Here is a 47,556-nt window from a genome sequence, read left to right on the forward strand (position 1 = left end):
TAAAGGCAGGATAACTGGGCACGGTTTTCGCCACACAATGAGCACTATTCTGCATGAGCAAGGCTTTAACTCGGCGTGGATTGAAACACAGCTTGCGCATGTCGATAAAAACGCGATTCGTGGAACATATAACCATGCTCAGTATCTGGAAGGGAGAAGAGAGATGATGCAGTGGTATGCGGATTATATCAATAGCCTAAAACAACCGGCATAATAGCACAGCCCAAAGCGGGCTGTGCTTCACCTACACCGTTCTTTTTTGGTAAATCACCGAAGAAAATAACATTGTAATATGCTGTTTTTAAAGTATTTTTTAATTAACTCGCCATTTACAAAAACATCGAGACCAAACAGCCAGTTATGTTATCAGGTAAAAATTAGTTGAGACTATCCCTGTTAAAACAGGCATAGCTAATTAACTGCTAACTTGAGAGAAAAAGTGTTTTAATTACGTCGAGTGTAATTACAATCGCTGGCGACGCCAGCAGTGCCAGTGGTGGTCTCAGCCCGGAACAATTTGAAAAAACAGATCTTCGCTTAAGATGGTATCCACCTTACGTGGGTAGGATCAGCGTTCCTCGCTGACTATAGAGTGGAATAAGCGTTGCACTAAAATCCATAAAACAGAGTCCATTTAGTCGGGCATCTTCCGACAACAGCACCAATTCGACGGGTTACGTTTCCTTATCTAAGTCCTAAGCGAGCTAGTTTGTACCATCATACAAACACCTAGAGACACATGATGGTAAGATTTTTACAGCTGGTTTCTCATACCCCATACAGAGCCCTAGTTAAAGTTCAGAACCTTTACCCGTAAGTACGCCTATTCCATGCTCCCGGTAGGCATAAACCTATTTTCTTACTGTGCAGGGGCTGATGCCGTACATCCTGGCTACAGATTTCAAACTCAACTCATCTTCCAGGTACTTCACTGACACTTCCTTTTTGAATTCCAATGAAAATTTTGCCATACGCCCTCAGTTTTTGATCTGGTGTCTAACTTTTGAGGCTCACAGCATCCTCTCAGGAATTTCAGGAGCTGCTAGACGGTGCTGGAACAACGCTTATTCTCAATGACAGTGGTTTATGTTACAAAAAAACGCTCCCGGAAAGGAGCGTAAACCAGTGACTTCGGCATCAAATGAGGGTCTGACAAGTGGAGCAGCGGGTTAATTCTGGGTAACCTGGCTACGATGCTTTTCCGCCTGCTGCTGATGAATAACGGAAGACTGGCCATTTTTCGCGTTCTCATGCACAACAGCAGCTTTCTCATGCTCGCTCATTTCGGAAAATGGCTTAGCAGTTTCTTGGGTGTTCTCAGGTTTGGCTTTCATCATTTTTTTATGCATTTCAGCCATGTCCTGATGGGCGGCAGAATTGCCGTTTTGCATCATTTCATGGGACATAGCGGCCTGATCGTGACCGCTCATATCCATCATTTTCATGCTCTCCCCCTGAACTGCACTTTTTTCAGCGGATGACTGCATCTGATGGGCAGGCGCCTGGGCATTATTTACCTGGTCATGCATGTTCATTGTCTCTGCAGCCCAGGCAGATGAAGCGACAGCCATCATGGCAATAAAGGATACAAGAATTTTTTTCATGGTTGGGTCTCCGGTGTTTTCATACCCGAACAATCAATGCTTATAACAGAGAAAGCAGTTGATCTCAGGGCTGGTTAATCATCACGCCAGGAACCGGGCGATTGAATTATCACGTTGCTCCTGATTTATGACTGATTATAAAAAACCGCCTCTGTTTATCGCGTGACTAAATGATGACATTTTTGTCACCTTCCGGATTTTTACTGAATAACAGTATTAATCCGTTAACAGACGCACACTGAACACAATTTCCCGCCCCTGCTGTTCTGCTGACAGCTCGCCGCCGTGAGCATGAATGATCGACCTTGTAATTGATAATCCCAGCCCCGCACCTTCCGTATTGTGGACCCTAGATGAGTCTGCGCGATAGAACCGGTCAAACAGGCGTTCCAGATTAGCGGGAACCGGGCCAGACATCGTATTCGTAATCATCACGTTCACACAGTCACTGTCACGCTCAAGGTGTATCGCTGTACAGGTGTTATCGGGAGAATACTTGATTGCATTGGAAAGCAGGTTACTGAAAGCACGTCGCAGCATATCGCTGTCTCCGGCAACAACGCCCTCTCCTTCAACCGTGATTGTCTTTCCTGTTTCGTCTGCCAGGGGCTCGAATAACTCACGTAATTCATTCAGTTCGGCTGCCAGATCTACATCATGTTTATCCAGCTGCAGCAGACCATGCTCTGAACGTGCCAGAAAAAGCATGTCACTGGTCATTCGTGACAACCTTTTCAGTTCTTCCAGGTTAGCGAATAAAATTTCGCGGTAATGCGAAACATCCCTTTCCTTAGCCAGTGCAAACTGCGTCTGCATCATCAGATTACTGACTGGTGTGCGCAGCTCATGCGCGATGTCAGACGAGAAATCTGACAGTTTCCGAAATGACCCCTCCAGGCGATCGAACATGTTATTGAATTCCTGCATGGTCTCAGAGATTTCCGGTGGAGCCAGATCGGGATTAAGACGCTGATCAAGGCTGTGTACGGTCATGGAGGAAGCCAGACTGGTCATTTCCCGTAACGGTTTCAGACCAATACGTGTGGTCAGCCAGCCCAGAAAAACAGAAATAAAGACCAGACCGATATTGAACCAGAACAGCCAGGTACTGAGCTTATCCATAAACAGGGTGTGATACCCAGTATCCGTGGCAACCGTAATGATGAAATGTTTACTTTTACCCTGTTCCGGCGTCACGGCAACCCGCCGCGAGATACTGCGGTACACGGTGTTATTTTCTTCCGTCTGGATCATATAGTCGAGAATATCACCCGACTTATTAAGCAGGACCGCTGGAACAACAGAATTTTTGGCATAAAGTTCAACAATTTTTTCATTTTCCATGTTTTTTATAGAAATGAATAAACCATTGTGCCCTACCATCGCATCGTTTATTTTTTCTGATAATGACTTAATATCCGTTTTGTTCCGGAACGTCTCTGTTTTAAGAAACTCTTCGGTGAGCTGAAGTTTACCTGTCAGAAAATCGCGGTCCTGATTATCGAAATAGCCATTCAGGGTGCTCACCAGCATAAAACTGGATAACCACCATACCGTAAGCATCACTGCAGAAAAAATCAGGCTCAGGCGCGTGGTCAGGGAAATTTTGAACCTCACTCTTCTCTGATCTCCAGGACATATCCGGCACCACGAACGGTATGGATCAGTTTTGGCTCAAAGTCATCATCAATTTTACTTCTCAGGCGTCTCACGGCGACATCAATCACATTCGTGTCACTGTCAAAGTTCATATTCCAGACCAGGGACGAGATAAGACTCCTGGGTAACACTTCTCCGGTGCGTTGCAGCAGCAACTCAAGCAGAACGTATTCTTTACCGGTGAGATGGATCTTCTTCCCCGAACGGATCACGGTCCGGCGCACCATATCAACGGTCATATCGGCGATAGTGCAAACTGTGGCGGCCTGCGAGCGGGCGCGTCGCAGCAAGGTTCTTACACGTGCAACAAGCTCTGTAAAATCGAAGGGCTTAATCAGATAGTCATCTGCGCCAAGCTCCAGTCCTTTCACTTTGTCCCGCACGTTGTCCTTTGCGGTTAAAAACAGGACCGGTTCTTCATGCCCGGACTCCCTCAGTGCGCTGATGATTTGCCACCCGTTGAGGAAAGGCAGCATCACGTCCAGTATTATCAAATCATACTGTCCCTTCGACGCGGCCCCGAGACCATCGCGGCCATTATTAAAGAGATCGGCCTGATAGCCTTCCTCAATCAGTCCCTGCTGCAGGTAACGACCTGTTTTTTGTTCGTCTTCAACGATTAAAATACGCTGCATGGTCAACTCGCTGATATGAAAGTAAAAATCTCACGCATGAGCTTTGGCTGTCCCCTAGCTGACCTGAGACGGAGCAAGCATTCCGAGCCACGCAACGGCGCCCAGAATGATAATCGCAACAACGAATTCTGTCAGGATGCTGTTTCGCATCAGGGCAACGCTGCGATCATAATTCCCTTCCCTGACCATAACTTCAAGCCGGGGACCCAGGTGAAACCGGTTTGCTGCAGCCAGAAGAAGCATCAGAACAAACAGAGCCGTCTTAGCAAGCAATATCCCCCCCCAGGAGCTGTTGAATAAGGGGTTTAAGTTACCCTCAGCAATATACAGATAGTTGACCAGCGCACTCAGGATCAGGGCTACAACAATCACCGTACCTGCCGTGGCAAATTTTGCCAGGGAGTCAGATATCACAATGACGCTCTGTGCATTATGCGCGTTTCTGCGCATCAGCAGGATAGCAAATGCAACCAGAGCACCTGTCCAGGCACCTGCAGCGCCGAGATGAGTCAGATCGCTCAGTAAATGGAGATAGTAATGCAGACCGTCATGCATGACGGCGTGTCCTCCCCAGGCAAGTGTAGCCAGCGCCACGCCCCCACTCATCGTCATCAGCAGGCAGGACAATACTCTCTTATTAGTGTAAAGGAACAAAGCACCGAGAGTGGTAAACAGGGCACAGAGTCTGACAATCCAGCTAATACCTACATCCGTTTCTTCTATCACCATCTCGATAATATGGATAGATAATTCTCTGAGATCAGTTACTCCGCTCATGGCATTAGATACCAGGAGCATATTAATGCCAGTAAGAATGATGCCTGCAACAACAGCAAAGGTTATAAACGACCTGAAATTAGTCAGGTTATACGTTTCATGTCTGACACTGCTTATTCCATATATCTGAAAAAATGGCAATCCAAATATTACCATCAAATCAAGATAAAGAAGAAAACGAATAACAATCATAATCAGGTCGTTCATAATATTACTTCACTGTAAAAGTGTAATTGCCGGTAATAGGGTGTGTATCTGCAGAAACCGCGCGCCAGTCAACACGATAAGTGCCGGCTGGCAGAGGTTCTCGTGGGATAATGACCATTGATTTAGGGTCAGCACCTGGTGCCACTTTTGTCGCGACTGGCATTGGCGAATGGGATGACATGCCTTTCATCCCGGTCATTGTTAATTTAGCCCCTGAGAATTTCACAGTCAGATCTTCTGTGAAATTAAGCTGGATCTTTTCCGGGGCCGCTATGGCTGAATCTGCCTGCGGGACAGAACTTTTTAATTCAGGATGGGCCATAGCAGAGAAAGCAACGCCCATAACGAGGCCACCTGTAAGAATGGCTTTATTTAAAATCGACATTTTATTTACCTGTTTAGTTGAGTGTTTTATATCGGTGCGTTAAAACCAGATTCTGGCTCCCGCCAGGAATACTACCTGATGGTCTTTCTCACCTTCTCTTTTCGCCATATCGGATGTTTTCCCGTAAAGTTGATTCCAGGAAACGCCTATATAGGGTGCAAACTCACGGCGTATTTCATAGCGCAGCCGGAGCCCCAGTTCTGTGTCAGTCAGTCCCCTGCCGCGACCCCGCGATTCATCATCCTGACTGTAGAAATTCACCTCATAGGATGGCTGGAGTATGAGCCGGTTAGTCAGTAAAACGTCGTATTCTCCTCCCAGACGAAGGGCTGCTTTTCCGCCATTACTGACAAACCCCGTAATTTCAGATTCAAAATTATAGAGTGCCAGCCCCTGAAAACCGACAGCAGCCCAGGTCTGGGCAGAAGCAGGTCTGAAATCCTGCCTGACACCCGCAACCAAATCCCACCAGGGGCCAACCGCATGTCCCCAGAGTAACTGCGCTTCAGCCGCCTCCGTTTCCCCATTGCTTCGTTCGCCTTCGCTCTTTAGCCAAAGCCGGTCTGTGTCGCCTCCAATCCAGCTGTTAACACTCCAGCTGAAATTGTTGGTGTTATCCGACCGTTGCCATTCCAGTTGATCCAGCAGAACCAGATAATTAATCGCACTGTCGTGAATCGCATGCCCCTGTAAATTGCCGAATGCAGCCTTCCGGTCGGCATCGGTAACAGGCGGAATTGGCGTTCTGCTCTCGGTTACAATGGGCTCCATTGACGTCATCTCAGTGAAATTCTCATCTGCTGGCATCTGCATGGCAGACATGTCGTGCCCGGCGTGGGGATCTGCAGAGACGAAGCCCGCCGCAATAGAAAGCTGTGAGGTAAACAAACCGGCGACCAGAACAGGTATGGCCTTCAAATTTCTCTTCATTCGCATCATTCCTCCACCCGGACTTCACGAAACATTCCCATTTCCATGTGATAGAGCAAATGGCAGTGATACGCCCAGCGTCCAAGTGCATCTGCTGTCACTCTGTAACTGCGTTTTGTACCAGGGGGGACATCTATTGTGTGTTTACGAACCATGAAATTACCGTTTTCATCTTCCAGATCGCTCCACATACCATGCAGGTGAATGGGGTGAGTCATCATGGTATCGTTGATCAGCGTGATCCTGAGCCGCTCACCGTATTTCAGCAGCACCGGTGCGGCATCTGAAAACTTGATTCCGTTAAATGACCAGGCAAACTTTTCCATGTGGCCGGTTAAATGCAGTTCTATGGTGCGGCCAGGTTCACGTCCGTCAGGATCCTCAAAGCGGCTTTTCAAATCCGCGTACGTGAGAACCTTTCTTCCGTTATTTCGAAGACCAATACCCGGATCGTTTAATTTCGGAGAGACGCTCATCGCCTGCATATCAACCAGTGGGTTATCCGTTTCTGACGCAGGATGACTTTGCATACCCGGCATTCCGGCCATCTGGGAATGATTCATACCGGCCATGCTACTGTGATCCATGGGCGCGGAGGATGTCCCGCTATCCGGAAGGTCAGCACCGTCCATAGACATCATCTCTCCGCTGTTATCCATGCCTCCCATCTGGCTGTGGTCCATTCCTGCCATATCATGTCCCATTCCTCCCATACCCATATCTTCCATGGTCAACAGAGGGCGGGGATCGAGGGCGGGAACGGCAGCACTTAACCCCTCTCTCGTGGCCAGTGTCCCCCGAGCGTAACCGGTCCTGTCCATGGATTGTGCGAAGATGGTATAGGCCTCACCCTGAGGCTCCACAATGACATCATAGGTTTCGGCAACGGCAATCCTGAATTCGTCAACGGTAACCGGGTTTACATACTGGCCATCTGCAGCCACGACCGTCATTTTCAGCCCGGGGATACGGATATCGAAATAGGTCATCGCCGAGCCGTTGATAAACCGTAAGCGTATCTTTTCACCGGGACGGAACAGTCCGGTCCAGTTTTTCAGCGGGGCCTGCCCGTTCATGAGATAGGTGTAGGTGTAGCCACTGACATCCGCGAGGTCAGTCGGATTCATTTTCATTTCAGCCCACATTTTCCGATCGGCAATGGTGGCTGACAGCCCCCGGGTATTCACGTCACGGAAAAAAGAGCCAACGGTTGGTTTATTGAAATTGTAGTAATCCGACTGTTTTTTTAATTTTTTCAGCAGGCTGTGAGGATTTTCATCGGTCCAGTCAGACAACATGACCACATGCTCACGATCGTAAGCAAACGGTTCTGGCTCCCTGGCATCGATGATAATGGCACCGTATACCCCCTCCTGTTCCTGCAGACCGGAATGGCTGTGGTACCAGTAAGTCCCGTTCTGCTTAACCTTAAAGGTGTAAGCGTAGGTATCATCAGGCTCTATGCCCATAAAACTCAGCCCCGGAACACCATCCATATTGGCCGGAAGAATAATGCCGTGCCAGTGAATGGACGTCTGTTCATTAAGACGGTTTTTGACCTTCAGGGTAATGGTGTCACCTTCTTTCCAGCGAAGAACGGGCCCCGGCAGGCCTCCATTGATTGTTTTGGCCTGACGCTCACTGCCCGTGATATTGACGGCCGTTTCACCAATGGTCAGGTCAAACTGAGTACCCTGCAGGGATGCGGCAACTGGCAGGCTCAGACTGGAACGCGCATTGAAACTCCATACGCCAAGACTTCCGGCTACGCCAGAGAGGGTTAACCCCTTCAGGAAAGTTCGTCGAGACGTTTTCAACAGCATGCGCGTTCCCTTATTTAAAGTATGGTTACTGACAGAATTCGAGAACCGATTTAAATTAAATTACTGGTTCATCCTCTTACAATGAAATGAAGCTAGCACACCTTAAGAAACAAATTCATTACAATCGTGTAATGTACATAGCTGTATTACATTTACGTCATCTTCCCCACAGGTTGATTATTTTTATATATGATCGTAAGGACATCTTTTATGTACCTCAGAAGGTAATTACACATGAATATATTAATCACAACCACTGCGTTTACAGCTTTATTTTGTGGGGCAGCTTTTGCTCAGTCCAGTGATATTGCCCATGAAGCACATCGATTTGTTAATAATGCCTCAGCCGTCAGTCATGTGAATTCCTCGACGCATGAAAATTTGCCGGACATGATTAATAAAAACAGCACGCCCTCATTCTCTGAAATGAATGAACATGAAAGGGCCATTGTTGCTCATTCATTTATGAACAACAGCGCGTCCTATGCACATCAGAAAATGATTGAGGAACATAAAAAAATGCTGTCCGACAGTGGTGCAAATTCAAAGACCTCCTCTTCTTCTTTTAACGAACTGAATGCCGGAGAGAAAGCCGCCCTCGTGCATGAGCAGGTCAATAATGCCGGTGCGGAAGCTCATCAGACGCAGGCAAGAAAGCTTCGCGGCCTTTATTCGTCCAGGTAACGGCAGGCGAGTTAGTGCTTAGCGTCAGGTGCGCAGCAGGGCTTCACTGACGGGTTACGTCGCAGGCCATGAGCCTCATATTGCTCTGCCGTAACCTGTTTCAGACCCGTTAATCATCACCGTCGGGCTGGTCATACAGTTCCCAGAGCTTCAGGAGCAAACGGGAAACAAGATATGTTACAAAAATGACGACCATCAACGGTGCTCCCGATTAACTGACAGATGACACGCCTCCTGAAAACCCCTAGCATACGCCGCAGTGTTCATGCTAACGGCGAATTCCAGTAAATGTATTCTACCGATGTCGTAAAAGAAAATGCTTACCTTTCAGCCACGCGCTCGGGGCTGGAATCGAACGAGATCGCTATCCTTCAGCGCTCTTTGCCTTCCCGGTTTAATCTTCGGCATTTGAAAAAAAATGAATCATTAAAACTCGTACTGCAAAAGAAAGCGGGAAAATCACGTGTAGTGGCCTATAAATTTACGTCCGGTTCATTTAATTACACGGCGTATCGTATATCAGACAAAAAGTTCTATAACCTTTCCGATACTTCCGGGAAAGGCAGTCTCGATTATCCGTTACCAGCCGCAGCAAGACTCAGCTCGCCTTTCAATCCTGCAAGACTTAACCCTGTATCGGGAAAAGTGAGTCCCCATAATGGCATTGATTATTCCATGCCCATGAACACAAAAATAGTCAGTGTCATCGACGGAAAAATCACCCGGGCCGAATACAACAGTACCATGGGATATTTTGTTGAAGTAACGGGAAAAGCCGGTGTTAAAACTCGCTATCTCCACCTCAATAAAATACTCGTTACCAAAGGGGCCAGGGTTACCCGGGGAGGCGCTATTGCGTTATCCGGTAACAGTGGACGTTCATCCGGTCCTCATCTGCATTACGAGCTGGTCATCAATAACAATCCTGTTAACTCACTGGCGTTCCGGGCAGCGGCACCCGCTGATAACAAACTTGAACAGCATGCCTTTGCGCATGCCAGAGACTACGAACGATACCTGGACTGATAACGGGACCGCGACGCGGCCCCGTTTGCCGGATTAATTTTTTTTATCGTTTTCACTTCCGTGATGTTGATGATCTCCATGCCCTCCGTGGCCGTGGAAAAGATGCATTAGCGGGCAGACCAGCAATAACAGATATGGCCAGTAACCTGCCACATGTGACCAGTGTTCGCGCAGGAGGGCAAATGCCGCGATCGCGGCGACAGCAATAAGCGCATAGGTGGTACTTTTCATACTGGACTCCTTCTGTTCGTAACAACCCCTTCACCAGTGTTATTTCCCGAGCCTGACACTTTTCAGACGCAACGCATTCACAATGACGCTGACGGAAGAAAGAGCCATGGCCGCCGCCGCAATAACTGGCGACAGCAGTATTCCATACACAGGATAAAGCAGACCTGCAGCCACAGGCACACCAAGTGCGTTGTAGATAAATGCAAAAAACAGATTCTGTCGGATATTTTTCATGGTGATCTCTGACAGATGACGGGCCCTGTTCAGTATCATCAGGTCGCCTTTGAGAAGGGTGACTCCGGCACTTTCAATTGCCACATCTGTACCCGTTCCCATGGCTATACCCACGTCAGCCGCTGCCAGAGCCGGGGCATCATTCACACCGTCTCCGGCCATCGCAACCACATGGCCAGACTCTTTCAGTCGGGTTATCACTGCTTTTTTGCCATCCGGCAGAATCCCTGCTTCAACCTCATCTATTCCCAGTTTCCGTGCGACTGCTTCAGCAGTAAGCTGGTTATCCCCGGTGAGCATAACAATGCGGATCCCCGCCTGACGCAACGCTTTAAGCGCATCCGGCGTGGATGCTTTCACGGGATCCGAGATAGCTATCAGGCCTGCAAGGTCCCCGTCCGTGGCCACATAGATAACGGTAGCGCCTTCCATCCGCAACGTATCCGCAATGGCCTTTTGATTTTCAATAACGATACTGTTTTCCTGCATAGCCAGTTCATTACCAATAACAACCCATTGACCTTCGACATCGCCTGTGACACCTTTACCCGACGGCGCATCGAAATGAGTGACTGCGGGTATTGCGATCCCCTTTTCCTGCGCTGCTTTAACTACTGCCATACCCAGCGGATGCTGCGAGCCTTTTTCCACTGCGGCCGTTACACGCAAAAGAGATGTTTCCCCACCCGGATTAAGACTGATAATCCCTGTCACCGTCGGCGAACCTTCCGTGAGCGTGCCTGTTTTGTCGACAACCAGCGTGTCCACTTTTTCAAGACGCTCAAGGGCTTCGGCATTCTTAATTAACACCCCGGCCTGGGCTCCTTTGCCCACCCCCACCATTATCGACATCGGCGTGGCCAGCCCCAGCGCGCAGGGACAGGCAATAATCAGGACCGACACAGCCGCAATGAGACCGTGCGCCATCCTGGGCTCGGGCCCCCAGACAGACCAGATCATGAAAGCAACAACCGCGATAAGTATCACCAGAGGAACAAACCAGCCTGAAACGCTGTCAGCCATTCTCTGGATGGGGGCCCGCGAACGCTGTGCATCAGCGACCATCTGAACAATTCGTGAGAGCATCGTTTCATCACCGACTTTCTCTGCACGGATGATAAGACTACCTGTCTGATTAATCGTCCCCCCAATGACGGGTTCACCCTCCGTTTTGGTAACCGGCATAGACTCCCCGGTCACCATCGATTCATCCACGGTTGTTTTGCCTTCGACCACGATACCGTCGACCGGAATACTCTCTCCAGGTCTGATGCGGAGCTTATCGCCTGGCAGGACATCTTCCGCATTAATATCCGTTTCATGACCGTCATGATCCAGCCGCCTGGCGGTTTTGGGGGCAAGGTTCAGAAGCGCAGTAATGGCACCTGAGGTTTGTTCCCGTGCCCGCAGCTCAAGAACCTGTCCCAGCAATACAAGCACCGTAATTACTGCCGCGGCTTCAAAATAAACGGCCACCAGGCCATCCATGTTTCTGAACGATGCAGGAAACCAGGAGGGGAAGACGGTTGCAATGACGCTGTAAACCCAGGCTACGCCGGTCCCCATAGCAACAAGGGTAAACATATTCAGGGAGCGGTTACGTAACGACATTCCGGCCCGGGCGAAAAATGGCCAGCCACACCACAACACGACAGGAGAGGCCAGAAGCAGCTGCAGCCATGTGTTGTACTGTGGTGATACTGTATTCCTCAAAGCGGGAAACAGATGAGATCCCATTTCGAGTATCAGAACCGGAAACGCCAGCAACAACCCCAGCCAGAAGCGTCTTGTCATGTCGCGAAGTTCATCACTCGGCCCCGTGGATGCCGTGGCTACGAGCGGTTCCAGTGCCATTCCACAGACAGGACAGCTTCCGGGACCACTGCGGCGTATCTCCGGGTGCATCGGACATGTCCACACACCTTCAGAAATATCGTTCTCCGCCTGGTGGTGAGGCTGTTTTATCTGATCAGGGATGACTTCGTGGTGATGGTGATGGGAATGTTCACTGGCATCTTCTGTAAGATAACGATCGGGATGGGCTTTAAATTTACTCTCACAGCTGGCGGAGCAGAAATAAAGCTGATGCTCCTGGTATCGAATGCTGCTGTGCGTCTTGTCGGGCAGGATTTCCATCCCGCACACGGGATCTCTCACCTTATGCAATACGTGACTCTCGTCCGGGGATAATGTCTGTTCAGAAGCAGTCTGGTTGTTGTGTTGCACTGCATTGTCATTTTTCACAGTAACTCTCCTTATGCAAACCTGAAGCATCTTCTGTATTCAGGTTATGTCATGGATGCGATTACCACGAATGTCACCGGCACAGGAGTGCCTGCTGCCGGCGTCCCGTTATCAGCCGTTCCGCTGACTATTCGATTCGCTGGAAGACCTTTTTACTGCCCTCCGGTGAGAATGCGATAACATCGTAAGCCTCTTTACGGGCCCCCATCTCCATTCCCGGGCTCCCCGCAGGCATGCCGGGGGTGGCAAGGCCATAAATCCCTGAACCAGACTGCATTGCCTTATGTATCGTGGCTGCAGGCACATGGCCTTCAATGATCAAATTACCAGCAACCGCGGTATGGCAGCTTCTCAGTCCAGCAGGAACAGCATATTTTTCTTTCAGGGCTGACAGAGCCTGATCATTCATGACGTGGGTCCGCACCTCAAACCCGTCATTTTCCATCGCCTTACCCCATAGGGAACAGCATCCACAGTTTTCAGATTTATACATATCAATCACTTTTTCACTCGCCATCGCGGGCAGTGAAAGGCCAAAAGCCAGGGTCATTAAAATTATTTTTTTCATACTCACCTCTGTATGTTATCGATATAAACCCTGACGTCAGGGTGAATTTATGCAAAAGGACACCCGCAGGGGTGCCCTTTCAGGGTTATGACACGCTCTTTTTATGTCTGCGCAGCCAGATGAGTTTATAGGCGGCAGGTATAATGAACAGGGACAGCAGCGGAGCCGTGATCATCCCACCAATCATGGGGGCCGCAATACGGCTCATGACTTCTGAACCTGCGCCGGTTCCCCAGAGTATCGGCAGCAGACCCGCGATGATCACCGCCACGGTCATGGCTTTCGGCCGGACACGCAGCACGGCACCATGATAAAGGGCTTCATCAAGACCTTCCGGTGTGAACGTTTCTTTGTTTGACAGTTCCGGATGCGCTTCAATGGCATGACGCAGATACATCAGCATGACCACGCCAAACTCTGCTGCCACACCGGTCAGGGCGATAAACCCGGTTCCGGTTGCGACTGACATATGGAAGCCCTGCCAGTACAGGAACCATATCCCGCCAACCAGGGCGAACGGCAGACTCATCAGGATAAGTAAGGCCTCATCAACCCGACGGAATGCCAGATATAACAGGATGAAAATGATCATCACCGTCATCGGCACCATCAGTTTCAGTTTCTTGTTGGCGTGTTCAAGTAATTCAAACTGTCCGGAGAATGACACGCTGGTACCTGGTTTCAGTTTCACTTTCTGACTGATAGCTGTCTTAATATCATTGACCACCGACACCATGTCCCTGTCGCGTGCATCGATATAAATCCAGCTGGCTGGTCGGGCGTTTTCCGTTTTCAGCATGGTTGGCCCGGAAACTACTTTAACGTCAGCAACATCTCCCAACGTGATTTGTTGCTTCATTGGCGTCAGGATTGGCATTTGTTTCAGAGCCAGAGGGCTATTCCGGTAATCCTGCGGGTAGCGGATATTGATTGGGTACCGGGCCACACCTTCAACGGTTTCACCTACCATTGCGCCACCTATAGCTGAGGAGACGAACAGCTGAACATCTCCTACAGTCATTCCATAGCGGGAGGCTTTCTCACGGTTAATATCGATGTCAATGTAGCGCCCACCCTCCAGACGTTCAGCGAGAGCAGAAACCACGCCCGGCACGGTTTTGGCTACCGCTTCGATACTCAGTGCCGTCGCATCGATATCGGACAGAACAGTCCCGGATACCTTGATACCTATCGGGCTTTTGATACCGGTAGAGAGCATATCAATACGGTTACGAATTGGCGGCACCCAGAGGTTAGCCAGACCAGGCAGACGGACGGTCTTATCAAGTTCGTCGATAATCTTGTCAATAGTCATGCCTGGCCGCCACTGATCCTCAGGTTTCAGCTGAATGGTGGTTTCCACCATTTCGAGTGGCGCGGAATCCGTTGCGGTCTCTGCCTTACCGGTCTTGCCAAATACAGAGGCCACTTCAGGAACGGTTTTGATTAACTTATCCGTGGTCTGCAGTAGCGCCGCTGCTTCCGCCGGAGAGACGCCTGGCAACGTTGACGGCATATACAGCAGGTCACCTTCGTTGATCTTCGGCAAAAACTCACCGCCGACCTGGCTCAGTGGCCAGATAACCGTGAAGATGGACAAGGCCGCAACCAGCAGGGTTGCTTTTGGCCAGTGCAATACCCGTAACAGCAACGGATGATACGCTTTAATCAGCATCCGGTTGAGGGGGTTACTGGTCTCGGCAGGGATTTTCCCGCGGATCCAGAATCCCATCAGAATAGGAATGACGATAATAGCCAGCGCGGCCGCTCCTGCCATGGAATAGGTTTTCGTGAACGCCAGCGGGCCAAACAGACGCCCTTCCTGTCCTTCAAGGGTAAAGATAGGAATGAACGAAAGGGTGATAATCAGCAGACTGATGAACAGTGCAGGTCCCACTTCCACGGAGGCGTCAGTAATGACTTTCCAGCGGGTGGCGTTATCAATCTGCTCTCCTGGATGTTGATGATCCCACTCCTCCAGCCGTTTGTGCGCATTTTCAATCATGACAATAGCGGCATCCACCATTGCGCCGACGGCAATGGCTATCCCTCCCAACGACATAATATTGGCGTTCAGTCCCTGGAAGTGCATGACGATAAAGGCGATACACAGGCCAAGTGGCAGAGAAATAATTGCCACCAGGGCAGAACGAACATGCCAGAGGAACAGGGCACAGACAATGGCAACAACGATGAACTCTTCAAGGAGCTTATAACTGAGATTGTCAATTGACCTGTCGATAAGCTGACTGCGATCGTAGGTGGTCACGATTTCGACCCCCTCAGGCAGGCTGGCCTTCAACGTTTCCAGTTTGTCTTTTACTGCTGTGATAACGTCTCGCGCATTTTTACCCGACCGCAGAATCACCACGCCGCCGGCAACTTCTCCCTGACCATTAAGCTCTGCTATCCCGCGCCGCATTTCTGGCCCGATCTGTACGCGAGCGACATCACGCAGATAAACCGGTACACCGTTCTCGCCTGTTTTCAGAACAATATTATTAAAATCATCAATGGACTGAAGATATCCGCTGGCACGGACCATGTACTCTGCTTCTGCAATTTCAACGGACGAACCACCGGCCTCCTGGTTAGACGATCCAAGAGCCTGTTTAACTTCAGGCAGGCTGACACTGTACTGGGACAATTTCTCCGGATTAACCTGGATCTGATACTGTTTCACCACGCCGCCAACCGAAGCGACCTCAGCCACGTTCGGAATGGTTTTCAGTTCAAATTTCAGGAACCAGTCCTGCAGAGAGCGCAGTTCTGAAAGGTCGTGTTTCCCGCTGTGATCAACCAACGCATATTCAAATATCCAGCCCACGCCTGTGGCATCTGGACCGATTTCTGAACTTACGCCGGCAGGAAGTTTACCCTGAACCTGATTAAGATATTCCAGCACGCGCGAGCGGGCCCAGTACAGATCTGTTCCATCTTCAAAAATGACATACACATAAGAGTCACCGAACTGAGAAAAACCGCGCACGGTCTTTGCGCCCGGCACCGACAGCATGGTAGTCGTGAGCGGATAGGTGACCTGGTTTTCAACAATCTGAGGAGCCTGGCCGGGATAGCTGGTTTTAATGATTACCTGCACATCTGACAGGTCAGGCAGGGCATCAACCGGCGTGTTAATAATCGTCCATGTGCCCCAGATGCTGAGAAACAGGGCACCCATCATGACCAGGAAACGGTTGGCGACAGAGCGCCGGATAATCCATTCAATCATCGTCGTCTCCTCAGTGTCCTGAATGCATATTTGCAGGCTGCTCAGGCATTACTGGCAAACTGTTTTCTGCTTTTTCAGGATTACGCATACGTTCCAGCGCGCCCGTAATATTGGCTTCAGAGTCAATGAGGAACAGGCCGCTGACTACCACGTTATCCCCTTCATTCAGGCCGGAACCAATGCCGGACTGTTGCTGTGATTCATGCAAAACGTGGATCTGTTTTGGCACAAAATGGCCTTCATCATCGACCGTAATCACGCGCTGTTCTTTGCCGGTATCGATAACGGCCTGGCTTGGTATCAGCAACATTTCCTGGCTTTGGGTATTCAGTTTCAGGTAGGCATTCATGCCCGGCTTAAGAAACTCATCCTTATTAGAAACCTGGAGACGGACCTGAAGCGTACGGGTTGTCTGATCCACGCTGGGAAGAATGTTCCATTTTTCGACATGGAATGTTTTATCCGGATAAGCCGGTACCGAAATTTCAAATTGCGACGTATCTTTCAGCAGATAGGCGATAGATTCCGGCACTGCAGCGCTGATCCAGACCGGGTCCATCCCCTGAATCTGAGCCACCACCTTATCTTTCGAAATATTCATGCCGGTGCGCAGGTCAAATGCAGTAATGACACCATCAATAGGTGCTTTAATGGTAAAACGGGTCTGGATTGTACGGGTTGAACGCAGCCTTTGAATATCCTCTTCCGGCATACCGGCCAGGCGAAGCCGTTCAAGAACGCCTCGGGTTTGCGTTGGCGTTCCACCGGTACCGGATAACAGCAGGAACTCACTTTGTGCCTCAACCCATTCAGGAATGGTGATATCGATAAGCGGAGTGCCTTTCTTTACATGATCGCCAATCGTCAGGGGATACACTTTTTCGACAAAACCGTCAGAACGCGCCTGTACAATGACAAACTGATATTCGTTATAACTGACGTTAGCCGGAATAGTCTGGGAGTAATTCAGTGCTCCACGAGCGACTTTTTGTGTTTTTAATCCCAGGTTCTGAACCTGAGTTGGGTTAATGCGGATCCCGCTACTGCTTTTATCGCCACTTTCATCAGCATATTTTGGCACCAGGTCCATATCCATAAAGGGAGATTTTCCGGGTTTATCAAATTTGGTATCCGGTTTCATCGGATCATACCAGAAAAGTACCTTTTTCTCCGGTGCCTTTTGTTCTGTTTGTACTGTTTTTTGTGATGAGTTTACATACTGCCAGGCAGTAACCGATATCAGCCCTCCTGCTATGAGGCTGCTGATAATTATTGCAGCATATTTTATCTTTAAAGAAGCCATACAATTTCTCGCTGAAAAATCAAAACACCTGGCATATGCGCCCGATCATTCATTCACAGTGATCCCATAATGAATGTTCAGGCGCACTGGATGTATCCGCTCCGGACTGTTAATCAGGATTGCGTAACGTTAATGCTTTTGAGTAAGGAGATATTGCCCTGCTGAATAAACGAGAAATCGACATGGTTGCCGGTTTTCAGGGCATTGATAGCGTCGTCTGCATTAACAAAAGTGAAGCGCATGGTCATTGCAGGCCAGCCCACCGCCGGGATTGCTTCGTGCGAAATGGTAATCTTTTTACTATTCATATCAATTTCTTTAACGATACCGGTGCCCTTGATAACCTGCTGTACCGAAGCATCACTGGCAGCATTCATATCGCCATGCTGATGTGTCTCAGCATGAAGACCGGTAGAAAACATGACAGAGAAGGCACCAAATAAAACGGCTTTAAGTGAATTACGCATTTTTAATTTCCTGATTAATTGAATAAATTTACTCTACCCAGCCGCCACCCAGCGCGGTAAACAGATTAATTTCGTTAACCTGTCGGGAATAGGTAAGATCGAGGATGGTTTGCTGTGTCGCGAAGAGGGAACGTTCTGCATCCAGCACTTCGATGTAACTGACAGCACCACTTGCATACAATCCTCTGGCACGCTGCAGGGTTATCTGAAGTGAATCAAGATAACGCTGCTGTGACTCAAGTTGCTGGCTAAGGCTATCGCGCAGCGCAAGCGTGTCGGAAACATCCTTAAAGGCTGACTGAATTTTTTGTTCGTAATTAACCACCGACTGTTGCTGGCGAATTTCAGCCAGCTTCAGATTGGCTTTGTTCCTGCCAGCATTAAAAATAGGAATTTCAATTTTAGGAATAAAATTCCACATTCCGCTTCCTGACGTAAAGAGGCTGGACAACTCCGTACTGCTTGCGGAAAGGCCACTGGTCAGGGTAATGGACGGGAAAAAGGCCGCTCGCGCTGCGCCAATATTGGCATCAGCTGCTTTTAGCTGGTATTCAGCTTCCAGGATATCCGGGCGCTGCAGTAAAATTTGTGAGGACAGGTTTGGTGGCAGTTTTACTGGCGCGATCTCACCGCCCTTCATCCCTTTTTCTGACGGAAGTGCACGGTACGTTCCCAGTACAAGCTGCAGGGCATTATTTGCCTGTGCCAGATCGCCTTCTCGTTTGGCTATCTCTGCGCGGGTACTTTCGATTTGTCCCCTTGCCTGTTCAAGCGCCAGGACATTCGTACTCCCGGTCACCAGCTGTTGCTCAACGAAAGCATAGGACTGTTCATAATTTTTTAGCGTTTCACGCGCGATACGGAGTTGTTCATACGCCAGTTGCTGGCTGAAATAGCTCTGTGAAACGTTGGAAACCAGCAGGATATGCACGGCCCGACGGGCTTCTTCACTGGCAAAGTAGTTCTGACGGTCAGCTTCACTCATGTTCTTAAGCTTGCCGAAAAAATCGAGCTCATAGCTGAGCTCCAGACCCGCGTCATACTCCTGTGTCGTCGGCTTGTCGCCTTTCAGTCCACCGCTGTATGTGATCCCTGATGAGGCATTCAACTGCGGATAACGATCTGCATCCGTGACGTTGAACTGGGCTCGGGCCTCTTCAACCTTCAGGGCAGCCATTCTCAAATCACGGTTATTATTCAGAGCTTCAGTAATCAGCCGTGTAACCTGGGGATCGACAAAAAAGTTACGCCAGCCCGTATCCTGATAACCATTCACTGCTGGCGTCAGGCTGTTTCGGGACAGCGAAAACTGCTGGGGTACCGGTGCTGCCGGGCGCTGATATTCTGGTGCCAGAGAGACACAACCGGCCAGGATGAATATCGTGCTAATGCTGAGTAATTTTAATTTGAACATAACGCTTCTCTTCCAGGCAGACCTGGTAAATGGTTCAAATGAAGTCCAGAGTATTGATAGGGGTACTTTACCGAACGCTCTCTGTTTGCCGGGTGACAGGATAATGACAATGTTGTCATTTTTGCTGTAATCCGTTGATAACGATCGTGAGCGCAATAGAATGACCTTAGCAGCCAGCCGGGGAGCAAGATGAAAATATTGATCGTCGAAGACGAAATTAAAACAGGTGAATATCTCAGCAAAGGGCTTACAGAGGCAGGGTTCATAGTGGATCACGCTGATAATGGTCTTACCGGATATCATCTCGCCATGACAGCCGAGTATGATTTAGTCATTCTGGACATCATGCTGCCTGATGTGAACGGCTGGGATATCATCCGCATGCTGCGCACTGCCGGAAAGGGGATGCCGGTATTACTGCTGACGGCCCTTGGCACGATTGAAAACAGGGTCAAAGGACTTGAGCTGGGGGCGGATGATTACCTGGTTAAACCCTTTGCATTTGCCGAACTGCTCGCCCGGGTGAGAACTCTTCTGAGACGGGGGAACACGGTGATCACAGAAAGCCAGTTTAAGGTGGCTGACCTCTCGGTTGATCTCGTTTCCAGAAAAGTCAGCCGCGGGGGGAACCGCATTGTACTCACCAGTAAGGAGTTCAGCCTGCTGGAATTTTTCATTCGCCATCAGGGCGAAGTATTACCTCGTTCGCTGATTGCTTCCCAGGTCTGGGATATGAACTTTGACAGTGATACCAACGCGATTGATGTCGCTGTAAAGCGGCTTCGCGCGAAAATAGACAATGATTACGAGGCAAAACTGATCCAGACAGTCCGGGGCGTGGGCTACATGCTGGAGGTTCCGGATGCGTAACAAGTTTTCCAGACGCCCATTTTCACTTGCCCTGAGGCTGACCTTTTTCATCAGTCTGTCCACAATACTGGCTTTTATTGCGTTTACCTGGTTTATGCTGCATTCCGTTGAAAAGCATTTTGCCGAGCAGGATGTCAGCGATCTGCAGCAAATCAGCACCACACTGAACCGAATACTGCAGTCTCCGGCGGATGCGGATGAGAAAAAAATAAGTAAAATAAAGGAGTCGATTGCCAGTTACCGTAATATTGCCCTTTTGCTCCTTAGCCCGCAGGGAGAGGTGCTGTTTAGTTCAGCGCAGGGATCAGCATTACGATCGGCCCTGAATTCAGCAGACTTTAGCGAGCACACTCGCGTCCGGGACGTGTTTCTCTGGACGGTGGAAGATCCGGCTGAACCGATGTTTTCCGGCTCCGGAATGAAAATGGAAACCTACAGAATTATCGCCTCCTCTGGTCAGGCGATATTTCAGGGTAAACAGCAGCACTATGTCATGCTGACCGGACTCTCTATTAATTTCCATCTTCACTATCTCGATGCGCTGAAAAAGAATCTGATTGCCATTGCCGTCGTGATAAGCTTGCTGATTATTCTGATCATTCGAATTACTGTCCACCAGGGGCATCTGCCCCTTCGCAATGTCAGCAACGCCATTAAAAATATTACTTCTGAAAACCTTGATGCGCGGCTGGAACCCGCTCGCGTTCCTATTGAACTGGAGCAACTGGTTATCTCGTTCAATCACATGATTGAAAAGATAGAGGATGTTTTTACCCGTCAGGCCAATTTCTCTGCCGATATTGCGCACGAAATCAGAACCCCGATCACCAACTTGGTGACGCAGACTGAAATTGCACTGAGTCAGGATCGATCGCAGCAGGAGCTTGAGGATATTCTCTACTCCAGCCTTGAAGAATACAACCGGATGACCAAAATGGTCAGCGACATGCTGTTTCTGGCTCAGGCGGACAATAATCAACTGATTCCTGACAAGGTCATGTTTGACCTGAGTGCCGAAGTCATGAAAGTCTTTGAGTTCTTCGAAGCCTGGGCGGAAGAACGCAATATCACACTGAGGTTTAACGGGATGTCCTGTCTAGCAGAAGGGGATCCACAGATGTTCAGAAGAGCAATTAATAACCTGTTATCCAATGCCTTGCGCTATACGCCGGAGGGACAGGCGATCGACGTCTCAATAAGTGAACAGGACTGCTGTTTTAAGCTGATGATTGAAAATCCCGGAAGGCCAATCCCTGAAGAACATTTACCACGGCTGTTTGACCGGTTTTATCGGGTGGATCCGTCCAGACAACGAAAAGGCGAAGGCAGCGGCATAGGCCTTGCTATTGTAAAGTCAATCGTGGAGGCCCATCACGGAAAAGTACACGTGGAATCGGATATACACTCGACTCGTTTCATTTTATCTGTACCAAGACTGAGCAAAATGAATCCGATCATACCCCACTGATAATATTACAAAGATGTCATCAGCCTGTCATGCTACGAACAGAAGCCATTCGGTATAATTTTTGCAACTTATCAGGAAGTCTGGACGACTCCATCATTACATAGCGTCAGAGTACCTCAGGTAATGAATGTACAGTCACTTGCCAGAGAAGACTGGCATTTTCAGAGATACAACTGAAGAAACAGGTCGTGATTTCCCGGACATCATTGATTTAAAAATGGAGAGTTACCATGAATAATATCGTAATAGCTTCGGTGTTAGGTTTTGGATTAATTTCTGCGACATGGGCCGCTGAAACCGTGAATATCCATGAGCGTGTCAATAATGCACAGGCACCTGCTCATCAGATGCAGTCTGCTTCCGCTCCTGCCCAGATTCAGGGGGGGGATTCCCGTATAGCTGGTATGGATCAGCATGAACAAGCCATTATTGCCCATGAAACTATGAATAATGGTTCAGCTGATGCGCACCAGAAAATCGCGGAAAGTCACCAGAAGATGATGGGGAATAACCCCGTTTCCGCTACCAGCCCGTCGACCTCATACGCGGCGATGAATGACCATGAAAGAGCGGCTGTTGCCCATGAATTCATGAATAACGGTCAGTCCGGCCCGCATCAGGCTATGGCCGATGCACACCGCCGCATGATGAATGCTGGCTGAATGTGACTGTGATACCCGTGCATTTACCCTTTCCTTGGATTATTCCTTAAGCGGAATATGTTGTTATGTTGCTGTATTTTGGCCCCCGTCTGGGGGCTTTTTTATCTGACTCTGCTACAATTAAACAATACCTACTCGAAAAGGATTTATTTTATGAAAATAAAAAAAACTCTTTCTGTTATATTGTTGCTGTCGCTGCCAGCAATTTCCGCATAACATTCAGAAATGAAAATTTCTGAATGTGTCCTCATCGGCATCTTCACAGAAATATATGTCAGGGATGAAAAGCATGCATGACAAAATGATGGGTTCCGTTAATGAATCCGATCCCGACAAGGCTTTTGCAAAAGGCATGGTTGCACACCATGAAGGGGCAATAGCAATGGCTGAAACCGAGCTGAAGTACGGGAGAGATCCTGAAATGAGAAAACTCGCGCAGGACATCATTAAAGCACAAAAGGAGAAATTGAGCAGATGAATAAATGGCTTAGCAGTCAAAAATAATGATTGTGGAAATATTATATTGCGCGTATAGTCAGATTGTTCCCAGGTACGGGAACCTGTTAATCGTTAACTAATCAAAACCCGATTAATTTCGGGTTTTTCATTTTAACCCCCCCAACGCATGCACTGCACCGAGTGAAATTCACCTGAGCCAATTCTGCTTGCTTATTATTTCGATGGGAATTGCTGATTTTAATTAAGTCTATGTTTTAAAGGTGTTTCTCATGCCTGGGTTTGGCAGGGGGTCGTCCTGTTCTCTGGTCATGCGCAATGGCAATTCGCAGTCAGGGCTCAAGACTACTTTTACCTCTTTTTTAACAGAAAGTTTCTGAACCAGATACTTGCCGGAAACATCATCTGCTGTTCATCCCGACCAATAAAACGAAGGTATCACTCTCGTTTGAAACTCACTTACTTTCCATTTTGTAATAAAGAATCAAGTTTTCCAGTGATATATCAATACCAACTTTTTTTAATAACCTTTTTCTCGCAGTGTATATTTCTTTCAGCATATCTTCATAACCCTGTCCAAGGTGAATTTGTTTATGGCAATTGCAACACAGAGATATTATATTTTCTTCGACATCAAGAGAGGTGTCGAAATCATCTTGCCTGGACATAGGTACAATGTGATGAGGTTCAGTATAATTTAAGGATGAGTTTCGCCTTCTGAAGGTTGGGTGATCGCTATTGATTTCACATATGTAACCTGCTTTATTCAGTGCATTTTTGGATACCCCTTTACTCCTGGGATACGAGAGGCCATTTTTTACTTCTATTGCATTTTTCTTTGGTTTGGCTTCTCCTGTATATTCAAACGTCTGAGCGTCGTCGAAGATATTACTTTCCTCTATGGCATTGATCAACTCAGCGTCAGAGTAATACTCACTGCAGGCCATTTCTGTTGTACCAAAAAAATCAAGTTCATTAATTGCCTGAACAAGTTCCTCACGAATTGTCCATAAATTTCTTTTGGGTTTCCCGACGATTTCTTTACTCTTCATGACTGTAATAAATTTTGTACCGGACGCGATATTTCCGATACCTTCAACTTCAAATCGACCAAGTTCTTTTTGAACTCTCCCACCCAGTCCGTTAATAACACCATTAGCACTCATACTGTGCAGTTCGTACTTTTTACCAATATCGAAGCATGTGCAAGAATGATTTGGTTCAATGAACCATTTTTTTAACGCTGTAATACTCTTTTCATCAAAAACTTTTTCATTCACTAATAAATCTTTCCATTCCTCCACGCTGATATCAATATCACAGACGTACTCCCCGTCAATCACCTGGCAAATTTTTTTTATCACGGCCATCCCCCTAAAATATAAAAATCATCATGAAAATATAAAGTGCGGTATCTAGCATGGTTGCAAAGGACGATTGTCTGCAAGATCACGTATTTTCCGTTATCTTCATCCCTAGAAAATCAAGGAAGCCATTGTACCTCAAAAAATTTATTACGGGGATCGCTCATTCAGATGATCATCCGCTTGATCATACCTGATTAGCAGACAGCACCCCAATATTAAAGCTTTACGGTATTATGGGAGATAATCGGTTCTCTGGCTATTGCACGAATGCTCAGCCCCCTGCTTATGCAAGATTTTAATGTCCATAACTGTCTCAAAAGTAACCATAAGCTCCCCCAAATCAGGAGAGCAGATTTATCCCCCTAGCTCTGGTTTGTACGGTCCGAGGACATGGTGAACACTTTTTAACATCCTTTACCCATGGTGATCGACTTTTTCTTCAGGTCGATCACCCCCACCTTTGTACTGCACCACCACACTTCATAGCAGCCATCCTCCAGCGTCTCCTTCAGCCCGACCCGCTCCCCCCTGAACGCTTTGCCTGCATTTAGACTGATACCTTTTATGCTCAGCGTCCCGCTGATATCGCGAGGTAGGAACGGCCATACCCAGTGCTTCATGGGGCCGTTCAAGGTTATACACCGTACGCCAGTGGTCGAAAGCACGCTGCAGCTCACCGCTGTCTGTGAACCACTTACCCTGTGTCTGCAGATGATATGGCCGGGAATGCCCCACCCGGATACCCTGGCGCATCAGCCACAACTCCAGTGCCGTCCAGGTGCCGGTGGTGTCGCCCCACGGTGAGCCGTTGTCCATCGTCATCCGGTCTGGCAACCCGTAGCGTTCAAACACGCTGACCAGCTGTTGCTGCACGGTCTCACGGCGTTCATCGGTGCAGGGTGCCAGACACAGGGAGAAACGGGAGTGGTCATCCTGCAGGGTGAACGGAAGGCACGGCCCCCGCCGAAGGGGAAGTGGCCCTTAAAATCCATCTGCCAGAGCCGGTTCGGCGCGTCATGTTCGAAGCGTCCTGCGGCCGGAATACCCGGAGCCGTACCCGGCAGCAGACCGTGACGGGCCATCAGGTTATGGACGGTGCTGAAGGAGGGCATACGGTGCCCCTGGTCTTCGAGCCAGCGTTTTATCTTGCGCGCGCCCCAGCGCTCATGACGGACATGGGCGATACGCAGCAGGTCAGTGATGTCGTCGGGCGAGCGGTTGGGAGAATAATGAGGCGTCCGGGGACGGTCCAGAAGACCGGATGTGCTTTCCTCAGCCCAGCGGCGAAGCCACTTGTAGCCAGTGGCGGGAGAAATGCCGTAGTGACGGCAGAGGGAACGGATGTTCGCCCCGTCTTGTGAGGCGGACAGAACAAACTCGGAACGTAATGACATGGTATCTCTCGCATCCCAGGGCATAAGCGACTCCATAAACGGGTTCTTATGCCTTAGTTGTAAGTGTCTACCATGTCCCCGAACAAGTGTTCACTATGTCCCCGGACTGTACAGATTTCAGGTGTCGGATATGGATCACTTTCGCACCGTTGGTAACACTCAATGCCACCAGCATGGGATAAGGGTCAACTGCCTGCTACAGAAAAGTTCGCAGGGTTACCGCATTACCCGCATCAGAAATGGGGGAGTAATAATTCATAAAGGGTACTCTCTGTTCTTTTAGCGGAAGACAAGATGCCGGCGAATGGACACCAGCAGGGTGGGGAGATATCGGGCGTATTTTGACGGTGTGTCTATACAGGTCATACTGGCCAGAGTTCGGCTAATTGCATCTGGCTCTCGCTGAACACGGCATGTCGGCATTCTGTATCGACGCACTGTCCAGTGATGATGACTTACAATCCCCGGATCCCTGTCGAAAATGTGGGAGGACGGTAACAACAGCGAATCACCCGCCGTCTGTCGGCTTCTGAACGCGGTCGGTGAACCAGCTGCCAGCCATTATCACCCTGCGTCACGGTGGCTGGCGTATGGCAGGATCCACATAACAGCGGCTTGGTATGCTGATATGAGAGCGCATCAACAGCCACCCATTCGCCATCAGCAGTAATCACATATTCTGTTGGTCTGAACCGTATCGCCATGGTCAGTATCCTCCCAGGTCTGCTGGTGGGCACTGTGCCGGATCTTCAATTGGATGGATGTCACCCTGCCCGACCGTGTCTTCGATGCTGTAGATACCGGTGTTACAGACCGCGCAATGCTTCTCGCCCTCGTAATGACATCCGCACCAGACACAGTACCAGGACTCCGTCGCCATGCGGATATCCTGTCCATGAACGGAGTACAACATCACTCTGAAGCGTTCACCCGGCAATCCGTCACGGTGCTGACGATACTGGCAGTATGCCAGAGCAGATGCATCTGCTGACGTCTGGTCATGCTCAAACCAGGGAGGGGTATCATCGTCTCCCGGGTGCAGCACCAGACGACATCCGCAGGACGTACAGCGCCAGCCATCAGCAGATTCGCTAATGGCGTCCCGGGAGCGGCTCATCGCCCCCTTGCTGTTGAGAGCGAGGTGGCACGACATCATAAGCATAAGACCTCCCCGGCCCTGCGGTATTCATATAACGGGCAGTGATGCACACCAGGCCCTATCACCGGCATTGCATTCGGTACGTAACGTCGTAGCTGGAGTATTAACAGAACTTCATCAATGTCTGGTTGGATGTACGGACAGCCTTGCCTGCCTACAGTGAGTGCAGCATCGGTATGCGTAAACCACGGGCGCTCAGCGTCAGTGTGCAGCACCAGGTCACTCCCACAGTGATGGCAGGTGTATCGTTCGCCGGGAGAGCGCAGTGCGGTTCTGGCACCGGTCAGGCGACCAGCACTGTTACAGGCCAGGAAACATTTTGCGTACATAGTAATAGTCCTTACCGCCATATGACACGCAGGCACAGGCCGTCCCGGTATGGGCAGCATCATGCGTGGTTACTGGCGGGGTATAGATTTACGTGTATGAGTGAGTAATGCTGAGGGGGATGATTCAACCAGCTGTGGCAGCTATCACATTGGCCGTGCCGTAGCAGTGCGGGCACATACGCTCACCACAGTACTGGCGATGACACTGCAGACAAATCCAGCGTACCGGAGCCTGCCATGTCTTACGGTTATGTTTCTTCTTCATGCGTGCTCAGCCCCGTGATTCAGCGATACGCAGCTGTAACCAGGCTTCCACTTCGCTCTGCAACCATCTGGAGCTACGCCCCAGTTTGATAGGCTTAGGGAATACCCCATCCTGAATAAGCTTGTAGAACCATTTATCCGTTAAGCCGGTTAACCGGGTAATAAACTTCATGTCGACAAACTGGTCATTCAGGACAGGGATATCGGTATTCATCATCTTGTTCTCCGTAAAGTGAATGGAGAAGGAATTACGAGTGAGATGTGATTCCTTCAGATGATGAGTGCGGGGTATAAATTTTGATATTCACGATATCCCCCGGTTTAAATGGTGTCTGATATTATTACCAACCAGTGATTTCAGATTCTGACTTTCGCCTTGGCCTTCCTCTCCTGCTTCGTTCAGGAATATCACTGAACTGATAAATTAATCTGTCCTCTTTCTGGTCCACTTTGCTCAGATAGCTGAGGATATAGGTCATCCCATTGCGACCTTTATCGTCATCATGACAGATAACCCTCTCCCCACGAACCCGATAATGCTCCTGAGGTTTACACCATTGTGCATGCCCTTCACCATTAGTTATGTCCCCCCATAAGCATTCAACTGCCTGCCAGGTATTCCAGACTTTACGGTGCCGTTGTCCATCGAGATAAAAGGTGGCGTGGATATGTATCCCGTGTTTCTCTGAGCGTTCCATTACCCATGCAAATCCAATGATATCAGTATGGATATTCAGTTGTTCAGTCAGGAGTGTCATCTGCCAGGCCATGTCCTTTTCGTCTTGTAGACTGAAGCTTCACTGTATTGCAGATACCCAAGGTCAATACGTAGCATTAAGATCTTGGCGTAATTATCAAAGAGTGTATCAAGGTGAGTGAATAGTCTGTTCTTCAGATGATTGTAGTGGATGTAACGGTTATTTTGCTTCATGGGTAGAATATCTCGTGTGTGTGAGTCATGAGATACGTATGGGATGTTATTTTTGATTGGCTGTAACTTAGGGGGATAAGTGTGGGATTGATATGGCGTTACAGGTGACCAATGAGTGAGGTGATGTGAATGGGTTTCATGGATTTAAAAACTGTTTCCATATAAAATAACAATAATTACCTAAATTAATTATTAGGTACCACTTTACAGTCATCAACAGCACCCTCTATCCTGATATTCCAATCTGTCACTTTTATCCAGTGGTTCGCTTACCATAGCATCTGAAGCACTGCTTGCCACTTTTCAAATTCAGAAACGATTTCAATCGATATCTTTTTCGGATATGTCTCGATACAACCAGGGAGCAGTGAGGCATCCAGATAATAGCATTCATATGTATTTTTTGAATCGGTATCTCACATAGTCTGCCCTTATCTCCTGTTATCCATTACGGTACCCCAAAGATCTCCGGATATGGCCCTTTCCTGCGCTGTGGATGCTGTGCAGTCGGGGAGACATCATGACCAGGAATGGCTTCTGATAAGCCATGATTGTTCTTATCTGTTTTATGAGATAAAACAACGGATTCAAAATGAATATTAGCGATAATTATATACACTACCAATAATTCACATCATTGTTACTAACCCATTGTTTTTAGTGACTTGTTAACCAAAAACGCATACTCTTAATTATTTGATTTTTACACTTAATAAATACTATTAAAGCTTCATTTATAGCCATATAATTAATAGGGTGATAAAATAACTAAAAACCACCTCTGTAAGGAAGTTTCATGCGAAAGGATGGAATGAATGATTTTTACGAAGTGAATTTCCTCAGGCTTCGTGAGAAAGACAACACATATCCGGCACCTGAAATCAAATATAATAAACTTGCTGGCATCTACAGCTTTATCAGCTTTGATGATGTAAAAATTGAAAAGGGGAAGGAGCTTAGCGATGATGAACTGAATGACACTGACAGTGAAGTTCAAATACAGGGGCACGCCACAAACAGACTGCGTGAGATACTGGCATCAGAAATAGAAAACATACCACTCTCAGAACGCAATACTAATCCTAATATACCTGATGACATAATACACCTGCGCCATCCGGCCCGGCCTGTGCAGAGAAATTTTCTCAAGGCGTCACTTATTCATAAAGAGACCGTTTACAATAAACTGCTGCAAAAATATGCAAAAATAAAAAAGAAAGCAAATCATCAGAAATTAACACTATTTGGTATCAGCCTTCGTCTGGGGAAAAAGACTGAGGGTAAAGCCAGGCATATCGTCGATGATCTACGTATCATGAATCGCGCACTGAATTTCATGATCAGTAAAATCAGATACCGTGCCATGTATAAACGAATAGCAGGTTATCAGCGCATAGCGATAATTGATGAATCTTTCTTACCCTGCGCACATGTGCTTTTTTACATTCGGGATGGTGTTATTAATGAGAGTTTCATACAGGAACTTATTCTTACATGGTGTTCATTTATCCCGGCAGAGCATAACTGCTACGCAGGCATTTACAGTTTCGATTTTAATTTCACCATGGGATTACAGAAACACCTGATCGAGAATAAAACCAATACATACCGGGCTAAAGATACTGAAGGACATTCGTCTGATAAGCAGGTTCATATCTTTATTAATGATATTCTGGTTCCGTTTCCTGATGCATCCGTCCACGGGTATGACTTCAGACAAACGTTCAGCCTTCCCGACCAATTAATACGGAAAATGGCACGTGATGACAGCGAGAACAAATCATCTCAGGCGTCAAATTCAGGAAAGAACAGCTATCTTAAAGGATACGAAAAAATAAAAAACACCCCAGCAGAACATAAAGATTTCCTACTGAGGATTGCAAAGAAAACAAATAAAATCCCTTTAATTCGTACCGTGGACTAACCTCCTTGATACAGCAAGGAGAGATGCTTCCTCTCCTTTTTAAATATTTTTCAGATATATATTACATCATTGAATAACAGACTATTTGCTCATCAGGCTATCCTCCGGGATGGCCTGTTTTATTTCTGAGGAATATTCAATGAAACAACCATCAGGATATCAGATTATCCGCCGCCATTTACGCCGCTATCCCCGTACATTACGCCACACGCTGATTAAGGAGCTCAGCCAGCTTATTACTTACGAACCAGTCATCGGTATTATGGGAAAAACAGGTGCAGGTAAATCGTCGCTCTGCAATGCCCTGTTCCGCAGTGAAGTCTGCGCAGTGAATGCTGTGGAAGCCTGTACCCGTAAACCACAGCGTGTACGCCTGCGATTCGGCCAACATTATCTGACGCTGGTGGACCTGCCCGGTGTGGGCGAGAGCCAGAGTCGGGATAAAGAATATCGTGAGCTCTATCGGGAGCAGCTCCCGAAGCTGGATATGGTGCTGTGGGTACTAAAGGCGGACGACCGGGCATTCTCCGTGGAAGAGACGTTTTATCAGTTCATTCAGGCCCGGTGCGGTAACACCATGCCGCCGGTACTCTGGGTGCTCAATCAGGTGGATAAAGTCGAGCCATCCGAGCAGTGGAACCGACACACTGCGATGCCATCACCCGGCCAGCTTGAACACATTAAACGTAAACAGCAGGCCGTCGCCAGTCAGTTGGGTATACAGAAAGATGCTGTCATTCCTGTTTCAGTGAAGGGGCGTTATCACCTGGCCCACATCGTGGAGCGGATGATAAATCGCCTCCCAAAGCAGGCACGCAGCCCGCTGCTGCCCCACCTGCATCAGTCCTATCACTCAACCCCCATACAGGATACCGCCCGCAGCAGCTTTGGCGACGCCGTTGTTGATACCCTTGACCACGTCATTGACAGCGTACCACTGCCACTGCTTGTCCGGCAGGCCTTGCAGGCTGTGACACACACCGTTGCCCATGTGGCCCGCAGCGTCTGGTCCTTCTTTTTCGATTAGTTTTGCACGTCCAACGATAAAGAGTTTTGCTTGTTCATGATCGATTTTGTCGATCGTTCCGATCGGTTTTATTCATTATCCCTTCATCTATCAGGGTTATAAACTTGAGCTGAAATGCTGCTATCTGATTGAAATAAAACAGATATGGAGACGCACGTTAAAACATTGTAAGGAGATGACATGCCACTGGTTTTGTTATGGATTTTTCTGGCCGTTGTGCTGGGGTTTCTGGCCAAAGGTGCCGGAAGGTCATTCTGGGGATGGTTTATTCTCGCAATGATAATTGACCCGATTCTTGCCGGGTTGCTCTTCTTTCTCATTGTCAGAGACTGAGGTTCCCGATGGCATTCCCGCACCGACTGGCACGGAAAATCTTCCGCTGCTTAATCATCAACGTTCTGCTCACGATATTCATCGTGTTCGCCATGATTTTCCTCGTCGATACCTTTGCCCCATAGGGAAATAAACATGAAGAAACTGACCCTGCCTGCACTGGCTCTTCTGGCTCTCTCATCCGCACCGGCTATAGCCGACGGAGGCTGGGGATATGCCAGTGGGGAGTATTACTACACGATTAACCGAAACAGCACGTTTTCCATGGATGACACACCCGGATATGAATATATCCAGGTTCAGACCAATGAGAGAAACAAGAAGGCCTGCCAGACGCCGGAGGCTGACAGCGTCACACTGACGCTGAATGAACACCCGGTTCAGGGTGAGCGCCATATATGGCAGAAAAAAGGCGAATGCCAGATATCCCTGATTATTCGGGGTAAAGCCACTCAGCAATGGCTGGTGAATTATCTGCGCGAATATGGTCATGTCGTCACGCTCACTGATATTACCGGAGAATTTAAAATCAGCGGACGTGGCTTTAAAGATTTCTGGGACGCCAATCAGTGAGGTAAATAATGAAAAGTTTAATGAATGTGGTGTTGAGTGCCGCGATATTGCCCCTGGCAGTCCCTGCGGTTGCCGCCACCATCACAACCCAGGTCAGTATCCCTGACAGCACCTATACGCTGGCCAGTACCGTCAACGGTGATGGTCTGTGGTGCAATGGCTGCGGCGGAAAACAGGGCTGGGTCCATATCGACAGCGATGAAATGATGACGCTGGGCGCAGGAACGTCTGTCACAGCCTCCGGAGGCAAATTCGCTATTCTGCATACCGATATGGGCATGTCCTGCCCGGCGGGCAATATCGCTGTCCTGAACCTTGAAACCGGAAAATACGTCGGCCCCGAAATTGATGAATGTAATGACGAAAAAGTTGATTACAAAATCAGTAACGGTAAATGGTGGGTGAAAGTCCGCAACCACATGTACTCCGGAAAATAACCTGTCGCCATCTGACTGAATACCGTCTCTTTTACTTCCGCTTCTGAAACTTCCACCTTTAAGGATAAACCATGCCTGTCATTACCGACCTCAGCGCCCGACTGAACACAAAAACGCTGAATTTTGTCTTACTCTCTTTCGTTACCTTCGGTATCTATCCACTGATGTGGCTCTACCGAAAACAAGGCATCATCATCGACACCACGAAGGTTTCGTTTTCCTCTGACCTTTATGTTCTGTGGATAGCCATCTGCTACGGTATTTCGCGCCAGCTCAGTGTGATGGGCACCACCGACCCGGAACTCTATGGTTATGACCCGACCATGGATGCCATTGCCATGCTCGGCGGCGTGTTGTCCATTGCCAGTGGTGTGATGTATATCATCTGGGCCTTTAAAGCCCGCACAGCGCTGCAGAGCTACGTGCTGAACACCTTTAAGTTCGAACTGAAGATGAATGTGTTCTACGTCATTATCTTCAATGTCTTTTATATCACTTACTGCATCAACACGATGCCGGAGGCTTTTGCTAAACACAAAATTATCCAGGGTGGCTTAACTACAGCCCCTGCTGAAGCCACTTTACCGACGGGAAATAGCCAGGCCGACACGGACCCGAAATAACCGCGCGGTAACGTTCGCTGTCATTACAGAATCCCGCCATTCCCTGATACACCCCCTCTGAAGCCCTGCTCGTATGAGCAGGGCTTTTTCGTTTATGTCATCCATAAAGGTAACCCCATGAAATTAGCCAGCCGTTTTGGTCGTGTGAACCTGATCCGTCGCGACTGTCCCTTAACACACGAAGAACTGATGTTGCACACCCCGAGCGTGTTTGGTGAAAACAAGCATGCCTCCCGCAGCGAGCGGTATGCCTATATCCCCACCATCACCCTGCTGGAGAGCCTCCAGCGCGAAGGTTTTCAGCCGTTCTTTGCCTGTCAGACCCGAGTGCGCGATGCGTCCCGCCGGGAGCACACGAAGCATATGCTGCGCCTGCGCCGTGCCGGGCAAATCACCGGTCAGCAAGTCCCGGAAATTATTCTGCTCAACTCACATGACGGCTCCAGCAGTTATCAGATGCTGCCGGGGCTGTTCCGTAGCGTCTGCTGTAACGGCCTGGTCTGCGGGACGTCCTTTGGTGAAGTACGCGTACCGCATAAAGGCGATGTGGTGGAAAAAGTCATCGAGGGTGCTTATGAGGTACTCGGCGTATTTGACCGGGTGGAGGAGAAGCGAGATGCCATGCAGTCTCTGTTGCTGCCCCCTCCGGCGCAGCAGGCGCTGGCGAAAGCGGCCCTGACGTACCGTTTTGGAGAAGAGCATCAACCGGTCACAGAGACACAGATTCTGGCACCACGCCGCTGGCAGGATGAGCAGAATGACCTGTGGACGGTCTTCAATCGTCTGCAGGAAAACCTGCAGAAAGGCGGGTTATCCGGTCGTTCAGCACAGGGCAAACGCAGCCGGACGCGGGCAGTGAACGGTATCGACGGTGACATAAAGCTCAACCGCGCGCTGTGGGTGATGGCTGAAGAGCTGCAGCAGGCACTGAGCTGATGCCCGTTCTTCCTGAAAATACCCACAAGGCCGGCGTTTATCCGGCTTCCCTGAGCGATACCGCTTTCTGCCGTTCCATCTCCGATGATGACCTCTGTGCCTGGTGCGCATACCTCTGTTACCGGCCTGGCGAACTCAGCTTGTGCAGACTGGCAGATGCCGGTGGCGTATGGCCCTGTCTGAGCGATATCGATGGCTATGCACAATCCTGCCCCCGGTTATGTCTGCTGTTAATGCCAGACTGACGCGCTGCGGTTTCTTTCCGCACATATGCGCATATCTGCTCTTCTCCCCCCTGATTTTCATTATTGCTCGCGCCACCGCCCTTCTCTGAACGGCGTACTCATACTCTTACACAAGGAACACCCATGAACATGAATCATTCATCCGTGACAGCGGACACAGAACAGGTCCCGACCATCACCGCCACGCTGCTGCCTGATGCACAGCGGCTTCATTTCTGGCCGCAACATTTTGGCGGCATTCCACAGTGGATACTGCTGGAGCCCCGCATCTTCGCGTGGATGGACCGGCTTTGTGAGGATTACCACGGCGGCATCTGGAATTTTTACACACTCAGCAACGGCGGCGTGTTTATGGCACCGGAGCCGGATGGAGACACTGGTGATAAATGGACACTGTTCAATGCCATGAATGGCAACAGTGCTGAAATGAGCGCTGAGGCGGCGGGTATCGCGGCCTGTCTGCTGGAGTATAGCCATCATGCCTGCCGTACGGAATGCGACGCCATGACAGAGCACTATTACCGTCTGCGGGACTACGCACTGAACCATCCCGAATGCGACACCATTATGCACATCATCGACTGAGGTCAAAATTATGGAACAACAACTTCCGCTGTTTGCCCGTGAACTGGCCCCCACAGAACAGCAGACGGTCAGGACGGCACTGACCCTGCTGGAGCAACAGTTACGTGAACCCGGGGCGTCATTTACCTCCAGCCATGCCCTTCGCGACTGGCTGCGCCTGCAGCTTGCCACACAGGAGCGCGAAGAGTTTGCTGCGCTCTTCCTCGATAACCAGCACCGGCTGATTGCGCATGAAACGCTGTTCACCGGCACCATCAATCATACACAGGTTCATCCCCGGGAAATTGTAAAAGCCGCCCTGCAGCATAATGCCGCTGCGGTGGTGGTGGTGCATAACCATCCCTCAGGGTATGCAGAGCCCAGTCAGGACGACCGGAATATTACCGGGCGCATCAGTGAAGCCCTGGCGCTGGTTGATATCCGCCTGCTGGACCACATGGTCATCGGCGGGATGGAGATTGTGTCCTTTGCCGAACGCGGCTGGCTGTAGGGGGAAATAAATGAAGATTATCAGCAAGCGTCAGGCCATGGCGATATACCGGCAGCATCCGCAGTCCCGCTTGTTTCGCTTCTGTACCGGCAAATATAAGTGGAGTGGCAGTATATGCCATTACGCCGGTCGCGAGGTACAGGACATCGGTGGTGTGTTGGCCGTCTTCGCTGAACGCCGCCAGGACCGTAACGGCCCGTATGTCGTATTGCGCAGCGTCACACTGAGTTAACACACGTTTAAGGAAGGCTAAAATTGTCGAATAAAATACCGGCAGAAAACCACGATATCACTGAACCCTGGTGGGGACTTAAACGCAGTATCACTCCCTGTTTTGGCGCTCGCCTGGTGCAGGAGGACAACCGGCTGCACTATCTCGCTGACCGCGCCAGTATCACCGGACAGTTCAGCGACGCGGATTTACGCCTTCTCGACCAGGCATTCCCGGTACTGCTCAAACAACTGGAACTCATGCTGGTTTCCGGTGAGCTCAGTCCCCGCCATCAGCACTGTGTCACGTTATACGCAACAGGGCTGACCTGCGAGGCCGACAGCCTCGGCTCGCATGGATACGTGTACGTAGCGATTTACCCGACACCATCTGAAGCAACCGCGTAAACCTTCGCACTATTTTCCCTCGTTTTAACCCGTCAACGAAGAGATCCCACTATGCAAACCCAACCACTATCCTCCACGCAGGAGGATTCGCCACGTCCGACGCCCGTTGAAATCTGGCAGCAACTTCTTGTATATCTGCTGGAACAGCATTATGGCCTTTCACTTAACGACACACCGTTTGGCAACGATGGTGTCATTCCGGAACATATTGACGCAGGCATTTCACTGTGCGACGCGGTGAATTTCATCGTCGAAAAATACGATCTTGTCCGTATCGATCGTCGCAGTTTCAGTGCAGAAACACAGTCCCCACTCATCAGCAGTATTGATATCCTCCGCGCCCGTAAGGACTGTGGACTGATGACGCGTAACGGCTACAGAATGGTAACCGATATCACCACCGGCAAATACAGCGGAGCGACTCAATGAAGCTGTCTCTGACCGTGGAGGCTGATGCCGTCAATATACTAGCCCTCAACATGGGCCGGATCGCTGTTGATATCGACGGTATTGAACTGGCCAACCTGATCGATGTGGTCTGCGATAACGGTTATTCACTTCGCATTGCTGACGCCCCCGGGAAGTTGGTTGTTGAAGATCCTCTGCCACGTGTCGCCCGTCTGAACGGGATCCAGTGTAGCACCGCCCGTATTACCTGTGAGGATAACGCTATCCTTGACCAGGTAACACTTCAACGTCATGACGGCGGCAACTACGACTGGATACTGTATACCGGCTACGGATTTATTCTCAGGCTGAATGCCCGTTTACATCGCGTACTGGAACTAAAGCGACTGGGGTTATCAAAAGCCTGTCGTCGTCTGGTTGTTACGCTTATGCATCGTTATTCCCCCGACATAATCCATTTTGATGCTGCAGGGTAAATGCTGCCCGGATTAGAAATCTTCGACTGGTAACCCACGTATCCTCCTCTGATACGGTTTTCCCGTGCAAGCCTTAACCTCCGAAGAAACCCTGCAAATTCTGTTCGGCTGGCTGCGCGACAATATTTGCAGGGGCACGGAAATAATCTCCAACAACGTCGAAGACAATACCCCACGATAACACTGTTATCCGGTTTAAAGGACAACTGCTCCACTTAAAAACAGCCTAAAGCAATAAGGGGTTGTCATTTTGCTATCATAGAAAACACAGGTCAAAACGTAGCACTGGGTTCCCCCTCTCCCCACAAACAAATCCATTTGGGGGTGCTTATGGGGGTTACTCATTTGCCAAACATAAAATATCATCATTTAATCAATTAATTAACTATCGAATACGACTCCTGTGATCTTCCGCCAAAATGCTCCCTTTTTGCCCTGACTTATCAACCTCGTCTCTTTTCCCCACACCACCATTACTCATAGTGACGCGAAAATTATTCGAACTATCACCGCGCTAAAATTAAGTCAAAAAAAAGCCCTCCCGGAAGGGAAGGCCATTTTATTACGTCGGGCAGTACGCCCTCCGTTAACCCACGCGGATTAGTACAGCATTTTCGCGCAGTCTAACCAGTCACCTTTGAACGGACGCTTCATATTTTCGATAGCGTCGATAATGTCATGGTGAACCAGTTTCTCGTTCTGAATACCGACGCAGCGGCCACCGAAGCCCTGCTGCAGCAGTTCAATGGCGTACGCGCCCATACGGGAAGCCAGAATACGGTCGTAAGGCACCGGGGAGCCGCCGCGCTGGATATGGCCCAGAACGGTTGCACGGGTTTCACGGCCGGTTTCTTTCTCAATGAAATGCGCCAGTTCGTCGATATCGCACATGTGTTCAGTGATGGCGACGATTGCGTGTTTTTTACCTTTCGCGATGCCGGCTTTAATTTCATTCACCAGATCGTCACGGTTGAATTCAACTTCCGGCAGAACCACGAATTCACAACCACCGGCAATCGCTGCCGCCAGGGTCAGGTCACCGCAGTAACGGCCCATGACTTCCACTACGGAGATACGCTGGTGAGAAGAAGAGGTGTCACGCAGACGGTCAATCGCTTCAACCACGGTGCTCAGTGCGGTGAAGAAACCGATGGTGTAGTCAGTGCCTTTGATATCGTTGTCGATGGTGCCCGGCAGGCCGATGCACGGGAAGCCCATTTCGGTCAGACGCATGGCGCCCATGTAGGAGCCGTCACCGCCGATAACGACCAGCGCGTCCAGACCGCGTTTTTTCATGTTTTCGATAGCCACAGCGCGGATATTCTCATCACGGAATTCCGGGAAACGCGCTGAACCGAGGAAGGTACCGCCACGGTTGATCATATCGGAGACGCTGTAACGGTCGAGCTGAACCATACGGTCTTCGTACAGACCAAGATAACCGTCATAGATACCAAAAACTTCCAGACCTTCCGTTAACGCAGCGCGCACAACACCACGAATGGCAGCGTTCATACCCGGCGCATCACCGCCGCTTGTCAACACACCGATTTTCTTAATCATGACTACCTCTGAACTTAGGAATGCTAATAATTAATTCTTCTGCCCGAAGCGCTCCCTGTAGGGAGAGAACGACCTTATTACAGATAGTATATCAAGTGCTTCGTGCTGAATTGATTCAGGTCAGGCCGAATGGCGGTTATTTGAACAAAAAATGCCGATCGACCCCACACTTTTACAACGACTTACGAAAGTTCAAACGCTCCTGCCACCATCCGGGACAACTGAGCACGGATCCTGGTGAATAATCACATCGGATCCGGGGAAGCGACGCAAAATAGCCTGCTCCACCTGTTCGGCAATCACATGTGCCTGAACTAAGGGTAGGTTATCTTCCATTTCCAGATGGATCTGAATAAAGCGGGTCGGCCCTGACTGCCGCGTTCTGAGATCGTGTGCACCGCTTACCCCAGGCCAGGCGGTCACGATGTCGATAATTTCCTGACGTTCTCCGTCGGGTAATGCACGATCCAACAAAGACTGAACCGCCTCATAACCCATACGTAATGCGCTATATAAAATATAGATGCCAATTCCTAAAGCAAACAGCGCATCTGCGCGATGCCAGCCGTACCAGGAGAGCCCCAGAGCGACCAAAATTGCACCGTTCATCATAACATCAGACTGATAATGAAGCATATCCGCCCTTACCGCCTGACTTTGAGTTCTTCGCACCACCCAGCGCTGGAAAGAAACCAGCACTAATGTACTCACCAACGCAACAATCGTCACAATGATGCCAATACCCGGTTTATTCATCACCTGCGGCTGAGCCAGGTGCTGGATGCCGGTTAAGAAAAGAAACAGCGCCGAACCAGAAATAAACATGCTCTGCGCCAGCGCCGCCAGCGATTCTGCTTTGCCGTGACCGAAGGTGTGCTCGTCATCGGCGGGTTGCAGCGAATAACGCACCACCCACAGGTTAGTCAACGATGCCGCAATATCCACCAGGGAATCCACTAACGCCGCCAGAATACTGACGGAACCGGTGTACCACCACGCAAAAATTTTGATCAAAAGTAACACCGAGGCCATCACCGTCGCGGCAAGCGCTGCGCGGCTGATGAGCTGGCCATATGATTGATTCATAAACGCTCCTGCCATTCATTCTGCGGCTAGTATAGCGGAGGCGGTGGCAAAATTTGGGCAAAAAAAACCCCCACATCATGTGGGGGAAGACAGGGATGGTGATTTAAAAACCACCCTAACAAAATGAAATATAAGGATTTATTTCATTAGATGTCCACACATCGTCCACATCGAAAAAAAGCCCCGCGTTTGCGGGGCTTCTATCAAATAGCCAGATTTAGCTGATCGCGTCCGTAGTGAGACGCGGGAAAAACTCCCGCCGGTACGAAGCCGGGGTCTATTTTTTCTCTTCTCTCTCGACTGGTGACAATCTTTTCAACGCTGTTAAGCGTGGTAAATGACAGGCCGCATTCCATATTCTGACACTGGTGATACTGCCTGATGGTTACTTCACTGAGTGGCTTACTGGTGCGAGTGCGGGCCGTAGCGCCGCAATGTGGACATTTGAACATAATGATGACCCCCCACGGGAGTTGAACTCATGACCATTCTATTCAGCTTCTGCGATCCAGTCAGATATTTTTGCTTCAAAGTTAAGCTGTGTAGTAAATCCGTTGCTATCAACATCATGTTGCACCTTGCTGATTATCCAGTCCTGCGCGTCGATGTCAGGCTTAAAGCCGGTTACGGTGGAATGCATCTCCGGGTACAAATCCGCGCGCCCGCGCGCCAGGGTGATCGAGAATTCAGCCGCGCCCCGCTGCAATTGCTGCCACTTTGCAGCCGCCGCCCGCGTTGCCGCCTGCTCATTCTGAAAGGTCTTGCGCATGATATAGACATTACCTTCAGCACCTTCGATGTAATCACCCTCACGGCTGCTGCTCTTATCTGTTTTCTTCGCTGATGCCTTGCGGCGCTTCACGCTTACTTTTTTCTTTTTGCCGAAATCCAGATCCAGCCAGTACGCCCGCACGCCCGTATACGCATCACGATCGGCAACCTTGAATCTGTGCCGGTCGCCGCTGCTGCGCGTGATCTCAATCGACGGTATGGGCTTACCAGATGCGGTAAAGCCACCTCCCGGAACGATAAACAGCAAAGAGCCATTTTTTACCGTCGCAATTGCGCCCAGCATTTCCGCCATTCGGGTCAAAAATGACATGTCACTTTCCTGTGTCTGGTCGGCGTGGTCTATCTCGACATTCATCAATATATCGCTGATTTGCGCTTTCAGGTCGTAGCGCTTAGCGATTGCAGACACAACCCGCTCAACAGTCACATCATGCCAGGACACTTCCCGCTTCACGTTAAACTCTTCGCGGAAATCAGCGCTGCGGGCCGTAACGGTAATGCGGTCAGGCGGCCCGTCATGCGCTACTTCATCAACGGTGTATACACCCTTAAAAATCAGCGCCTCCCCCATCCAGCCCAGCCACAAAGACAACTCAACTCCGCGCCCCGGCAATGCAACATCACCGGCGCTGTCATCCAGCTCCAGTGTCAACTGGTCGGCTTCAAATCCGCGATTGTCGGTGAGGCTTATCGACATGACTCGATCAGCCAGTTCTGTCAGTACTTTGCCGCCCATCTTGATACTGAACTCAGGGCTTTTACACGCCTCTGTCAGTGTGTCGTCGATAGCCGTCGCGGCATTAGAAATGCTGGTGCTTATTGCTGAAATGCTCATGCGCCCTCCTGTATACCAGGATGATTCCACGTGCGCGCGCGATGCAGAATTACTTTTAGTTGTCAGAGAGATACAACAACCCCAATCGCGTGAACGTCGCCGCATAATTCGTAATGATGTTGCCGAACTCAACAAAACATAATGGTGACAAACATGGCTGAGACACGCTTTCACGGTGCTCGGGTCAGGGAAGAAACAGACGTCACGACCGCCATCAATGACATTGATTCCAGCGTCATTGGTGTGATTGCGGTGGCGGACGATGCGGACGAGGACACCTTTCCTCTCAACACCCCGACTTTAATTACCCGTGCTTCATCGGTGCTGGGTAAGGCGGGCAAAACGGGATCGCTGTACAAAACGCTGAAAGCAATTTCAGACCAGTGCAGCCCCAAAATCATTGTAGTACGCGTGGCGGAAGCCGCTGCGGCGGCTGACGGTACTGAAGCGCAGACACAATCACAGTTAATTATTGGCGGCTCGGATGCTGACGGTAATTACACGGGGATGTACGCCCTGCTGACGGCTGAACAAAAAACCGATTACCGCCCGCGCATTTTAATTGTGCCGGAATACGACACTGAAGAAGTCACGTCGCAGCTTTGCGTGATTGCAAAGCAACTTCGCGCCTTTGTGTACGCGGGCTGCAACGGATGCAACACCATTGCTGAAGCACTTGCCTATCGCAAAACCTTTGCGTCACGCGAACTCATGCTGCTATGGCCTAACTTCATTGCGTATAACTCCGTATCTGGTGAGAACGAAGAATTCCCGGCGGCGGCTTATGCTGGGGGTCTTCGTTCGTATATTGACAACCAGTACGGCTGGCATCGCTCGCTCTCTAACATCGCCGTCAGCAACGTTCTTGGGATGTCGAAGGATGTTTTCTGGGCGCTACAGGCTGAAGACAGTGACGCACAGACCCTGAACAATGGCGAGGTTACCACCATCATTAAGCGTAACGGCTTCCGCTTCTGGGGCAACCGTGCCACTGACACCTATGAATTCATTTTTGAGGTGTATACCCGCACGGCTCAAATTTTGGCGGACACCATCGCAGAGGCGCAGTTTGAAACGATTGACGGGCCGCTCACGCCTACCAACGTGAAAGATGTGGTCAGTGCGATTAAGCAGAAACTTAGCGCACTGGTCACGGCGGGCAAATTGCTTGGCGCAGACTGCTGGTTTGACATTGTGGACAACCCAACGACTGACATACGACAGGGTAAGGTTGTTATTCGCTACAACTACACGCCTGTGCCGCCGATGGAAGATCTGACGCTGATCCAGACCTTCACTGATGAATATATTGAGCCTGCGTTTGCGGCACTTGGGGGTGAGTAATGGCTATTCCAGCAAAATTACGGCTTTTTACCTGCTTCGTTAATAGCGTCAACAATATTGGCAAAGTGACTTCTCTCACCCAGCCGAAGCTAACCCGTAAAACTGAAGATTATCAGGGCGGCGGCATGATTGGCTCGGTTGCTGTCGATCTGGGTCTGGATAGCGGCGCACTTGATGCCACGATGGTTGTTGGCGGCCTGGTTAAAGAGCTACTGCTTGAATACGGCGGCGATCTCGATGGCACCCTTTTACGCTTCGTTGGCGAGTATTACACGTCAGGTGAAAGCCAGATTGTTGAAGTGGAAATGCGCGGCAAATTCACTGAGATCGACGGCGGCGAGAGCAAGCAGGGTGAGGACACGTCCGTAACCTACGCCATTAAAAACACCTACTACAAGTTAACGATTGACGACGCGCCGATCTGGGAAATTGATCTGCTGAACTTCGTTTACAAGAAAGACGGTAAAAATATTTATCCATCCCGCGTGACCTCCGCGCTGGGTATGGGTAGCTGATAAACCTTATAGTGCGGCGCTCATGAAGTGCCGCCGGAGACAAAATCAATGAGTGATAAAAACACTGTAACCCTGTCTAAACCAATCATGCGAAATGGTAATGAGATCACCACGATCACGATCACGGATGAAGTGAAACAGGCTGGCTCTCTGCGCGGCCTGCGCCTGGTGAACGTTATGAATATGGACGTTGACAGCATCAGCACGCTGCTAACCCGCTGCACCTCCCCACGCCTCAAACAGGCAGAGATCGAAACTATGGCAACCACTGACTTTGTGTTGTTCTGTGAGGTACTCACGCCTTTTTTAGCGCCGCCGGAGCCTGGCATGAAGAACGAGACGGAGACGGAGAGCGAGTAAACGTCCCGCACTTCGACCTGATCGACGATCTGGTTGCTGATATAGCAGTTATTTTCAACTGGCCGCCCTCAGAGGTTTTCACTATGTCCCTGAGTGAGGTGATAGCCTGGCGTGAGCGGGCGGCTATCCGAAGCGGAAACAGTGAAGATGAAAGACCTTAGTATTCGCGTTGCCTTTAGCGCGATTGATAAACTAACCCGCCCCGTAAATGCCGCCCGTAATTCTGTGGGCGGTTTATCTGAATCCCTCAAAAAAACACAGTCGTCAATTAAAGATCTCGATACGCAATCCCAGGCATTCACCCGCCTTAATGAGCGCGTAAAAAAAACATCGCAACAACTTGCCACCACCCAGCGCGCCTTTGATGGGCTGAACAAGGCCCAGAAAGACGGAGCCACCCTAACCGATGCCCAGCGCGAACGCATGACCGCACTGGCGGCAAAAATTGATCGCCTGAGTGCCAGCCGGTCAAAAGAAACGGCACGACTTCAGCAGGCATCACAGGCTCTACGCGCACACGGCGTTTCACTCGCTGGCGGTGATCGCACCATCCAGAGCGCAATCAGACGCACCGAACAATATAACCAGACGCTTGAGAGAGAGCGACGTCAACTTGCCGCCGTGACAAACGCACGCGCACGCTACGACCGTCTCAGCGCTACGGCTGGCAATCTTCGCACTGGCGGGGCTGTCGCTATTGGTGCAAGTGCTGGCGCAGGCTATGCCGCCGGGCGGTTCCTTGCCCCTGCTGTCGGATTTGATGAGGAAATGTCACGTGTTGGTGCGTTGACGCGCCTGGATAAAGGCGATGAACAACTTGCCGCGATGCGTGCTCAGGCCAAAAAACTTGGCTCAGAGACTGCATTTACCACGCGTGACGCTGCCAGCGGGCAATCGTTCCTGGCAATGGCCGGTTTTACTCCCCAGGCAATTCAGGCGGCATTACCCGGCGTTCTGAACATGGCGCTGGCGGGTGGCATGGAGCTTGGCGAGTCTGCCGATATCGGATCAAATATCCTTTCGCAGTTCAAGCTGTCCTCGGATCAAATGGACAAGGTTGGTGATACGCTGACGGCAACATTTACCCGCTCAAACACCGATTTGCGCTCGCTGGGCGACACCATGAAATACGCGGGGCCAGTTGCCGCCGGGCTGGGGATCAGCCTGGAACAAGCTGCCGCGATGGCGGGGATGCTCGCTAATAACGGTCTGCGTGGGAGTGACGCGGGTACGGCGATGCGCTCCAGCCTCTCCCGCCTCGCGTCACCGCCAAAAGCCGCCGCAAAAGCATTGCAGGAACTCGGCGTATCCGTCGCTGATGCCAACGGGAAAATGCGCCCGATGGAAACCGTATTGAAGGATTTATTCAAAGCGACGCAAAAATATGGCGAGGTTGACCGGGTATCGTTCTTTAAAGACATTGCCGGTGAAGAAGCATTTGTAGGGCTGCAAACGCTGGTACAGGCGGCGGGTTCCGGTGAACTGCAAAAGCTCACTAAAGAACTTCAGGGCGCAGCCGGTGAGTCCGCAACTGTTGCTAAAAAAATGGCGGATAACCTTGGTGGCGATCTGAAAGAACTCGACAGCGCCTGGGAAGCATTCCGCATTCAGATAGAAGAGTTAGCGGATGGTGCATTACGTAAATTAACTCAGGCATTGAGCGGCTCTATAGGGGTGATGACTGAGTGGGCGCGCAACAACCCTCAACTTTCAAAGGCACTACTGGTGACACTCGGAAGCACCCTGGCGCTGACTGCCGGAATTGGTGCAATTTCCCTGGCTGTTGCTTTGCTTTTGGGGCCTCTGGCTAAGTTACAGCTTGGCTTTTCCCTGCTGACAAGTGCGAGCGGGCTGGGCGGAGCTATCCCCCTGTTTACCCGTCTCGGTAGAGTCGTAGCCGGGCCGCTTGGCAGCATTCGTGGCTGGGGCCAGGCATTAAGCATGGTCGCGGGAAGCGCCGGAAAACTTACCGGCATATTATCGCCATTGCGCGGAATACTGGCGGCAGCATTTATATCACCAGGCGCTGCGCTTGGCGGGCTGGTTAAAGGCATCGGCGGCTTGCTTATCAGACTGACCGGCCTCCCCGCCATTATGGGGATTGCATCATCAGCACTTAGCGCATTAGGTGGCGCATTATCTTTACTGTTAAGTCCAATAGGGTTGATCGGTGCGGCATTTATCGCGGCAGGGCTGCTGATCTGGCGGTTCTGGGAACCCATTAAGGCGTTTTTTGCCGGGTTCTTTTCCGGGGTGATGCAGGCGCTTACGCCGCTCCGTGATGCCTTCGGTGGCCTGGCCCCTGTGTTTGGGGTGATTGCAAATGCTGTCTCTCAATTGTGGCAATGGTTCAGCAATCTGTTTACGCCCATGAATGCCAGCAAAGAAACCCTGGATAAATGCGCAAGCGCCGGTGAGACATTCGGCAAAGTACTGGGAACTGTAATCCAGGGGCTAATGCTCCCCTTAACCGGGCTGATGGAAGGTATTGGCTGGATACTGGAAAAACTGGATATCATCCCGGACGGTATTGATGCGGCGCACGCAAAAGCCCAATCACTTGCCAAAGAGCCCGTTGTGTGGGAGTGGGATGACAAGCAGAAAAAGATGGTTAAAAAGGAATGGCACTGGTCTAAAAAAGAGGATAAACCTGCCGCGCCCGTTACCACACCACCTTCCACCATAGTTGGCACCGAGACAGGAACCCAGCGCCGTCTGCAAAAAATTGCTGATAACACTGGCGGGATGCTGGATGAAACCAAAAAACAGCGAATCGGCCCCGGCGATATTGTGTTTAAAAACCTGCCAAAAGCTCTTGCCGTTCATGGTGCCTGGCAAGAAGAACGATCTCTTCCGGGCCAGAAACTAACTCAGCATAACGTTGTATCAAAAATTCCGGTATCAGCGGCGGCAATTACACCTGCTACAAATTGGAACGAACCGACACCCAAAACGCCTGTGAATTTTGAGCAACTAGGGGCAAGGCCAGCGATAGCAACAGCATCTGCACCAATAAAACAGCCGCCTGCAATTCAGGCCGTGGGGCAACCTGTAAGGTCAGATCGCAACAGCCCAGCTTCAAATATCCCTTCATTTGGGGAAATGCACGTGCACGTGCACTTACACGGCAATTTCACAGATAACGCGCGCGATATTGCCCGCATGACTGCTGACGCGGTGCAGGCAGAATTCGATAAGCGCTTCCGCTCCCGTGGCAGATTCAGCGACAGCGAATAAAGAGGATAGAAAATATGATGATGGTATACGGAATGTTTGTCTTTGAATTGAAGACCATTCCACACCAGAAAATGCAGCAGTCTAAAACCTGGCGGCACGTGAAAAACGAACGGATCAACCGCTCTGCAAAATGGCAGTACATAGGCGCAGGGGATGATCAAATTACACTTTCTGGCGTGCTGTACCCACAAATTACCGGCGGCAAAGTTAGTCTTGCCGTACTGGATACACAGGCATATACCGGGCGGCCCTGGCCCCTGATTAGTGGAACAGGTCAGATATTCGGGATGTATGCCCTTACCCAGCTACAGACGACGCGCACGGAGTTTGACAGATACGGAGAGGCAAAAAAAATAGAGTTCACCATCACTTTTCAGCGGGAAGATGAAGATCTCAGGGAAAGCCTCCAGTCGTCGTCTGTTGGCGACCTGCTGAATAACCTACAGAGCACCGCCAGTTCTGCGTATAGCAACGTCAGCGCTGCCGCATCCAGCTTGTTTTAACCCCTCCTGTGCCGCGCCCCTCGCGCGGCCTTACTGCTCACATCATATGCATACCGAAACACAACGCTGAAATGCGGTGTTTTGGTTATTAATTGACGCGCGTATACGGCATTTCTTTATCGAGCAATGTCATTTCTGACCGTGCCAAAGCAAATGGCCAGCACAGTCAGAAGCGGCTATGGGTTTCTATAAAACGTTCGTTTGGGAGAGGCCGCAAAACGGAACGTGGGAACTGGTGCGAATCAGATACCAGATATGTCCTCCTGGACGTTCGGAGTTGGCCTCATTGACACGCCACTGGTTAAGTTTCGATTTGGCTCTGT

The 47,556-nt window shown here is 49.9% G+C and carries 49 protein-coding genes and 4 pseudogenes (1 of these 53 running past the window's edge); 27 read left to right on the top strand and 26 right to left on the bottom strand.

The annotated features are described in order from the left end of the window. Positions 1 to 214, top strand: partial view of a tyrosine-type recombinase/integrase gene (locus ACWWFX_RS06020; protein ID WP_253897211.1) — the 3' end only. 968 nt of this gene lie to the left of the window's left edge; 214 of the gene's 1,182 nt are visible here — the last part of the coding sequence; its start codon lies beyond the left edge, outside the window; it ends in the stop codon at positions 212 to 214. A gap of 955 nt (positions 215 to 1,169) precedes the next feature. Here ACWWFX_RS06020 and ACWWFX_RS06025 read toward each other — a convergent pair. From ACWWFX_RS06025 to pcoA, 7 genes are all read right to left on the bottom strand, one after another. Then, entirely contained in the window at positions 1,170 to 1,604 is a 435-nt protein-coding gene (locus ACWWFX_RS06025; RefSeq protein WP_253897210.1) for a copper-binding protein, read from the bottom strand. A 216-nt stretch (positions 1,605 to 1,820) separates the two neighbouring features. Further along, complete coding sequence (gene pcoS / locus ACWWFX_RS06030; RefSeq protein WP_061284931.1) at positions 1,821 to 3,221, bottom strand: copper resistance membrane spanning protein PcoS; 1,401 nt, start codon at positions 3,219 to 3,221, stop codon at positions 1,821 to 1,823. Further along, on the bottom strand, positions 3,218 to 3,898 hold the full coding sequence (pcoR, locus tag ACWWFX_RS06035) for a copper response regulator transcription factor PcoR (RefSeq protein ID WP_061284930.1): 681 nt from the start codon (positions 3,896 to 3,898) through the stop codon (positions 3,218 to 3,220). Before pcoR ends, pcoS begins: the two co-directional genes overlap by 4 nt. A gap of 54 nt (positions 3,899 to 3,952) precedes the next feature. Beyond that, positions 3,953 to 4,831 (bottom strand): copper resistance inner membrane protein PcoD, encoded by an 879-nt coding sequence (gene pcoD, locus ACWWFX_RS06040; RefSeq protein WP_327621812.1) that lies wholly within the window; start codon positions 4,829 to 4,831, stop codon positions 3,953 to 3,955. A gap of 55 nt (positions 4,832 to 4,886) precedes the next feature. Then, positions 4,887 to 5,267 carry a copper resistance system metallochaperone PcoC gene (pcoC, locus tag ACWWFX_RS06045; RefSeq protein WP_369701339.1) on the bottom strand — a complete coding sequence of 127 codons (381 nt, stop codon included), beginning with the start codon at positions 5,265 to 5,267 and terminating at the stop codon, positions 4,887 to 4,889. Positions 5,268 to 5,306: 39 nt separating this feature from the next. Next, positions 5,307 to 6,197 (bottom strand): copper resistance outer membrane transporter PcoB, encoded by an 891-nt coding sequence (pcoB, locus tag ACWWFX_RS06050; RefSeq protein WP_253897207.1) that lies wholly within the window; start codon positions 6,195 to 6,197, stop codon positions 5,307 to 5,309. Between the two features lie 5 nt (positions 6,198 to 6,202). Further along, positions 6,203 to 8,020, bottom strand: a complete 1,818-nt coding sequence (gene pcoA, locus ACWWFX_RS06055) for a multicopper oxidase PcoA (protein ID WP_253897206.1) — start codon at positions 8,018 to 8,020, stop codon at positions 6,203 to 6,205. 234 nt (positions 8,021 to 8,254) lie between these two features. Between pcoA and ACWWFX_RS06060 the strand changes: the two genes are divergently transcribed. Next, complete coding sequence (locus ACWWFX_RS06060; protein WP_276219163.1) at positions 8,255 to 8,704, top strand: copper resistance protein; 450 nt, start codon at positions 8,255 to 8,257, stop codon at positions 8,702 to 8,704. A 288-nt stretch (positions 8,705 to 8,992) separates the two neighbouring features. After that, positions 8,993 to 9,730 carry a peptidoglycan DD-metalloendopeptidase family protein gene (locus tag ACWWFX_RS06065; RefSeq protein WP_253897205.1) on the top strand — a complete coding sequence of 246 codons (738 nt, stop codon included), beginning with the start codon at positions 8,993 to 8,995 and terminating at the stop codon, positions 9,728 to 9,730. A gap of 33 nt (positions 9,731 to 9,763) precedes the next feature. On the opposite strand, the gene ACWWFX_RS06070 is transcribed toward ACWWFX_RS06065, so the two are convergent. The 7 genes from ACWWFX_RS06070 to silC form a co-directional block, all read right to left on the bottom strand. Beyond that, positions 9,764 to 9,961 (bottom strand): DUF2933 domain-containing protein, encoded by a 198-nt coding sequence (locus ACWWFX_RS06070; protein WP_000843494.1) that lies wholly within the window; start codon positions 9,959 to 9,961, stop codon positions 9,764 to 9,766. Between the two features lie 39 nt (positions 9,962 to 10,000). Beyond that, positions 10,001 to 12,469, bottom strand: coding sequence for an Ag(+)-translocating P-type ATPase SilP (silP, locus tag ACWWFX_RS06075; RefSeq protein ID WP_253897204.1), 2,469 nt, complete (start codon positions 12,467 to 12,469; stop codon positions 10,001 to 10,003). 97 nt (positions 12,470 to 12,566) lie between these two features. Then, positions 12,567 to 13,007: a DUF411 domain-containing protein gene (locus tag ACWWFX_RS06080; protein WP_253897203.1), complete on the bottom strand. Its 441-nt coding sequence runs from the start codon at positions 13,005 to 13,007 to the stop codon at positions 12,567 to 12,569. Positions 13,008 to 13,092: 85 nt separating this feature from the next. Continuing rightward, on the bottom strand, positions 13,093 to 16,239 hold the full coding sequence (silA, locus tag ACWWFX_RS06085) for a Cu(+)/Ag(+) efflux RND transporter permease subunit SilA (RefSeq protein ID WP_253897202.1): 3,147 nt from the start codon (positions 16,237 to 16,239) through the stop codon (positions 13,093 to 13,095). A gap of 10 nt (positions 16,240 to 16,249) precedes the next feature. Next, on the bottom strand, positions 16,250 to 17,542 hold the full coding sequence (gene silB / locus ACWWFX_RS06090; protein ID WP_253897201.1) for a Cu(+)/Ag(+) efflux RND transporter periplasmic adaptor subunit SilB: 1,293 nt from the start codon (positions 17,540 to 17,542) through the stop codon (positions 16,250 to 16,252). Between the two features lie 113 nt (positions 17,543 to 17,655). Next, positions 17,656 to 18,009 (bottom strand): cation efflux system protein CusF, encoded by a 354-nt coding sequence (gene cusF, locus ACWWFX_RS06095; RefSeq protein WP_253897200.1) that lies wholly within the window; start codon positions 18,007 to 18,009, stop codon positions 17,656 to 17,658. A 28-nt stretch (positions 18,010 to 18,037) separates the two neighbouring features. Beyond that, positions 18,038 to 19,423, bottom strand: coding sequence for a Cu(+)/Ag(+) efflux RND transporter outer membrane channel SilC (gene silC, locus ACWWFX_RS06100; RefSeq protein ID WP_253897199.1), 1,386 nt, complete (start codon positions 19,421 to 19,423; stop codon positions 18,038 to 18,040). Between the two features lie 189 nt (positions 19,424 to 19,612). Between silC and silR the strand changes: the two genes are divergently transcribed. From silR to copM, 4 genes and pseudogenes are all read left to right on the top strand, one after another. Further along, a complete protein-coding gene (silR, locus tag ACWWFX_RS06105) occupies positions 19,613 to 20,293 on the top strand; it encodes a copper/silver response regulator transcription factor SilR (protein ID WP_253897198.1) in 681 nt (226 codons plus the stop codon). Beyond that, positions 20,286 to 21,761 carry a Cu(+)/Ag(+) sensor histidine kinase gene (locus ACWWFX_RS06110; RefSeq protein WP_253897197.1) on the top strand — a complete coding sequence of 492 codons (1,476 nt, stop codon included), beginning with the start codon at positions 20,286 to 20,288 and terminating at the stop codon, positions 21,759 to 21,761. Before silR ends, ACWWFX_RS06110 begins: the two co-directional genes overlap by 8 nt. A 230-nt stretch (positions 21,762 to 21,991) precedes the next feature. Further along, the gene (gene silE, locus ACWWFX_RS06115) at positions 21,992 to 22,423 is read left to right on the top strand and encodes a silver-binding protein SilE (protein ID WP_253897196.1); all 432 of its coding nucleotides are present in this window, start codon (positions 21,992 to 21,994) and stop codon (positions 22,421 to 22,423) included. A 225-nt stretch (positions 22,424 to 22,648) separates the two neighbouring features. After that, a pseudogene (gene copM / locus ACWWFX_RS06120) lies at positions 22,649 to 22,927 on the top strand (CopM family metallochaperone). Positions 22,928 to 23,334: 407 nt separating this feature from the next. Here copM and ACWWFX_RS06125 read toward each other — a convergent pair. From ACWWFX_RS06125 to ACWWFX_RS06160, 8 genes and pseudogenes are all read right to left on the bottom strand, one after another. Next, positions 23,335 to 24,243, bottom strand: coding sequence for an HNH endonuclease (locus ACWWFX_RS06125; protein ID WP_253897195.1), 909 nt, complete (start codon positions 24,241 to 24,243; stop codon positions 23,335 to 23,337). 224 nt (positions 24,244 to 24,467) lie between these two features. Beyond that, positions 24,468 to 24,573 (bottom strand): annotated as a pseudogene (locus tag ACWWFX_RS06130) (helix-turn-helix domain-containing protein); the annotation flags it as partial. A gap of 77 nt (positions 24,574 to 24,650) precedes the next feature. After that, a pseudogene (locus ACWWFX_RS06135) lies at positions 24,651 to 25,664 on the bottom strand (DDE-type integrase/transposase/recombinase). 682 nt (positions 25,665 to 26,346) lie between these two features. Continuing rightward, on the bottom strand, positions 26,347 to 26,802 hold the full coding sequence (locus tag ACWWFX_RS06140) for a zinc-ribbon domain-containing protein (RefSeq protein WP_253897194.1): 456 nt from the start codon (positions 26,800 to 26,802) through the stop codon (positions 26,347 to 26,349). After that, positions 26,793 to 27,128, bottom strand: coding sequence for a DUF7828 domain-containing protein (locus ACWWFX_RS06145; protein ID WP_253897193.1), 336 nt, complete (start codon positions 27,126 to 27,128; stop codon positions 26,793 to 26,795). Before ACWWFX_RS06145 ends, ACWWFX_RS06140 begins: the two co-directional genes overlap by 10 nt. Positions 27,129 to 27,252: 124 nt before the next feature. Next, positions 27,253 to 27,393: a hypothetical protein gene (locus ACWWFX_RS06150; RefSeq protein ID WP_253897192.1), complete on the bottom strand. Its 141-nt coding sequence runs from the start codon at positions 27,391 to 27,393 to the stop codon at positions 27,253 to 27,255. Positions 27,394 to 27,399: 6 nt separating this feature from the next. After that, positions 27,400 to 27,606: a helix-turn-helix transcriptional regulator gene (locus ACWWFX_RS06155; RefSeq protein ID WP_253897313.1), complete on the bottom strand. Its 207-nt coding sequence runs from the start codon at positions 27,604 to 27,606 to the stop codon at positions 27,400 to 27,402. A 127-nt stretch (positions 27,607 to 27,733) separates the two neighbouring features. Beyond that, positions 27,734 to 28,162 (bottom strand): hypothetical protein, encoded by a 429-nt coding sequence (locus ACWWFX_RS06160; RefSeq protein WP_473223406.1) that lies wholly within the window; start codon positions 28,160 to 28,162, stop codon positions 27,734 to 27,736. A 957-nt stretch (positions 28,163 to 29,119) separates the two neighbouring features. On the opposite strand from ACWWFX_RS06160, the gene ACWWFX_RS06165 reads away from it, so the two are divergent. From ACWWFX_RS06165 to ACWWFX_RS06225, 13 genes are all read left to right on the top strand, one after another. Further along, entirely contained in the window at positions 29,120 to 30,247 is a 1,128-nt protein-coding gene (locus tag ACWWFX_RS06165) for a hypothetical protein (RefSeq protein ID WP_253897190.1), read from the top strand. A 139-nt stretch (positions 30,248 to 30,386) separates the two neighbouring features. Then, positions 30,387 to 31,274: a GTPase family protein gene (locus tag ACWWFX_RS06170; RefSeq protein ID WP_253897189.1), complete on the top strand. Its 888-nt coding sequence runs from the start codon at positions 30,387 to 30,389 to the stop codon at positions 31,272 to 31,274. A gap of 180 nt (positions 31,275 to 31,454) precedes the next feature. Beyond that, positions 31,455 to 31,607: a hypothetical protein gene (locus ACWWFX_RS06175; RefSeq protein WP_167809833.1), complete on the top strand. Its 153-nt coding sequence runs from the start codon at positions 31,455 to 31,457 to the stop codon at positions 31,605 to 31,607. A gap of 135 nt (positions 31,608 to 31,742) precedes the next feature. Beyond that, complete coding sequence (locus ACWWFX_RS06180; protein ID WP_276219173.1) at positions 31,743 to 32,180, top strand: hypothetical protein; 438 nt, start codon at positions 31,743 to 31,745, stop codon at positions 32,178 to 32,180. 8 nt (positions 32,181 to 32,188) lie between these two features. Further along, positions 32,189 to 32,617, top strand: a complete 429-nt coding sequence (locus ACWWFX_RS06185; RefSeq protein ID WP_253897187.1) for a hypothetical protein — start codon at positions 32,189 to 32,191, stop codon at positions 32,615 to 32,617. A gap of 71 nt (positions 32,618 to 32,688) precedes the next feature. After that, positions 32,689 to 33,240: a DUF4234 domain-containing protein gene (locus tag ACWWFX_RS06190; RefSeq protein ID WP_253897186.1), complete on the top strand. Its 552-nt coding sequence runs from the start codon at positions 32,689 to 32,691 to the stop codon at positions 33,238 to 33,240. A gap of 117 nt (positions 33,241 to 33,357) precedes the next feature. Then, the gene (locus ACWWFX_RS06195; protein WP_253897185.1) at positions 33,358 to 34,176 is read left to right on the top strand and encodes a DUF932 domain-containing protein; all 819 of its coding nucleotides are present in this window, start codon (positions 33,358 to 33,360) and stop codon (positions 34,174 to 34,176) included. 368 nt (positions 34,177 to 34,544) lie between these two features. Further along, positions 34,545 to 35,006, top strand: coding sequence for an antirestriction protein (locus ACWWFX_RS06200; RefSeq protein ID WP_253897183.1), 462 nt, complete (start codon positions 34,545 to 34,547; stop codon positions 35,004 to 35,006). A 10-nt stretch (positions 35,007 to 35,016) separates the two neighbouring features. Then, positions 35,017 to 35,496 carry a RadC family protein gene (radC, locus tag ACWWFX_RS06205; protein WP_253897182.1) on the top strand — a complete coding sequence of 160 codons (480 nt, stop codon included), beginning with the start codon at positions 35,017 to 35,019 and terminating at the stop codon, positions 35,494 to 35,496. A gap of 10 nt (positions 35,497 to 35,506) precedes the next feature. Further along, positions 35,507 to 35,728, top strand: coding sequence for a DUF987 domain-containing protein (locus ACWWFX_RS06210; protein WP_470394088.1), 222 nt, complete (start codon positions 35,507 to 35,509; stop codon positions 35,726 to 35,728). Between the two features lie 23 nt (positions 35,729 to 35,751). Next, on the top strand, positions 35,752 to 36,114 hold the full coding sequence (locus tag ACWWFX_RS06215; protein WP_276219177.1) for a type IV toxin-antitoxin system YeeU family antitoxin: 363 nt from the start codon (positions 35,752 to 35,754) through the stop codon (positions 36,112 to 36,114). A 51-nt stretch (positions 36,115 to 36,165) separates the two neighbouring features. Beyond that, positions 36,166 to 36,543: a TA system toxin CbtA family protein gene (locus tag ACWWFX_RS06220; RefSeq protein ID WP_253897180.1), complete on the top strand. Its 378-nt coding sequence runs from the start codon at positions 36,166 to 36,168 to the stop codon at positions 36,541 to 36,543. Beyond that, positions 36,540 to 36,998 carry a DUF5983 family protein gene (locus ACWWFX_RS06225; protein ID WP_253897179.1) on the top strand — a complete coding sequence of 153 codons (459 nt, stop codon included), beginning with the start codon at positions 36,540 to 36,542 and terminating at the stop codon, positions 36,996 to 36,998. Before ACWWFX_RS06220 ends, ACWWFX_RS06225 begins: the two co-directional genes overlap by 4 nt. Positions 36,999 to 37,598: 600 nt before the next feature. On the opposite strand, the gene pfkA is transcribed toward ACWWFX_RS06225, so the two are convergent. The 4 genes from pfkA to ACWWFX_RS06245 form a co-directional block, all read right to left on the bottom strand. Continuing rightward, the gene (pfkA, locus tag ACWWFX_RS06230) at positions 37,599 to 38,561 is read right to left on the bottom strand and encodes a 6-phosphofructokinase (RefSeq protein ID WP_231825884.1); all 963 of its coding nucleotides are present in this window, start codon (positions 38,559 to 38,561) and stop codon (positions 37,599 to 37,601) included. A gap of 192 nt (positions 38,562 to 38,753) precedes the next feature. Further along, a complete protein-coding gene (fieF, locus tag ACWWFX_RS06235) occupies positions 38,754 to 39,647 on the bottom strand; it encodes a CDF family cation-efflux transporter FieF (protein ID WP_189624120.1) in 894 nt (297 codons plus the stop codon). Positions 39,648 to 39,850: 203 nt separating this feature from the next. Next, entirely contained in the window at positions 39,851 to 40,099 is a 249-nt protein-coding gene (locus ACWWFX_RS06240; RefSeq protein ID WP_473223407.1) for an Ogr/Delta-like zinc finger protein, read from the bottom strand. Between the two features lie 38 nt (positions 40,100 to 40,137). After that, positions 40,138 to 41,274 (bottom strand): phage late control D family protein, encoded by a 1,137-nt coding sequence (locus ACWWFX_RS06245; protein WP_473223408.1) that lies wholly within the window; start codon positions 41,272 to 41,274, stop codon positions 40,138 to 40,140. Positions 41,275 to 41,427: 153 nt separating this feature from the next. Here ACWWFX_RS06245 and ACWWFX_RS06250 point away from each other — a divergent pair, with 153 nt between their 5' ends. From ACWWFX_RS06250 to ACWWFX_RS06280, 7 genes and pseudogenes are all read left to right on the top strand, one after another. Next, complete coding sequence (locus tag ACWWFX_RS06250; protein ID WP_473223409.1) at positions 41,428 to 42,618, top strand: phage tail sheath subtilisin-like domain-containing protein; 1,191 nt, start codon at positions 41,428 to 41,430, stop codon at positions 42,616 to 42,618. Beyond that, entirely contained in the window at positions 42,618 to 43,133 is a 516-nt protein-coding gene (locus ACWWFX_RS06255; protein ID WP_473223410.1) for a phage major tail tube protein, read from the top strand. Before ACWWFX_RS06250 ends, ACWWFX_RS06255 begins: the two co-directional genes overlap by 1 nt. Before the next feature lie 48 nt (positions 43,134 to 43,181). Beyond that, complete coding sequence (locus tag ACWWFX_RS06260; RefSeq protein WP_473223411.1) at positions 43,182 to 43,493, top strand: phage tail assembly protein; 312 nt, start codon at positions 43,182 to 43,184, stop codon at positions 43,491 to 43,493. A gap of 20 nt (positions 43,494 to 43,513) precedes the next feature. Next, positions 43,514 to 43,654, top strand: coding sequence for a GpE family phage tail protein (locus tag ACWWFX_RS06265; RefSeq protein WP_032237403.1), 141 nt, complete (start codon positions 43,514 to 43,516; stop codon positions 43,652 to 43,654). Continuing rightward, positions 43,641 to 46,730, top strand: coding sequence for a phage tail tape measure protein (locus ACWWFX_RS06270; RefSeq protein WP_473223412.1), 3,090 nt, complete (start codon positions 43,641 to 43,643; stop codon positions 46,728 to 46,730). The genes ACWWFX_RS06265 and ACWWFX_RS06270 overlap by 14 nt, the downstream gene beginning before the upstream one ends. 14 nt (positions 46,731 to 46,744) lie before the next feature. Then, positions 46,745 to 47,233 (top strand): phage tail protein, encoded by a 489-nt coding sequence (locus tag ACWWFX_RS06275; RefSeq protein WP_473223413.1) that lies wholly within the window; start codon positions 46,745 to 46,747, stop codon positions 47,231 to 47,233. A 201-nt stretch (positions 47,234 to 47,434) separates the two neighbouring features. Then, positions 47,435 to 47,556: pseudogene (locus ACWWFX_RS06280) on the top strand (gp53-like domain-containing protein); the annotation flags it as partial.

The organism is Pseudocitrobacter sp. 2023LY-00077, assembly GCF_055796175.1.

Bases quoted from the DNA above. Each gene is read 5' to 3' on its own strand.
- ACWWFX_RS06025 (WP_253897210.1), bottom strand. From the start codon at position 1,604: ATGAAAAAAATTCTTGTATCCTTTATTGCCATGATGGCTGTCGCTTCA.
- pcoR (WP_061284930.1), bottom strand. From the start codon at position 3,898: ATGCAGCGTATTTTAATCGTTGAAGACGAACAAAAAACAGGTCGTTAC.
- pcoD (WP_327621812.1), bottom strand. From the start codon at position 4,831: ATGGTAATATTTGGATTGCCATTTTTTCAGATATATGGAATAAGCAGT.
- pcoC (WP_369701339.1), bottom strand. From the start codon at position 5,267: ATGTCGATTTTAAATAAAGCCATTCTTACAGGTGGCCTCGTTATGGGC.
- pcoB (WP_253897207.1), bottom strand. From the start codon at position 6,197: ATGAAGAGAAATTTGAAGGCCATACCTGTTCTGGTCGCCGGTTTGTTT.
- pcoA (WP_253897206.1), bottom strand. From the start codon at position 8,020: ATGCTGTTGAAAACGTCTCGACGAACTTTCCTGAAGGGGTTAACCCTC.
- ACWWFX_RS06060 (WP_276219163.1), top strand. From the start codon at position 8,255: ATGAATATATTAATCACAACCACTGCGTTTACAGCTTTATTTTGTGGG.
- ACWWFX_RS06065 (WP_253897205.1), top strand. From the start codon at position 8,993: ATGTATTCTACCGATGTCGTAAAAGAAAATGCTTACCTTTCAGCCACG.
- ACWWFX_RS06070 (WP_000843494.1), bottom strand. From the start codon at position 9,961: ATGAAAAGTACCACCTATGCGCTTATTGCTGTCGCCGCGATCGCGGCA.
- silP (WP_253897204.1), bottom strand. From the start codon at position 12,469: ATGCTTCAGGTTTGCATAAGGAGAGTTACTGTGAAAAATGACAATGCA.
- ACWWFX_RS06080 (WP_253897203.1), bottom strand. From the start codon at position 13,007: ATGAAAAAAATAATTTTAATGACCCTGGCTTTTGGCCTTTCACTGCCC.
- silA (WP_253897202.1), bottom strand. From the start codon at position 16,239: ATGATTGAATGGATTATCCGGCGCTCTGTCGCCAACCGTTTCCTGGTC.
- silB (WP_253897201.1), bottom strand. From the start codon at position 17,542: ATGGCTTCTTTAAAGATAAAATATGCTGCAATAATTATCAGCAGCCTC.
- cusF (WP_253897200.1), bottom strand. From the start codon at position 18,009: ATGCGTAATTCACTTAAAGCCGTTTTATTTGGTGCCTTCTCTGTCATG.
- silC (WP_253897199.1), bottom strand. From the start codon at position 19,423: ATGTTCAAATTAAAATTACTCAGCATTAGCACGATATTCATCCTGGCC.
- silR (WP_253897198.1), top strand. From the start codon at position 19,613: ATGAAAATATTGATCGTCGAAGACGAAATTAAAACAGGTGAATATCTC.
- ACWWFX_RS06110 (WP_253897197.1), top strand. From the start codon at position 20,286: ATGCGTAACAAGTTTTCCAGACGCCCATTTTCACTTGCCCTGAGGCTG.
- silE (WP_253897196.1), top strand. From the start codon at position 21,992: ATGAATAATATCGTAATAGCTTCGGTGTTAGGTTTTGGATTAATTTCT.
- ACWWFX_RS06140 (WP_253897194.1), bottom strand. From the start codon at position 26,802: ATGCTTATGATGTCGTGCCACCTCGCTCTCAACAGCAAGGGGGCGATG.
- ACWWFX_RS06145 (WP_253897193.1), bottom strand. From the start codon at position 27,128: ATGTACGCAAAATGTTTCCTGGCCTGTAACAGTGCTGGTCGCCTGACC.
- ACWWFX_RS06150 (WP_253897192.1), bottom strand. From the start codon at position 27,393: ATGAAGAAGAAACATAACCGTAAGACATGGCAGGCTCCGGTACGCTGG.
- ACWWFX_RS06155 (WP_253897313.1), bottom strand. From the start codon at position 27,606: ATGAATACCGATATCCCTGTCCTGAATGACCAGTTTGTCGACATGAAG.
- ACWWFX_RS06160 (WP_473223406.1), bottom strand. From the start codon at position 28,162: ATGGCCTGGCAGATGACACTCCTGACTGAACAACTGAATATCCATACT.
- ACWWFX_RS06165 (WP_253897190.1), top strand. From the start codon at position 29,120: ATGCGAAAGGATGGAATGAATGATTTTTACGAAGTGAATTTCCTCAGG.
- ACWWFX_RS06170 (WP_253897189.1), top strand. From the start codon at position 30,387: ATGAAACAACCATCAGGATATCAGATTATCCGCCGCCATTTACGCCGC.
- ACWWFX_RS06175 (WP_167809833.1), top strand. From the start codon at position 31,455: ATGCCACTGGTTTTGTTATGGATTTTTCTGGCCGTTGTGCTGGGGTTT.
- ACWWFX_RS06180 (WP_276219173.1), top strand. From the start codon at position 31,743: ATGAAGAAACTGACCCTGCCTGCACTGGCTCTTCTGGCTCTCTCATCC.
- ACWWFX_RS06185 (WP_253897187.1), top strand. From the start codon at position 32,189: ATGAAAAGTTTAATGAATGTGGTGTTGAGTGCCGCGATATTGCCCCTG.
- ACWWFX_RS06190 (WP_253897186.1), top strand. From the start codon at position 32,689: ATGCCTGTCATTACCGACCTCAGCGCCCGACTGAACACAAAAACGCTG.
- ACWWFX_RS06195 (WP_253897185.1), top strand. From the start codon at position 33,358: ATGAAATTAGCCAGCCGTTTTGGTCGTGTGAACCTGATCCGTCGCGAC.
- ACWWFX_RS06200 (WP_253897183.1), top strand. From the start codon at position 34,545: ATGAACATGAATCATTCATCCGTGACAGCGGACACAGAACAGGTCCCG.
- radC (WP_253897182.1), top strand. From the start codon at position 35,017: ATGGAACAACAACTTCCGCTGTTTGCCCGTGAACTGGCCCCCACAGAA.
- ACWWFX_RS06210 (WP_470394088.1), top strand. From the start codon at position 35,507: ATGAAGATTATCAGCAAGCGTCAGGCCATGGCGATATACCGGCAGCAT.
- ACWWFX_RS06220 (WP_253897180.1), top strand. From the start codon at position 36,166: ATGCAAACCCAACCACTATCCTCCACGCAGGAGGATTCGCCACGTCCG.
- ACWWFX_RS06225 (WP_253897179.1), top strand. From the start codon at position 36,540: ATGAAGCTGTCTCTGACCGTGGAGGCTGATGCCGTCAATATACTAGCC.
- pfkA (WP_231825884.1), bottom strand. From the start codon at position 38,561: ATGATTAAGAAAATCGGTGTGTTGACAAGCGGCGGTGATGCGCCGGGT.
- fieF (WP_189624120.1), bottom strand. From the start codon at position 39,647: ATGAATCAATCATATGGCCAGCTCATCAGCCGCGCAGCGCTTGCCGCG.
- ACWWFX_RS06240 (WP_473223407.1), bottom strand. From the start codon at position 40,099: ATGTTCAAATGTCCACATTGCGGCGCTACGGCCCGCACTCGCACCAGT.
- ACWWFX_RS06245 (WP_473223408.1), bottom strand. From the start codon at position 41,274: ATGAGCATTTCAGCAATAAGCACCAGCATTTCTAATGCCGCGACGGCT.
- ACWWFX_RS06250 (WP_473223409.1), top strand. From the start codon at position 41,428: ATGGCTGAGACACGCTTTCACGGTGCTCGGGTCAGGGAAGAAACAGAC.
- ACWWFX_RS06255 (WP_473223410.1), top strand. From the start codon at position 42,618: ATGGCTATTCCAGCAAAATTACGGCTTTTTACCTGCTTCGTTAATAGC.
- ACWWFX_RS06260 (WP_473223411.1), top strand. From the start codon at position 43,182: ATGAGTGATAAAAACACTGTAACCCTGTCTAAACCAATCATGCGAAAT.
- ACWWFX_RS06270 (WP_473223412.1), top strand. From the start codon at position 43,641: ATGAAAGACCTTAGTATTCGCGTTGCCTTTAGCGCGATTGATAAACTA.
- ACWWFX_RS06275 (WP_473223413.1), top strand. From the start codon at position 46,745: ATGATGATGGTATACGGAATGTTTGTCTTTGAATTGAAGACCATTCCA.